This is a genomic window from Bradyrhizobium sp. in8p8, assembly GCF_000426845.1.
GTDB lineage: Bacteria > Pseudomonadota > Alphaproteobacteria > Rhizobiales > Xanthobacteraceae > Bradyrhizobium > Bradyrhizobium japonicum_C.
The window spans coordinates 1-55799 of sequence record NZ_AUGD01000010.1; the positions used below are offsets into that span (position 1 = coordinate 1).

The window sequence follows — 55799 nt, forward strand, 5'->3', positions numbered from 1 at the left end:
GCACCCGGCCTTCCCTGCGCCCTCTTGGACGAGAGGGCGGAGAGATCAAGCAAAGCTCGGCTGGATCAGCCGCGAGATCGGGAAGGTGTGCAAATTGGAAATGCATGCTGAGGCGCCATCGCCGACCGCAACGATTGTCATGCATGATCAAGGGCGGCAACGATTGATCGACGGCAGTCGTTGGCGCTAAAACGAGCGCACGCTGGGACGCCTCGGAGGACCGATGACATGGCTGCGCTGAAACTTGCGATCGGCAACAAGAATTACTCGTCATGGTCGATGCGGCCCTGGCTCGCGCTACGGGCCAACGACATTCCTTTCGTGGAGACGCTGATCCCGCTTTACACCGATGATCCCGCCGACAAGGAACAGATCCTGTCATTCAGCCGCGCCGGCAAGGTGCCGGTGTTGGTCGACGGCGACATCACGGTCTGGGATTCGCTCGCGATCATCGAATACATCGCCGAGCGCTATCCGGAAGTGAAGCTGTGGCCCGACGATGTCGCTGCGCGCGCGCATGCGCGCTCGGTGTGCGCCGAGATGCATTCCGGCTTCGCCGCTCTGCGCAACGAATGCGGCATGAACCTGCACCGGCCGATCCGTCCCGTGGCGCTGTCGGCCGACGCCAAGTCCAACATCGCGCGCATCGAGGAGATATGGCGCGAGTGTCGCACCCGCTATGGCGCGACGGGTCCGTTCCTGTTCGGCCGCTTCGGTGCGGCCGACGCCATGTATGCCCCGGTCGTGCATCGCTTCCGCACCTACGCCATCGAGGTGGCGCCCGACACCAAAGCCTACATGGAAACGATGATGGCGTTGCCGGCCTTCCAGGAATGGACGCGTGAGGGGCTCGCCGAAACGCTTCGGATCGCGAAGTTCGAGGACTGACCGGCGCTGGCCGGGGCAGAAGGCTGGTGGCTGGCGGCCATGCCGCCGGAGAGCTGCGACAGCCTGCGACATGCCGCCGAACGAGCGCCGCCGGTGGTATCATCGGCCCGCCGCCTGTCCAGCTATCACCCTGAAATGCCAGCAAAATTTGAGCGTTTGCCATTCCGGCTCGGCGCTGGCCAAAACGGCCGGGCGCGTGCTATACAGCCGCCCGGGTTTCCGGCCGGCCATCGCAGTGGGACACTGGGCGAGGCAGGCGCTGTTTGAGTAATGGAGAGGGTGTTGAAGCACAAATTCCCTGTGGGATCGCGCGTCCTGTTCACGGCCAGCAATGTTGCGCGCCCCGCTGCGAGTGGCTCGTATGAGGTGATCCGCCTGCTGCCGACAGAAGGCGACGACTGCCAGTACCGGATCAAGAGCTCAACCGAAGCCTTCGAGCGCGTCGCCAAGGAAAGCCAGCTCGCGCTCTCCTGAGGCTGCCCGCACCTGCGCATTGGTGCCATCAGGAATTTGTGTCCTGCCGCCGTCAAAAGGCCCGCTTCACCTTCACATGGTGAGTCGGGGCAGTTGCCGACTCGCGGTGCTCGCTTGACCATTCGCTCTTTGCTCGCGTGAGGGGACGCCGCGCATGAACTGGGCATGGGCCACTTCGCTCGAACAAATCTGGATCTCGCCGGCCTTCCCGATGTGGATGACGCTGGCGGCCGCCGGATTTTTCGGATTGATCCTGCTGATCACGCTGATGCGTGCCGACAGGTCGGTCGCCAACGGCGCGCTGACTGTCATTACGCTGCTATCGATCGCGATCGCCGGGGCGGCCACCGTGCGCGTCCAGGGACCGGAAGGGCAGCCCGCTCCAGCCGAAGCGCGCGCGCAAGTGGCGGTGACAGCAAGCCTGCCGGCGCTGTCCTGCCTCGACGATCTCGCCGGCGATGCCGTCGCTGCGGGATGTGAGAAGGCGCTGTTCGGCGCGCCGGATGCCGCCGCTGCGGCCGTCTCCTACACGGCCGCCAGGATTGATCGGCTGACCGCTCTTGGCGACGTCGCCACGGCCGAGCCGGGCCTGACATTGGACATGAAGGTGCTGCGCAAGTCGCTCGAGCGTGATCGCTACGGCCTTGTCGCGCATGTGCTGATCACGCGCGATGGCTGCACGCCGTTCGATTGCGCCGCGTTCCGCTCGCTGACCGACCAGCAGCATGTCGCCGCCAACATGAGCTCTCATCTCTACGACACGCTGATCGCGCGCTATGCGCCGGCCTGGAATGCGCCGGCAGCGGCATCGGGGGTGCCGGTCACCGCCGCCCTTACCGGGCTGCCGCCGTCGCTGCCGACGGGCAAGCCGACCAATGCGGAGTTCCCGAGCGCTTCATCGACGCCGCCGGTGAGCATCATGAATCCAGAGCCGACGGCAACGACGCGGCAGGCGGCGCCCGCCGCAAGTGCCGCGCCGGCCCCGCGTGCGCCCGCCCCGACTTCGGCACATGCTGCAGCGCCTGCGGCACCAGCACCAGCTGCGGCTGCGAAGAAGCCACCGGCACCGAAGGCGGCACGGGCTCCCGCCCCACCGGTTCCGCTCGCGCCTCCGCCGCCAACGACGGCTGCGCCCGCGGCTGCGGATAACGAGTAGATCGGCATTTCCAATGCCCTGCTGCCCGGCTAATGCTTGGGCATGCCGCTACATCTGATCAAGCTCGCCGTCGGCTGCGACTCCGTCAAGGAACTGAAGGAGTGGGTGGCCGAACGGATGCAGACCGCCAAGAAGAAGGGTCTGCCGCAACATCACATCCACATCACCCGCATGGTGCCCAAGCGCGACGCCGAGATCCTGGCGGGCGGATCGCTCTACTGGGTGATCAAGGGCGAGATCGCCGCGCGGGAAAAGATCATCGGAATCGAGCCGTTCCGCGACAAGGACGGCATTGGCCGCTGCCGGATCGTGATGCAGCCGAAGGTGATCTCGGTCTCGCCGCGGCCGATGCGACCGTTCCAGGGCTGGCGCTATCTCACCGACGATTCGGTGCCTGCCGATCTCGGCAAGTCCGCAGCCGGCTCGATCGCGGCGATGCCGGAGCCGATGCGGCGCGAACTGCGCGAGCTCGGTCTGCTCTAAGCATGGTCCCGGAAAAGCGCGCAGCGATTCTCCGAAAAGATCATGCTCAAGCAATAAGCTGCTTCAGACCGCGATATTGTCGATCAGCCGGGTGCTGCCGAGCTTGGCCGCGACCAGGATCCGCAAGGGGCCGTCCTTGCGCGAGGTGACCGGCGCCAGTGTCTGCGCATGGCGGAGCTCGTAATAGTCGAGCGCAAAGCCCGCCGCCTTGATCATCTCGGCGCCGCCGGCCATCGCCGGCGCAATTGAATCGCCGGCACGGATGCGACCGGCGCTCTCCTTCATGGCACGGTAGAGGACCGTGGCGGTCTGACGCTCCTCGGGCGAGAGGTAGACGTTGCGCGAGGACATCGCGAGCCCGTCGCGCTCCCGCACGGTGCGGGAGCCGATCACCTTGACGCCGAGGTCGAGGTCGCGCGCCATCTGTGTCACGACCCGCAACTGCTGGAAATCCTTCTCGCCGAAGATCGCGACGTCCGGCCGGCACTGCGTGAAGAGCTTGCCGACGACGGTGGCGACGCCGCCGAAAAAGTGGGGGCGGAAGCGGTCCTCGAGGCCGGCCAGCGCCGGTCCTTCCGGCACGATGCGGGTGGCAAAGCCCTCCGGGTACATGGCCTCGACGCCCGGGTGCCAGACGATATCGACGTCCTCGGCCGCGAGCTTGGCGATGTCGGCCTTCCAGGTGCGCGGATAGGCGCCGAAATCCTCGGTCGGGGCGAATTGGGTCGGGTTGACGAAGATCGACACCACGACGCGGCTGGCGCGCCGCTTGGCGAGGCGAACCAGCGACACATGTCCGTCATGGAGGGCTCCCATGGTCGGGACCAGCGCGATAGTGGCCTTTCTGCTGCGAAGATTGTCTATGGCGCGTCGGAGTGCGGGGACCGTGCGGACGATCAAGGGGGGTGATGACATCAGGACTCGACAGTGTTGAGAATCGGCGCGGGCGCATCCTGGCGCCCGCCATAACCTTAACAAGGGGCGATGGTGGACGCCATGCATCCGGATGCGGCACAGCATCCCGCGCGACATCGCACTCAGTCTTGGCAAGTGGATGGATCATAGACGAAAGACGGCGACGCGATTCATGATGAAGCCGGGCGCGCTGCCATTTGCATGACCTGTCACGCATTTCACTTGACCGCAGACGCGGTCAACTCGAAGATATTCATTGAGGGTGTTGAGGAGCGCTATGCTTTTGCAGGCTAGCCAAGGCCAATCCGGCTCGGCGCATGTGGTTGTGCTCGGCAACGAGAAGGGCGGCTCCGGAAAGTCGACCACTGCCCTGCATATCGCCGTTGCGCTCCTGAAAGCCGGCCAGCGTGTCGCCACCATCGACCTCGACTGCCGTCAGCAGAGCTTCACCCGCTACATCGACAACCGCGCGGCCTGGGCGCGTCGCACCAAGCTCGACCTGGAACTGCCGGTGCATCGCTGCATCAAGCTCGGCGAGACCATGCAGATCGCGGAGAACGAAAACTCGGAGTTCCAGCAGTTCATGGAAGCCGTCTCGGCGGTCGAGAGCAGCTTCGACTTCATCGTCATCGATACGCCGGGCACCGACAGTTATCTAATGCGGCTTGCGCATTCGATGGCCGATACGCTGGTGACGCCGATCAACGACAGCTTCCTCGATTTCGACGTGCTCGGCACCGTCGATCCCGCCAATTACGCGGTGACCGGCGAGAGCCACTATGCCGAGATGGTCCGCGACGTCAGGCGCAAGCGCCGCCAGCTCGACGGCGCAACCACCGACTGGATCGTCGTGCGCAACCGCCTGTCCATGCTCGGCTCCCGCAACAAACAGCTCGTCGCCGAGGGTCTGAAGGATTTGTCGCTGCGGCTCGGCTTTCGCTACGTCGACGGCTTCGCCGAACGCGTCGTCTACCGCGAATTCTTCCCGCGCGGCCTGACCGCCCTCGACGAGATCGACGAGGCCACACTCGGCATGCGGCCCAATCTCGGCCATCTTACCGCGCGGGAAGAGGTGACGAGCCTGCTGCGCCAGCTCAGGCTGCCGCTTGACGAGCGCGGGCGCCGCCGCGCGGCCAATCGTGCCGAGTGGTTCAGCCAGGTCGACCAGCCGCTAGAGGTCCACGATATCCTCGGCGCTTGAGGCCGGCGGTACGGCGCTACTTCCAGGCGAGCGAGGCGACCGCCTGCCGCGGGAACCCGGCATGCGACCGGCGCGTTTTCATCCCACGTTGACTACGAAATTGAACCCAATCGAGACTGGTTGCGTCGGATGGTAAGCTGCACCTGACGTGGTGGTATGACGATGAGGTGCTCATAAAACGTGTGCGACGCACAATCGAAGGGCTGCGAATTCACACTATTTAGCCTTCCTGTCACGCTGCTGTGACATATATTGGGGAATAGGCGAGAAGGGGCCGAAGAGCTCCGGAAGAACACGATTTTCAACAGGGATTCAGGCCGCCAGGGCCTGAGGCTGAGGACGAAAATGAAGCGTGGAATTGCCGTTCTGGTTTCGGTCAGTGCTCTCTGCGGCATCGCCTATTTCACGGCGAGCAAGTGGGCGATCAAGCACGAGACAGTCACCTTCTACGATGCCTCGCGCGACAATCGTCCGGTGCCCGTCTACGTCGCGGTGCGCCGCGACAAGGAAATGCAGGCCAATGCCGGCATGATCAAGCTGCCGGTTGCCGTGATCAATCATGGCAACACCGTCAAGAATACCGAGTACGGCTTCCTTGCGAACATTTTCGCTGCGCGGGGCTACATGGTCTTGAGCCCGCAGCATGACTTGCCGACTGATCCTCCGATGGTGACAAAACCCGGCGAGCTCTACGTCGGTCGGCTGCCCCAGATTCTGCGCGGTGTCGCCAATATCCATCTCGCGATGCATGAGATGAAGAAGGTTCAACCCAACGCCGACTACGACAGGGTGACGATGGTCGGCCACTCCATGGGGGGCGACATCACGATGTACTTTGCCAAGGAGTATCCGGACGAGGTCAAGCGGGTGGTCACGCTCGACAACCTGCGCGTGCCCTTCGTCACCGCCGGCAAGTTCAAGATCCTCTCGTTCCGCTCCCAGGATCCGCAATTCAAGACCGACGCTGGTGTGCTCCCGACGGACGAGGAATGCGAGAAGGCGGGTATCCAGGTCGTGAAGACCGAATTCCAGCACAACGACATGCGCGACACCGGTCCGGATGTGGCCAAGAGTTCGATCCAGAGCATGCTCGACAAGTTCCTGAGCGCGACCGATAGCGACGTGGCGCCGGTCGACACGCAATCCTCGCCGCCCAAGATCCTCGAGCCTGGTCCGGTCGCCCTGATGGCACCCGCCAAGAGCTGACGCAGAAGAACTGCCGTTACTGCTCGATTGTAACGATCGCTTAAGCCTCCGCTGGCGCCGCCTGCGGAGGCTTTGCACATTGACCGGACGGGATGCGCTGACCACATTATCCCATTACCCAGGGTGCAAGCAGCGATGTCGGGCGAACCCATCAAACCACGCAGTCGCGATGCCGTCAGGGCGCAAGCAGACGGCACGCTTCCGCGTGTGGGGACGTCCACCTCGGAGGACATCGCGGCCTTTGTTGCCAAGGCGCGGGCACTGTCGCCGCATGCACCAGGCGCGAAGGGGCGGCTGATTTTCGCGCTGGATGCGACCATGAGCCGGCAGCCGACCTGGGACATGGCCTGCGCGCTCCAAGCTGAGATGTTTCGCGAGGCCGCGGCTCTCGGCAGTCTCGATATCCGGCTGGTGTATTATCGCGGCTTCAGCGAGTGCCGCGCTACGGGTTGGATCTCCGACAGCACCAAGCTGGCGGCGCTGATGAGCAAGATCGATTGCCGCGGCGGCGATACCCAGATCGGCAAGGTGCTGGGCGAGGCCCGCCGCGAGGCGGTTGCATCCGGCGTCCGGGCCGTGGTCTTTGTCGGCGACGCCATGGAGGAAGAAATCGGCGAGCTCTGCGCAAAGGCTGGCGAGCTTGGCATGCTCAAGGTGCCCGTCTTCATGTTTCAGGAAGGCCATGATCCCATCGCCGAGCAGACCTTTCGCGAGGTCGCGCGTCTGACCGGCGGTGCCTGGTGCCGATTCGATCCGGTGCTGCCGCGCAACTGCGGGAGCTGCTGCGGGCAGCCGCGGCCTATGCGGCGGGCGGACGCGAAGCGCTGCTGCAGCTGGCGAAGAGCGCAAGCGGCGCGGCCAAGCTGATCGGCCAGATGAAGTAGCATCTGGCGCGGCCCGCGACGTCCGTGTCTGCGATGCAATTTGCGCGAAGCGCGACTATATTCCGGCCATGACCCTGATTGCCGGCGCTGTCGCTGTTATCACACTTTACCTGCTGCTCCAGATGTTCCGCTCCGCCAATCCGGCGGCGCTCGCGCGTGTCGTCAAGTTCGGTGGCGGCGTGCTTGCGCTGGCGGTCGCAGCCTTCACGGGTTTGCGCGGCGAACTGGCGGTTGCGATTCCGCTCGGAATTTTTGGCGCCGGGCTACTCGGCTGGACCCCGTTGGCGAATGCCGGCTTCGGCAATGTCGGAGGATTGTTCGGCGGCGGCGCGACGCGCCCGTCCGGTCAGGCCTCGCGGGTGCGCTCGCAATTTCTGGACATGCGGCTCGACCACGATTCCGGCCAGCTTACAGGTCAGATCGTCGCAGGGCCTCACGCCGGGCGCGATCTCGGCGAGTTCGATCTTGCTGGCCTGCTGGAACTGGTCCCGACCTTCGACGGCGAAAGCGTTGCCTTACTTGAAAGCTATCTGGACCGCCGGTTTCCCGCTTGGCGTCAGAACGCGCAGAGCGATGCGGCAGGGGGGCAGCGCCGCACGGCGGCGAGCGGCAAAATGACGGCGGAGGAGGCCTATCAGATCCTTGGCTTGCAGCCGGGAGCGAGTCGCGACGACATCAGCCGGGCGCACAAGTCCCTGATGAAGAAACTCCATCCCGACCAGGGGGGCTCGACGTATCTCGCTGCCCGGGTAAACGAGGCCAAGGATACTCTGCTTCGCACGCATAACGGCTAACTCCGGCACAACGCTACAAACGCCCGTACCGCGTGAGCTCCGTTTGCTCTGTCTTCCGTCGCCCCGATGCCCGCCGTTGCCGGCGTGGTCGATCCCTTGAGCAAAGTCTTAACCGTAAATCCTTGACGAGAGGTTTTCGCGCAGCAGCCGAGGCTTGCGCCGTACCCCCAAAACAAAAATGCCCGCGCAACGCGCGGGCATTTTTTTGAGGAATGGAGGAGATCAGTTGCGCACGGTGATGCAAGAGATCTCGGCGCGCTTTAATGTGCGGCAGACCGCTTCGGCCTGGTCACGCTCGAGGCCGGCGAAGCGGGCACGGTAGAGCTTGCGATTGTCCTTGGCGACAACCGGCTCGGTGAACGGGTCTGCCCTGCTCAGCAGGCCGCGGGCGGAGCTGCGCGCGGCGTCGATGCGCTGCTGAGCTTCGGTCTCGCTCTCGAGCGCTCCGACCTGGACGATCCAGCCGCTGTGAGTGACGGCCGGCTTGGAGTTGGTGCTCATTTGGACCGGGTGTGACGCCGGGTCGGCAGACGCGAGCTTTGGAGCGGCGGGAGCGGGAGCAGCCGCGGTCGCGGCCGGGAGCACCCCAAGGATGCCGTTGCCGGTGCCGAAGCCCGCCGGCTGCCGCGGCAGCTCGGCCCGGACCATCTCGGCCTTCGGCGCTTCCGGCCGGCTCACCGGCTCCGGCCTGTTGATGAGATCGGCCCTGGCGACGACCGCGCCGGAGGTTTCCGCGACCTCGGAGCGGGGCGGGATCGTGCTGGTGACCGGCGGCGCGGCCTGGACGGCGACCTGGGCCGGGGCGGCGGAGGCGACCTTCACGGCGCCGGCCTTGACTTGAACGGTCTTGACGCGAACCGGCTTCATTGGCTCGGAGGAGCCGGGAATGATGGAGAGCGGCTGGCTCGAGATCACGCCGTTGGTGAGCGGCGCTGGCTCGACCTTGGACTCCGTCGGCCGAACTTCGGGCTTGGCAGCTTCAGATCTGGACGGGGCGGGCGGTATTGCGGCAGTCGCAGCGGCCAACGTCGATAGACGTGCGGCAAGGCGCGACGGGGCAGCCTCCGAAGCAGGGGCCGCGACGGCCTGGACCTGCGGGGCGGCGCGGGGTGTATCCGACGCATCGGCGATGGTACTGACGTCGGCGTTGTTGCGCTCGGTAACGGCGGCGACGGTGTGGACGGTTGCGCCCTTCTCGAGGTTCTCCGCGAGAAGGTTGCGCATGATGGCGTCGCGTGAGCCGCCGCTGCGGCCGCCGAGCACGACACCGATCAGGTGTCGGTTGCCGCGACGCATCGAACTGACGAGATTGAAGCCGGAAGCGCGGGTGTAGCCGGTCTTGATGCCGTCCACGCCCTCGACGCTGCCGAGCAGGCGGTTGTGGTTGCGGATCGACTGTCCTCGCCAGTTGAACGTCGAGGTCGCGAAATAACGATAATAGCGGGGGAAGCGCTCCTGAATGGCGCGACCGAGCGTGGCCTGGTCGCGCGCGGTCGTGACCTGCTCGTCATTGGGAAGGCCGTTGGCGTTGCGATAGACCGTCCGGGACATGCCGAGCGAGCGCGCCTTGCGCGTCATCATCTGGGCGAAGTCGTTTTCGTTCCCGGCAATCGCTTCCGCGATCACCACGGCGGCGTCATTGGCTGAGCGGGTGACGAGGCCCTTGATCGCGTCTTCGACGCGAATGGTCTGGCCGGCACGCAGATTCAGCTTGGTCGGATCCTGATCTGCGGCGTGCTGCGAGACGGGCATCTCGGTGTCGAGCTTCAGCTTCCCGGATTCGAGACGCTCGAACAGCAGGTACAGCGTCATGATCTTGGTCAGGGAGGCGGGATGGCGGATTGCGTCAGGGCTTGTTGCCTGGAGCACCGCACCGGAATTGCCGTCGACGATGATGGACGCGAATTTCGGGCTGGAGCTCTCCGACACGTCGCGCTGCACCTTGTGGTGCGTATAATGGCGCCGGTGACGCCGCGCCTCGGCAGCGTCAGTGGTGAGGATGATCGCGGTGGTGACCGTAAGAAGCCCGAAAACGCCAACCCGCGCCCAACGCGAGGAAGACAAGTTTTTACGAAGCATGGAACCCCGTCCCCGTTTCTGACTTGATCACCGGCTCGTGAGGCGAAATTGTGCCCACCGGACCCGGGATCTTTACCTGCTCAGGCCGTCCTTCCGCTGTTGTCCGTCGCGGAGGACGTTGGACCCGAGCCGCTGTTCTGGCTAAGGCGATGTTCTGAAACGGCTTTAGCCGCTCGCGGAAGTGAACACGTCCAGGGAATCAAGGTAGGGGGCCGCGGTTTCCAAAAGCTTAAGGAACTATTGCGGGAAACCTCCGCAATCGCTGCGATTTGCGTCGACATTTGTGCGTTGCACAAAGATTCTTGACTTTTTTGTGCGTTGCACTATTTTTGGGCGTGGTCAGGGAGCCGGGGCTTCCCGACGCGAGCCAGGGAAAAGGATTCCGACATGTTCAAGGTTGAAGATTTTCAGAACTACGGGAAAGAGCAGTTCGAGCAGTGCGTTGCCTCCGCGACCTCGGTGCAGCACGGCCTCCAGGCGATCGCCAGCGCTTATGGCGACTACACTAAGAAGTCGTTCGAAGACACCAAGTCCTTCGTCGAGAAGCTTTCCGGCGTGAAGTCGCTGGACAAGGCCATGGAAGCACAGACCGATTTCGCCCGGTCCGCCTATGAGACCTTCGTTGCGGAATCGCAGAAGATCGCCGGCCTCTACAGCGACCTCGCCAAGCAGGCGTTCAAGCCGGTCGAAACCATCGTGTCGAAGTTCACCCCGGCCGCGAACTGATCCGCTCAACACGCTCCTAGAGCCAAAAGCCCGGCCACACTGGCCGGGTTTTTCGTTTGCGGTGCGGGCTTGGCTTATCTCGCCACGCGCAGCTTGGAAATCTGCGTCAGGATATTCTTGAACGCGTCCGAGGTCTGAGAGGCGCTCGTGATCATCTGGAAGTTCCCATTGGTCGCGCAATCCTGCAGCACCTGAGATTTCGCGTCCGCATTGTTGATGTTGACCTGGATCGTGAAGATCGTGACCGGGTTTGCCGTGTCGGCTTTGATGTTCTGGCAGAGGATCGCCTGGCGGGCGTCGATGCTGGACTGGCTCGTGCTCCAACGGTTCTGGGTATTCAAGCCGTCGGACAGCAGCACAATGTAGTCCTTGTAGACGTAGTTGCTGGCCTTGCTCGGCGCCGAGATCGGCGGATTGGTCGTGCTGAGAGATTGCCATCCCCACGCAAGACCAATGGCCTGGTTGGTATTGCCGCTCGGTACCATCGCCGTGATCTGGTCCTTGAGCGTCTGCCACTGGTTGCTCATCGGAAACACGGTGGCCGGCAGGCAGCCTGACCATTGCTCAGCATAGAACTGCGACGAGGGGGTCCCGCCGCCCGAGCCGGGGGCCGAGTTCTTGGTGTCGTAGTCCTGATCGCGATCGTTGACACAGCCGGTCCAGGTGCTGCGGTCTGGCGCTGCCGCCGCCGTCGCCGCCGTGCCGTCGCCGCGCCAGAGATGGCAGATCTTGCCCGAGCCGCTGCCTGTGCAGGTGCAACTCGTGCTCGATCCGCAGCTTGCGCCCGACCCGGTGGCGGTGGTGTAGCAACCATTGTAGTAGATGCCGGCTTTGCCTGCCCGCTTGTTGCCGCTGTCTACGCTGGGACAGATATATCCAGCGTACGTGCCGGTCGACGGTATCTTACCGTACGGCGCAGCCTTGGCGCCGGGCAGGGTCGCTGGTCGGTCCATGCAGGTGAAGCCGTGGGTGCTCTTCGTGAAGGGGCAATCCGACCCGCCGACCGCTGAATTGAAGGCGCTCGACTTATTGTTCACCAGGATCGGAGGCTCGGCCTCCCATTCGGTCCAGTTGATCCAGGACGCACCTACATTGGTCGTGCCGACGTTGACGTCCTTCGAGAATGGAATGATGGAAATGTAAACGTCGCCCGTCTGCTTGTTGTAGTTCGACAGGGTGTCGATCATGTCCTTCGCCGCGGCTTGCATTGCCGCCATTTTGCCGTTTTGGGCCATCGATCCCGTATTATCCAGGACCATCGCCACCCGCATGCGGGTGTTTCCCCATGCCGCAGTCGAGCTCACGTTGTATCCTAACTTCGGAAACCCCGCGATCTTCATGAAATCGGTAGGCATGGTGCCCGATCCTGTGACCACGATATTGGAGATTCCGCTGGAGTCCTTCGGCGTGTAGCTGGCATGGATATCTGCGGTCGAAACCGTGCCGGTGCGGCCCGTGTAGAGGCCGCTGAAATAGGACTTTGTCTTCTCTTCGATCTGGGATTCCGAGATGACGCCGTTGGTCAGGTCCTTGGAAACCATCAACGCCGCCGAGTCGAGCGCAACCTGCAGCGAGGTACGGGCTTGGACGACGCGGCTGTAATCCACCGCGGCGCCGACGAAACCCAGCACCGGGACCAGCGCTATGGCGAAGATGACGGCGATATTGCCTTGCTCGGCCGCTGCAAAGCGGGCGAGTTGTCGACCAAGGCGGCTGACGAGGGGCAGGCGAGACATGACGATCCCCGAAATCTGTGCTTTGCCTGATTTCGGGGCATGCCTTTGAACGTCAGGTAAATTGAACCGTAGAAATCCGGGGCCATCGCGGGAAAACTGTCGCAGGCCAGTTAATACCCGGGTTCCTGGTCAACACGTTCTAAACACGAGAGCTGGAATTTTTTGTCAAATCGGTCCGGATTGATTAACCTGAGGGGGATCGCCCGGACCGGGAATCGGGCTGCCGCCGCCGCATCGGCCCAGCCTTCGCGTGCTTGCGGCCAGCCTGAGGCGGGCCCATATTGCTGGCGAACAATCCGGCTTGGCCGGATTATCGGGAGCGGCGATCCAACAAAGCGGCGCGCCTGCGCAAGGCCCAAAGGGCGGGCTGCGCGGTCGCCGCCATTCGCTTCCGTGGGGAATTTGAACGCCTGTGCCATGCCGCAATTGACTTTCAGTATTGATCTGCCCGCGCCAGCCGCTGCCGACGCTCCTCGCATGAGCAATGACGAGAACCGTTCGGGCAACCCTTCAGGTCCGAACACCTCGGTGATCACCAAGGTCAAGCCGAAGACCAAGCGCCCGAACCTGTACCGTGTGCTGATCCTGAACGACGACTACACACCGATGGAGTTCGTCGTGCACGTGCTGGAGAAGTTCTTCAACAAGGATGTCGAAGCCGCGACCAAGATCATGCTCCACGTCCATCATCACGGCATCGGCGAGTGCGGCGTGTTCACCTACGAGATCGCCGAGACCAAGGTGACGCAGGTGATGGATTTCGCCCGCAAGCACCAGCATCCGCTGCAATGCGTGATGGAAAAGAAATAGGACGCCTGCGACGGCGCGTTGGTCGAACCCCGCTCTCGTGCGAGTCGCGTGTGATCGTCGCGTGAGGCCCCCCGCGCGAAAGCCCTCGGCCGGCAAACTACGGAATTTTACGCCGGTGCCGCTTCCGCCTAAATCGGAACGGGTTTTGCATCGAAAATACCGCAGGTGTGTCGCCGCCGAGTCGCGGAACCGGTCTTTCGCCGCGATCTTGTATAACTATATGTGACAAAGGTTGTTGTTGCCTGACCGGGCGATCACGACCATGATGGTGGGGGCCATAGAGGACGCGAATGCCGACTTTTTCCCAAAGCCTTGAACAATCCCTGCATCGTGCGCTGGCGATCGCAAATGAGCGTCATCACCAATACGCGACGCTCGAGCATCTCTTGCTCTCTCTGATCGACGACTCCGATGCAGCCGCCGTCATGCGCGCCTGTAGCGTCGATCTCGACAAGCTCCGTACGAGCCTCGTCAACTATCTCGAAACGGAATTCGAGAACCTGGTGACGGATGGTGCCGACGACGCCAAGCCGACCGCCGGGTTTCAGCGCGTGATCCAGCGCGCGGTGATCCACGTGCAGTCGTCCGGTCGCGAAGAGGTGACCGGCGCCAACGTGCTGATCGCGATCTTCGCCGAACGCGAAAGTCATGCGGCGTATTTCCTGCAGGAGCAGGACATGACGCGCTACGACGCGGTCAATTACATCAGCCACGGCATTGCCAAGCGGCCGGGCGTATCCGAGGCGCGACCCGTGCGCGGCGTCGACGAGGAGACGGAGACCAAGGGCAACGAGGACGCCAAGAAGAAGGGCGAGGCGCTCGAGACCTATTGCGTCAACCTGAACAAGAAGGCGCGCGACGGCAAGATCGACCCGGTTATCGGACGCAATTCCGAGATCAACCGCGCCATCCAGGTGCTGTGCCGCCGGCAGAAGAACAATCCGCTGTTCGTGGGCGAAGCCGGTGTCGGCAAGACCGCGATCGCAGAAGGCCTCGCCAAGCGCATCGTTGACAGCGAGGTGCCGGAGGTGCTCGCGGCTGCCACTGTGTTCTCGCTTGACATGGGCACGCTGCTCGCGGGCACGCGCTATCGCGGCGATTTCGAAGAGCGCTTGAAGCAGGTGCTGAAGGAACTCGAGGCGCATCCCAACGCCATCCTGTTCATCGACGAGATTCATACCGTGATTGGTGCGGGTGCGACGTCGGGCGGGGCGATGGATGCCTCGAACCTGCTCAAGCCGGCGCTGGCCTCGGGCACGATCCGCTGCATGGGCTCGACGACCTACAAGGAATACCGCCAGCATTTCGAGAAGGACCGCGCGCTGGTGCGGCGCTTCCAGAAGATCGACATCAACGAGCCGACGGTCGAGGACGCCATCGCGATCCTCAAGGGCCTCAAGCCGTACTTCGAAGACTATCATCGGCTGAAGTACACCAACGAGGCGATCGAGGCTGCGGTGCAGCTTTCCTCTCGCTACATCCACGACCGCAAGCTGCCGGACAAGGCGATCGACGTGATCGACGAGTCGGGCGCGGCGCAGATGCTGGTGGCCGAAAACAAGCGCAAGAAGACCATCGGCATCAAGGAGATCGAGACCACGATCGCCTCGATGGCGCGGATCCCGCCGAAGAGCGTGTCGAAGGACGATGCCGAGGTGCTCAAGCATCTCGAGCAGACCCTGAAGCGCACGGTGTTCGGCCAGGACAGGGCGATCGAGTCGCTCGCGGCCTCGATCAAGCTGGCGCGTGCCGGCCTGCGCGAGCCCGAGAAGCCGATCGGCTGCTACCTGTTCTCGGGTCCGACCGGCGTTGGCAAGACCGAGGTCGCCAAGCAGCTCGCGGCGACGCTCGGAGTCGAGCTCCTGCGCTTCGACATGTCCGAGTATATGGAGCGGCACACCGTGTCGCGCCTGATCGGCGCGCCTCCCGGCTACGTCGGCTTCGACCAAGGCGGCCTGCTCACCGACGGCGTCGACCAGCATCCGCATTGCGTGGTGCTCTTGGACGAGATCGAGAAGGCGCATCCGGACCTCTACAACGTGCTGCTCCAGATCATGGATCACGGACGGCTCACCGACCACAACGGCAAGCAGGTCAACTTCCGTAACGTGATCCTGATCATGACCACGAACGCAGGTGCGGCGGATCTCGCCAAGCAGGCGTTTGGCTTCACGCGCACGAAGCGGGAAGGCGACGACCACGAGGCGATCAACCGGCAGTTCGCGCCGGAATTCCGCAACCGTCTCGATGCCATCGTCTCGTTCGGCCATCTCAGCGTCGAAGTGATCGGAACCGTCGTCGAGAAGTTCGTGCTTCAGCTGGAGGCGCAACTCGGCGATCGTGACGTCACCATCGAACTGTCGGAGCCAGCCAAGGCCTGGCTGGTCCAGCACGGCTACGACGAGCAGATGGGCGCACGTCCGATGGCCCGCGTCATCCAGGAGCACATCAAGAAGCCGCTGGCCGACGAGGTGTTGTTCGGCAAGCTCAAGGGCGGCGGCCACGTCCGCGTCGTTCTCGTCAAGGATGAGGCCGACGAGACCAAGGAGAAGATCGGCTTCGAGTTCGTCGAAGGTCCGGTTACGCCGAAGCAGGAGAAGCTCCCCGGCGCCCGCAAGCGCCCGTCGGGCAAGTCGAAGCCGGGAGGTCCCGGCGGCTCGAAGGGGCCGACCTCCAAGGGGCCGCTGGTCAAGGCCTGATCTGCAAGGGTGACAAATCGAAAAGGCCGGCTGAGAGCCGGCCTTTTTTTGCTTGCGCCGATGGCTGCGCCAGGAGGCCTTACGTTCCGGCCTGCGGTTCGCGCGGCGGCCGCGGCTTCCGCGGTGCGCGCGGTGCTGCGTGGGGGACCGACGGCTGCATCGTCACGATGACCGGATTCGGCTTGTGATCGGTTGCTGCGCCCGTCGCGGCATCGACCCCCATGCCGATGAGGCCGCCTGCGAGGAGGTTGCCGGCGAAGCCGGCGGCTCCGGTGCCAGACACTTCCTTGGTGAGTTGCACCTTTTGCGACTGGTAGCCTTCCTTCTCGAAAGTGATCGTAATGTCGGCGCTGCGCTTGGCGACGATGGCGCATGGCGTGGTGCAGGTGGTGGGCACCTCGAGCCCGCTCACCACGGCTTCCACGCCTGACGGTGTCGATGCGATACTGATGTTCTCGGTCGTGCCGCGCGTGACCGACGCGCAGCCGCCCAGCATGACGCTGAGCGCCACAATTCCAAATGAACGCATGAAATGCCCCTTGTCCCGGCCACACTCAAGCGCAACCGGAGCGCGAGGGCAATAGGTCGTAGGTCCCGATAGTTAAATCTCGCAGCGGTTGTGCACGGAACTGGGATAACCTGGACGTGGCTCCCGCTAGTCTCCCCGCAGACGCTGGTCGTCCTGCACGCGAACGTGCTCGGCCCCCCGTGCGCCCGCAGGAGATAGCCGCAGCATGCTCAGCACCGCGCCGCAGAGCGCAAAGCCGACGCCGGCGAGGAGTGCCAGCCTGGTCCCCTCAACCGGATACCTTCCGAGCAGCAGCGCTACCAGGGCTGCTCCCGTGGTCTGGCCGAGCAGGCGCGCCGTCCCCAGCATGCCGCTGGCGCCGCCGGCGCGCTCGCGCGGCGCGGCCGCGATCATGGTGCGGTTGTTTGGCGTCTGAAACAGGCCGAAGCCGGCACCGGCCAACGCCATCCGCCAGATCACGTCGAATGGCGTGGGGCTTGCGGGCAGGAAGGCGAGCGCGGCGAGGCCGCAGGCGAACAGCGTGAGCCCGATGCCGCCCAGCAGCCCGGCCGGATAATGCTCGACCAGGCGGCCGGCCAGGGGCGCCGCGAACGCCACCGCGATTGGCCATGGCGTGATCAAGAGGCCCATATGCACCGCCGAATAGCCGAAGCGGCTCTGGAGATAGAAGGGGATTGCGACGAAGGCGAGCATCTGCCCGCAGAACGATGCAATCGAGGTGGCAATCGACAATGCGAACACGGGAATGCGCAGCAGATCGAGCGGCAGGAGCGGCGAGGTCATGTGAGTCTCGCGATAGATCAGCAGCGCACCCGCGACGAGAGCGATTGCGAACTGCACGAGCCAGGTGATCGCAGGCGCGCCATGGCCGACGCTGTCGATTGCGGCGATGCCGACGCCGAACGTGATCGCCGACAGGCCCGCACTTTGCCAGTCAAAGCGACGGCTGGCCGGTTTGGTGTGCGGCAGGCTGCGCAGGCCCAGCACCAGCGTCGCTGCACCGAGCGGCACGTTGATGGCAAACAGCCATGGCCAGCTTCCGACGGCGAGGATGCCGGCGGCGAGCGTCGGTCCGACCGCAGCCGAAAAGGCGACGACGAGAGCGTTGAGCCCGATGCCGCGGCCGAGCTGGCTGCGGGGATAGGTGAAACGCACCAGCGCCGCATTGACGCTCATGATGCCCGCAGCGCCAAAACCTTGGATGACGCGTGCGAAGGTCAGCATCGGCAGCGTATCTGCCAGTGCGCAGAAGGCGGATGCCAGCGTGAAGAGCACCAGCCCGACCAGATAGACGCGGCGATAACCAACGACCTCGCCGAGCGAAGCCAGCGGCAGCAGCGCGATCGTGATCGCGAGCTGGTAGCCGTTGACGATCCAGATGGAGAAGGCCGGGCTTGCATCCAGGTCGGCCGCGATGGTCGGCAGCGCAACATTGGCGATGGCGCTGTCGACCACCGCCATGATGATGCCGAGCGCAATGGTCAGCACCGCCCAGTTGCGCTGCGGCTGCGGAAGTCCGTCGGCATGCTCGATCGGTGCGGACGACATCGAAGGCGTGTTCGGTTGAGATGCGGTTGCTGGTCCGCAACTTGGCCCGAGCCGGGAAGGTTCCAGCCTGAGCCATAGCCATCTCCGCCCTATTTCGGCTTCCGCAGCTCCTGAATCGCCCTGAGATAGCTCACCACGCCCTCGGCGTCGTCGCGGCCGAACCGCGCCGTCGGCATGAAGCGGTGAATGCTGCTGTAGCCGTCCTGCAGGCGTTGCAAGAAATCGGGGTCGTAGAGTTTGTTCTCGCCGAGGTTCCGGAAAGGCGGTGCCAGTTCGTTCGGGCTGGTGCCCGACCTGCCGACCGCATGGCACTGCGCGCACATCTGCTGCAGCAACGCCTCAGCGCGCCGCTGTTCGGCGTCCAGAGCTTGACTACTGGTGCTCCAGAGAACGCCGACCGCTAGCAGCGCCGGTGCGAGGCAATTCATCGTTCTTGTCCATCGTTCTGGCGCTAGCATCCCGTTGCCCGAACGCTCACCTCTTCATAGAGCACAGTGAACAGAACCTTCGTGGCAAATCGGCGCATCGCGAGACTCTCGAGCGCGCAGCGTGCCAGAGCCGATTCAAGCGGGCTTGACGCAGCTCAACACATCTTACACCGCCGGCGGATTGCGCTCGGTGAAAGTCACGCGCTGGTGCCAATAGGGGTAAGGCAGCGTCACCTTGCTCGCGGCGTCGAGCTTTGCGATCTGGTCCTTGGTCAACGACCAGCCGACTGCGCCGAGATTTTCGCGCAGCTGGGTCTCGTTGCGCGCGCCGATGATCAGCGTCGAGACTGTGGGGCGCTGGAGCAGCCAGTTCAGCGCGATCTGCGAGACGCTCTTGCCCGTTTCCTTCGCGATTTCATCGATGGCGTCGACGACCTGATAGACATGCTCGTCCGGCACGGGCGGGCCGAACTCGGCCGTCTTGGGCAGTCGGCTGACTTCCGGCTTCGGCTGGCCACGGCGAATCTTCCCGGTGAGGCGGCCCCATCCGAGCGGCGACCAGACCACTGCACCCAAGCCTTGGTCGAGCCCGAGCGGCATCAGCTCCCATTCGTAGTCGCGTCCGATCAGCGAGTAGTACGTCTGGTTGGCGACGTAGCGCGGAAAACCGTGCCTGTCCGCGACGGCCAGCGACTTCATCAGGTGCCAGCCCGAGAAATTCGAGACGCCGACATAGCGAACCTTGCCGGCACGGACGAGCACGTCGAGGGTGGCGAGCACCTCTTCAGGCGGGGTGAACGCGTCGAAGCCATGGAGCTGGAACAGATCAATGTAGTCGGTGCCGAGCCGGCTCAACGACCCATCGACGGCAGCCAGCAGATGTTGGCGTGACGAGCCAATGTCGTTCGGACCGTCGCCGAAGCGGAACGTCGCCTTGCTGGAAATCAGAACCTTGTCGCGGCGCCCCTTGATGGCTTGCCCGAGCACCCGCTCGGATTCGCCGAGCGAGTAGACGTTCGCGGTGTCGAACATCGACACGCCGGCCTCGAGGCAGATGTCCAGAAGGCGCCGCGCCTCGGTCGCGTCCGTAGCCCCCCACGCGGCGAGGCGGCCGACGCCGCCGAAGGTGCCGGTTCCAAGACTCAAAGCAGGCACCATCAGGCCCGAACGGCCCAGGCGTCGGTGTTCCATTGATCTGCTCCACGGCTGAACGACTGGCTGCTGCACGCTGTTCTGATGCCGGATGGTAGCGCAGGCCTTCAGCCCGGACTATTGCGCACTCACATGGCGGCCCTGCGTTGCGCCGTCTTGTTACGCCGTTGTGCTCGGCGAGCGAGCACCCGTGGTCGTCACCGCATCCAGACCTCAGCGAGAAAGGTCATCAAGGAGCCGGAGCACGTCCACCGACGCCTCTTCGACGAGCGAGATCTCCCTGAGGGCTCCGGCAAGGTCGCCGTCTGCGAAGAGCTTCGCGGCCCGTTTTCCGTGGTCGTGAACGAGGGCGTGCGGCTTCTCGAGCGGTCCGAATGCCCGGTGATTGCGCATCGCCAGAGAGCCATCGCCGTAGTACCATTTGCCCAATCGGCAGGAATGATGATCGGCAAGTTCGTCGGCCTTGAGCGTTGCGCGGCCGATTGCCATGTCTGCGAGGCGCTTCTTCCAGATGACGTGGTCCGCCTTGGCGAGCCGGGGAATCTTGTTGTCGAAGGACAGGCCGGAAATGCCCTGAAGTTGTTTTCCAGCGATTCCCTGGGCGACGTCGAGCTGCGACGAAATCTTCTTGATCTGCTCGACGTTCGCCAGCGTCATCTGGGCGATCGCGGCGATGCCCTCGGCCACTTCCCGGGAGGCATCGGTTTGCTGATTGAGGATGCTGGCGATCTCGTCCATGCCGCCGGTCAGGGTGATTGTCCGATTTTCGACGTTGGACATCTCCTCGCCCAACTGCGTGACGACGCCCTTGCTCTCGGCAGCCGCCGACTTGCAATCGGACATGGCGGTCACGATCAAGTCGACTTCGTCTCTCAGGCGCTGGATCCGCTCGCGGATGTCTTCCGTCGCCCTGCCGGTCTGCTGCGACAGTCCCTTGACCTCGGATGCGACCACGGCAAAGCCGCGTCCGGCTTCTCCAGCGCGTGCGGCTTCGATCGTTGCATTCAGCGCCAAGAGATTGGTCTGCCTGGCGATCGCATCGATCGACCCTACGATGGCGCCAATTTCTTCGGACGCCGCACTGAGTGCCAGGACCTTGTCCGACGCGTCGTTCGCAGTCGCCTCGACCCGCTCCATCGCCTTGGATGCGAGCCGGACCGTGGACATTCCCTGTTCTGCGCCAGCTCTCATTTGCGCGGCGTTTGCAGCTGCATCTTCTGCGTTCGATCTGATCTGTCCCACCGAAGCGACCATCTCCTCGCTGGCGGCGGCGAGCGCCTGCGTACGCTGGTCGACATCCCGGCAAGCGGTGAGCATTCGGGCTGCGGAGATCGCGGTTTCATTGCTCTGGACGTTGATATCGACGATGGCGTCCAGCTTGTTCGACGCGTCTTCGGCCAATCTGGCCGCGAGATTTGCGACGGCCTTGGACAGGCGGTCTTCTCCCTTGCAGCCAGGCGCGAGAAAATTGCCCTCGGTCAAGGCCTCGATATACTCTGCCAGAGCCTCGTCACGGGCTTGCAGCATCGTCAACTGGTCCGGCGCTGTGAGAGATCCCTCCAGAGCAACGATCGAACGTTTGCGATTGGCGCTGGAGAACATGGACATGCGGCTTTCCGACGAAGCTTGGTAGAGAGGCCCGAAGTCAATTTAGGCACTGATACTAAACAGCTGGTAAGCTTTCCTATCGGAATTCTGCAAACGGCTGGCGTTTGGCTGCGTTGTTGCCCGAGAGATGCGTGGCGTAGTGCGCCACGGCATCTGCCATCGTACCGAGGTCGCCAGGGCACCTCCTGACGGATCTCAGTGCCGCAACTGGCTCTGCCGGAAGTCGCGTGGAGACATTCCGAAACGCTCGCGGAAGACGCGGCCGAAATGCGAGAGGTCGTTGAAGCCCCAGGCGAAGGCGATCTCGCTGATGTGGCGATGGGCGAGCACGGGTGAGGCGAGATCACGCCGGCATCGGGCCAGGCGTTCGGCAAGAACATAACGCTGGAAAGAGGTGTCCTCGTCGGCGAGAAGGTGGTTGACGTAGCGCGGCGAGATGCCAAGCGCGGCGGCGGTCTCCGCGAGCGAGAGGTTGGAATCGGCGAGGTGCGCGCGGATTTGCGCCTTCAGTCGAAAGAGCAGGGCCGAGCGGTGGGTCGAGGACGGTAACGATGTTCTGCCGAGCCGCTCACTCAATGCCATCGCAAGCAGATCAACGGCCTGCTCCGACAGCGCGTCGGCGGTATCCGGGGGCATCCCGTCCGCGGTTTGGCAAAGGCGAAAGATGAAATCATAGGCGAGCCGCTCGAGCGGCGCGTGGGCGCCGAACGAGATCGCGGTCAGCATCTCGGTGCCCGCCAGCCGGCGATGCAGCATCTCGCGCGGCACCTTGAAGATGCTCTGGGTGAAGACGTCCTTGAACTTCAGCTCATACGGACGCGTGGTGTCGTACAGCGCGAACTCGCCGGGGTGAATCACGGTCTCGCGGCCGTCCTGCACCACGGCGCCGTTGCCCCGATTGCCGAGCGCGATGAGCACGAAATCCTGATCCGAGCGGGCGATGCGCGAGGGCGTGCGGAAGACGTGCTGGCGGTCGGAGCAGACCTCGGAGCACACCGCCTTGCCGAGCGAAGCCTGGGTAACCGAGCCGTGGAAGGCACTGCCGAGGTCCGACTTGCAATCGAGCCCGACGAAGACGTCGCAGACGATGTTCTGCCAGAGGGCTAGCCGCCGATGGCCGGGGCTGCCGTCTGTCGTGAACTGGATCGGCATTTGGAGAGCCTCCCTTTCACATCCTGCAATTGGCTTGGGACGCCAACCGAAGCAAATCCCGTACCGGCCGGCGTCGCGTCCAGTCGAGTTTTTGTTCCGCCGCGGTCGAGCGCCTGCCTCTCCGGCTTGCCAAATAGACTGCATCGGACGTGGCTTGCGATCAACCGGCAATGGAGGCGGCAATGGGCATCGAACATCCGAAATACAAGGTGGCGGTGGTGCAGGCGGCGCCGGCCTGGCTCGACCTCGACGCCTCGATCGACAAGTCCATCGGCCTGATCAAGGAGGCCGCGGACAAGGGCGCCAAGCTGATCGCCTTTCCGGAGGCCTTCATCCCCGGTTACCCCTGGCATATCTGGATGGACTCGCCGGCCTGGGCGATCGGCCGCGGCTTCGTCCAGCGCTATTTCGACAATTCGCTCTCCTACGACAGTCCCCAGGCCGAGCGGCTGCGTGATGCCGTGCGCCAGGCCAAGCTCACCGCCGTGATCGGCCTGTCCGAACGCGACGGCGGCAGCCTTTACCTGGCGCAATGGTCGATCGGGCCCGACGGCGAAACCATTGCCAAGCGCCGCAAGCTGCGGCCGACCCATGCCGAGCGCACCGTCTATGGCGAAGGCGACGGCAGCGATCTGGCCGTACATGCCCGGCCCGACATCGGTCGCTTGGGCGCGCTGTGCTGCTGGGAGCATCTTCAGCCCTTGTCGAAGTACGCGATGTACGCCCAGAACGAGCAGGTCCACGTCGCGGCCTGGCCGAGCTTCTCGCTCTACGATCCCTTCGCCCCGGCGCTCGGCGCCGAGGTCAACAACGCTGCCTCGCGCGTCTATGCGGTGGAGGGCTCCTGCTTCGTGCTCGCGCCTTGCGCGACGGTGTCGCAGGCCATGATCGACGAACTCTGCGATCGGCCCGATAAGCATGCGCTGCTGCATGCCGGCGGAGGCTTTGCCGCGATCTATGGCCCCGACGGCAGCCAGATCGGCGAGAAGCTGGCGCCGGATCAGGAGGGCCTGCTGATCGCCGAGATTGATCTGGGCGCCATCGGTGTTGCCAAGAACGCGGCAGATCCCGCCGGTCATTATTCACGGCCGGATGTGACGCGGTTGCTGCTCAACAAGAAGAGGTCCCAGCGCGTCGAGCAATTTGCGTTGCCCGTCGACACCGTTGAGCCCACTGATATCGCCGCGGCGGCGAACTGACCAAGGAGCGCGAGACGACCCGCCGTCGCCGCTATGCGGCGCAATGGCCGAGCAGCTCAGGATGTGCGGCGCAGATGTGGTGCGCGCCGGCATCGCGAAGCTCGGCCTCGCTGCCGTAGCCATAGAGTACGCCGATGGCGGTCATGCCGTTGCTCCTGGCTCCGACCACGTCATGGCTGCGGTCGCCGATCATGATCGCACCGGCGGGATTGATCTTGATCTCCTCGATCGCGTAGCGGAGCAGGTCGCGCTTGTCGACGCGGGTCCCGTCGAGCTCGGAGCCGAATACGCGCTCGAAATACGGTTTCAGGCCGAAATGATCGACGATGCGGGTGGCGTAGACGGCGGGCTTGCTGGTCGCGACGAACATGCGCTGGCCCGTCGCTGCGAGCGACGTCAATGTGTCCGCAATTCCGCTGTAGGCCTCGTTCTCGAACAGGCCGATATCGCTGAAGCGCTCGCGATAGAGCAGCAGCGCCCGGTCGGCGAGCTCATCGGTTCCCGTGAGTTTTCTGAGGCTCGCAAGCAGCGGAGGGCCGATGCACCAGGTCAGTTCGTCCTCGTTCGGCACCGGAACGCCGAGCCGCTCCAGTGCGTATTGAATCGAGCGGGTGATCCCCGGCTTGGGGTTGGTCAGCGTGCCGTCGAGATCAAAAAAGATTGTCACCATGGGACCGGGACCTGCGTTGATACTGCCGGTCGTTGCTAGTTGGCTGGGGTTCCAAGTCAAGGTCCCATTTGTCCTGATAACGTCGATGCCATGCGGATAGCTCTGATCATCGCTGTCGTGTGCCAAACGCTCATGTTCACGCCGGTGCTCGCGGAGGAGACACCGCCGGCCGCCGCGCCCGCGAATGCCGAGGAAACTGCGAAGCCGACGGAGAAATCGGAGGACGCCCGCGAGAGCGATACACGCCAGTCGATCTGCCTCATCGTGGAGGCGGCCGCACGCGACAACAACCTGCCGCTGGAGTTCTTCGCGCGCGTAATCTGGCAGGAGAGTCGCTTCCAGGCCGATGCGGTCGGCCCCATGACGCGCAGCGGCGAGCACGCGCAAGGAATCGCGCAATTCATGCCGGGGACGGCAAGTGAGCGCGGGCTGCTCAATCCGTTCAATCCAGTGCAGGCGTTGCCGAAATCGGCGGAGTTCCTGAATGAGCTGCGCAACCAGTTCGGCAATCTCGGCCTTGCCGCGGCCGCCTACAATGCCGGTCCGCGGCGGGTGCAGGAATGGCTCGCGGGCACCGGTGGAATGCCGGAGCAAACCCGCAATTACGTCTATGCCATCACCGGTACCAGCATCGATGCCTGGGCCAAGGCTGGCTCGACCGGCAAGGGCCCGCCGAGCTCGCCGCCGACGAGCTGTGGCGATCTGATGGCGCTGCTCAAACGGGCGCCGAATCCGTTCGTCGCCGAGCTCGAGCAGCATGTGGAGCTTGCCGCTGCAAAGAGTTGGGGCGTGCAGCTCGCGGCCGGCTTCGATCGCAACAAGGCGCTTGCGATGTACTCCCGAGCGGTTACGAAGCTGAGCGCCGTGATCGGCGAGCGCGACCCGAGCCTGCTCTCGTCCGTGATGCGCAGCCGCGGCACGCGCGCCTTCTATCAAGTGCGCATCGGTGCCGATACGCGCGCCGAGGCCGATGATCTGTGCAACCGCATCCGCAAGGCGGGTGGCGCGTGCTTCGTGTTGAAGAACCGAGGGTTGCCGGGCTAGGCGCCCCGTCGTCCCCGGCTCGCGCCAAGTGGCGTCCCGGAATGACAGCGCTGGATCTCGGAGCAATGCATGCCAGCCCCGCCGCCCCCTTGCTTGACGCGCGACGCCGTCTCGCCCGTTATGCAGGCCCGATTCCGCAACCCGGCCAAGATCTTCAGTGGCGCTTCCTCCGCTCGATTCACCACAATGGAATAGCCCTTGGCTTGCCTTCGGCTGGGGGCTGTGCTCGATCACACAGACGATCCTCACCATCGTGCTCTTCGTGACCTATCTCGGCATCGGCGCGTTGGCGCATGACACTCACTTCAGCCTGATCTGGGCGCTGTGTTCGACGCTGTTCGTCTGGGCAGGTCCGGCGCAGATCATTCTGATCACGACGCTCGGCTCTGGCGCGACCATTGTTCAAGCGGCGATCGCAGTGACCGTCAGCGCGATCCGTTTGTTTCCGATGGTGGTCTCGGTGCTGCCGCTGATGCGCACGCCGACGACCAAGCGGCGCGAGCTGATATTTGCCGCACATCTCACCGCCGTGACGCTGTGGGTTGAGTGCCATCGCTTCCTGCCGCAGGTGCCGCGTGAGCGGCGCATCGCTTTCGTTCATGGCCTCGGCTGCGGCCTCGTCTCGGTCTGCCTCGTCGCCAACACAGTCGGCTATGTCCTCGCCGCCAACCTGACGCAGACGCTTGGAGCGGCGATCCTGCTGTTGACGCCGCTGTCCTTCTTGTTCTCGACCGCGCGCAACAGCCGCGAGATCGCCGATGTCGTCGCGCTCGTACTGGGCATCGTGCTCTATCCGGTGGCCGCCAAGATGAACTCGGGCCTCGACATCCTGGTCAGTGGCGTCCTCGCCGGCACGATCGCCTATGGCGTGCATTGGTGGCGACAGGTGCGCACATGAGCTTTGCGCAGGCGGTCGGTGACTGGCACGCGCTTGTCGTGCTGTTCGTTGCCGGCGTCATCCCCAACCAGATCTGGCGCATGCTTGGCCTCTGGTTCGGCGGCGGCATCGACGAGGGTTCGGAGCTGCTGGTCTGGGTGAGGGCGGTCGCAACGGCGATCCTCGCGGGCGTTATCGCCCAGATCGTGGTCCAGCCGCCAGGCGCGCTTGCCAGCGTGCCTGATGTTCCTGCGCTACGGCGCGGTCGCTGCTGGCCTTGTCGTCTTCCTGCTGACCCGCCGCTCGATCTTTGCGGGCGTGGTCGCGGGCGAGGTCTTCATGCTGGCCGGCAAGTGGTGGTTGGGCTAAAACCGCCGGCGAACAGCTAAGGAACTGAACACATGGTCCGCGAACAGGATCTCCGCGAGGGCGAGGTCGCCATCGAGCTGCCGCCGGCGCAAGATGCCGGTCTCGTCTTCATTGGCCGCATCCGCACCCCCTGGACGTCACGGCTGGAGACGCCGCGGCAGGGGCGTCAGGACGGCCCGATATGCCGGCTCGAGATCTTCGAGCCGTTTGTCCCGGCAATCAAGGGCGTCGATTTCTACAGCAATCTCGAAGTGCTCTACTGGCTCGACAAGTCGCGCCGCGACATCATCCTGCAGAGTCCGAAGAATAACGAGAAGACCCGTGGGACATTTTCACTGCGCTCGCCGGTACGGCCCAATCCGATCGGCACGTCGATCGTGAAGCTGGTCGGGATCGAGGGCAACGCGATCCTGGTGCGCGGCCTCGACTGCCTCGACAACACGCCGCTGATCGATCTCAAGCCCGACCGCTGCGAGTTCACGCCGCTGGCCGCGCCGCAGAAGGGCGATTTCGAGACGGAGTAATAGCGCGCCGGTCTAGCCCGTCAGGGAGCCCTTGCGACGAAGCAATCAAGACTGTCGCCGTGAGCGCAGTCTGGAGTGCTTCGCTTCGCTCGCAATGACGGAGTGTGAGGCAATCAGCCGGCCTTCAACGCCGCGATCAGCTTGGCTGCGTGGTCTTGCAGCAGCTTGTCATCTTCCTTGCGGCTTGCCGGCGGCAGCATGGCGACGCCATCGTGGCGCGGCATCACGTGCATGTGCAGGTGAAACACCACCTGTCCGCCGGCCGGTTCGTTGAACTGCTGCACGGTGATGCCGTCGGCATTGAACGCCTTCATCGCGGCCGCTGCGATCTTGTGCGCGCCGCGGGCGACATGGGCGTAGTCGTCCGGCTTGATGTCGAGGATGTTGCGGGCAGGGGCTTTCGGAATCACCAGCGTATGGCCTGGTACGCGGGGCATGATGTCGAGGAAGGCGAAGACGTGCTCGTCCTCGTACACCTTGTGGCAAGGCAGCTCGCCGCGCAGGATCTTTGCGAAGATGTTGTTGGTGTCGTAGGCGGTCATTGGTAGCTCCTCGGCGGCTCCTCGAGATTTGCGCTTACTGTCACCAGCACCGGCAAGGCGTCAAGGCGCCTCGTCGGCGCCTTTGCGGAAGGGGCCGAGCTCGGCCAGCTCCCGGCCGGCCTCCGCAACATAGGCGCGCTCGCGCTTGAGATAATCGTCGATAGCGCGGCGCAGGCCAGGGTCGGCGATGAAGTGGGCGGAATGGGTGGTGCGCGGCAGGTAGCCGCGCGCGATCTTGTGCTCGCCCTGCGCGCCGGCCTCGACGTGTTTCAATCCGTGTTTGATCGCAAAATCGATGGCCTGGTAATAACAGACCTCGAAATGCAGGAAGGGATGGTGCTCGAGCGCGCCCCAATTGCGGCCGAACAGCGTGTCCGAGCCGATGAAGTTGATCGCGCCCGCGATCCAGCGATCGTTCCGGCGCGCCATCACCAGCAGCACGTCCTCGCTCATGGTCTCGCCGATCAGCGAGAAGAACTCGCGCGTCAGGTACGGCCGGCCCCATTTGCGCGAGCCGGTCTCCATGTAGAAGTCGAAGAAGGCGTCCCAGGCGTCCTCGGTAATGTCTTTGCCGGTCAGCCAGTGGATGGTGATCCCGGCGGCGAGCGCATCGCGACGCTCGCGCTTGATTGACTTGCGGTGGCGCGAGTTCAACGTCGCCAGGAAATCGTCGAAAGTCGCAAAGCCCTCATTATGCCAGTGGAACTGCTGGTCGGTGCGCTGGAGGAAGCCGTGCTCGGCGAGCAGCTTCCATTCGGCCTCCCGCGCGAAGGTGACGTGGACGGAGGACGCCTTCGTGACGCCGCACAGCGCCACCAGTCCGCTCGCCAGGGCTTCGGTGATCTGCGCACGGTCGACGCCGTCGCGGACCAGCAGCCGCGGCCCGGTCGCCGGCGTGAAGGGAACGGAGACCTGAAGTTTCGGGTAATAGCGCCCGCCGGCACGCTCATAGGCGTCCGCCCAGCCGCGGTCGAAGACGTATTCGCCCTGGCTGTGTGATTTCAGATAGCAGGGCACGACGCCGGCGACGCGGCCGCCGACCTTGGCCACGAGATGCCGCGGACCCCAGCCGGTGCGGATGGTCGCCGAACCCGATCTCTCGACGGCAGATAGAAATGCGTGCGACACGAACGGGTTATAGGCAGGTCTTGAGAGGCCGAGGGAATCGCCTGGAATGGCGGATGAGATTCCTGCGCCATGCCCCTTGCACTTGTCGCCGGGACTGGCGCAAGCGTCCCAATCCTCGGGCGAGACTTCGCCAATGGACGGTACGGCCTCGAGCGTAATGTCGGATGATGCCATTGCGCCCAAGATCGTGCATCGCAGCAGCGACTTCAAGGGGGCTGGAGCCACACGCGTGCAGCGCGTCCTCGGCGGTGCGCTGCAGTCCCAAATCGCCACCGCAACGCTACCGCGTTGCAGCCTGTCCGGAACAGGAGTGATAGCGCAGGCCGCCCCCTTACGGCACGAATCCCTCAAAGATCATCTGATCTGCATACCGCCCGACCCGCGCCCGCTGCTCCGGCGTGCGCACGGTCCAGCCGAGCAGGGCGCAGCCGAAGACGTTGCGGGCGATCCAGGGTGCCGGGGCCGGAAGGTGGTCGACCTTGAAAGCGACGAAGTGGGGCTGGGTCTGGAAGCCGTGGCGCAGGTAGAGCATGCTGTCGCGCTGCTCCGGGGTCAGGTTGGCCCAGTACTCGTCCTCATAGGTCCGTTGCGCGACGATGCCGCGCGGACGGGAGGGAAGCAACTGGCGCAGCGCCAGTACCTGGTCGGGATCGAACGACATGCCGACCGCGGGGCCGTCATAGGACGCCAGCACCTCGGCCATCCGCTTCACCAGCTTGCGGTCGCCGCCAAAATGGCTCTTTACCTCGATCACCAGCGGCACCCGGCCGGCAACCATGGCGCAGAGATCGCTGAGCGACATCATTCGCTCGGCGGTGTCCCTGAACTTGACCGCCTTCAGCTCCGCAGCGGTCTTCGAGATGACGTCCCCCGTGGCCTCGGTGAGACGGCCCAGCGCGTGATCATGATGCACCATGGCCTCGCCATCGGACGAGAGCTGGATATCGACCTCAATGGAGAAATTGCCCGCAATCGCAGCCTGTACCGCGCCCGGCATGTTCTCGACGATGCCGCGCGAGATGTCATGCAGGCCGCGATGGGCGACCGGCCGGGCTGTCAGCCAATCCGGGGCGCGCATTCGTCTCAGGCGACCTCGAACACGCCTTCGACCTCGACTGCCGCGTCGGCCGGCAGGGAGGCGACGCCGACGGTGGTACGGGCATGGCGGCCCTTGTCACCGAAGGCGGCCACCATGAGATCGGAGGCGCCGTTGAGCACCTTCGGTCCGTCCAGGAAGTCGGGCGCTGAATTGATGAAGCCGCCGAGACGGACCACGCGGACGACCTTGTCGAGGTCGCCGAGTGCGGCCTTGACCTGGGCCAGCAGGTTCACCGCGCAGCCGCGGGCGGCCGCCGCACCGTCTTCGATGGAGACGCCGGCACCCAGCTTGCCCTTGGCGATCAGCTTGCCGGTGGGATCGAAGCAGACCTGGCCGGAGACGAACAGCAGATTGCCGGTGCGCACGAACGGGACGTAGTTGGCGACGGGAGTGGGGGCCTCATGCAGCTTGATGCCCTGTTCCGCCAGTTTCTGCTCGACCGTGCCCGCCATGTCCGACCTCGTTGTCCAAATCATTCGCCCCGGCGCGTTCGCTTGAGACCCGGGCAGGCCCTGTTTCGCCCATCGTGCCGGCACATGCAAGCAACTGGATGGGCCTGCATTTGGTTGAGACAGAGCACCCGGTTCAGTCAACTTGACTTGAAACGGTCTCAGTTGCGACGCAATGGAACGGTCATTAAAATGTCCAATCTGCGCTTTCCTCAGGGAACAGACATGGTGCACCTTTTCCGGACTTCGCTCGGTGTGATGGCGCTCGCGGCGGCCACTCTTGGCCCCGGCTGCGGGGCGCTGGCCGCCAACGGTCCGTTTCTCGCGCATCAGGCGCTCTACGACCTCAGCCTCGTCAAATCGCGCTCCAATTCGGTCAACAGCGCCCGCGGCCGAATCCTCTACAATTTCACAGGGAATGCCTGCGAGGGCTATACCTCGGAATTCCGCCAGGTGTCCGAGCTCGACAGCGGCGAGGGCAAGGTCACACTGAGCGACCTCCGCTCCAATTCCTGGGAGGATGCCGCCGGCAAGAGCTATCGCTTCAAGATCGAGACGCGGATGAATGAGGCCGATGCCGGCCGTGTCGACGGCTCGGCCGAGCGCGATGGCGACCAAATCAACGTCAAGCTGAAGCTGCCGGCACCGAAAAGCTTTACGCTCGACGGCAAGATCGTATTCCCGACCGAGCAGATCCAGCGCATCATCGCGGCCGCCAAGGAGGGCAAGTCGCTGCTCGAGCTCTCCGTCTATGACGGCTCGGACGACGGCCAGAAGGTCTACAACACGCTGACCGTGATCGGTCAGCCAATCCCCGCCGACCGTGCCACGTCTTCGGACCCGTCGACCGCGGACGAGCACATGAAATCCCTGAAGCGCTGGCCAGTCACCGTCAGCTATTTCGACCGCGACGCCCAGCAGAAGGAAGGCGAGCAGACGCCTGTTTATGCGATGGCGTTCGAGCTCTACGAGAACGGCGTCTCGCGCCAGCTCGTGCTCGACTACAACGATTTCGTGATTTCCGGCGCGATGGGCAAGTTCGACGTGAAGGACAGCAAGCCCTGCAATTGAGGGGCGCGCTCTGTCCTCCGTCATTGCGACCGAAGCGAAGCTATCCAGACTCGCAATGACGGCACTGGCTCTCGGCTCGCTCTCCAGCTACGCTCGATTGCAACCTACAAAAATCCGGGAGGCACCCATGCCCAAGCTTGATCATCTCCGCCCCAGCGGTTTGCATAACAATCCGGCCTATTCTCACGTCGTCACAGCTTCCGGCGCCCGCACCATCTACATCTCCGGACAGGTCTCGGTCGACGAGGAGGGGCGGATCGTCGGCGAGGGCGATATTGCCGCCCAGACGACGCAGGTGATGCAGAATCTCGGCCACGCGCTGAAAGCGGCCAACGCCAACTACGCCAACATCGTCAAGATCACGACTTTCGTCGTGAACTACAAGCCGGAGCTGCGCCCGATCATCGGCAAGGCCCGCTCCGCGTTCTTCGAAGGCATGGAGCCGCCGGCCTCGACGCTCGTCGGCGTCTCCGCACTCGCCGCGCCGGAATGGCTGATCGAGATCGAGGCGGTAGCCGTCGCGGATTGAGCCGGGCTACGCCGACCTGGCTTTGGCTAGCTCTAGTAGTTGGCTAGCTCTAGTAGAACGGCCATCGCCTCGTCGGCCCTGTCCACCGGCACAAACAGGTGATCGTGATAGAAGGCCGAAACGGCATTCACGCTGATGCCGGCTTCGGCCAGACGTGACGTGACTGCCGCCAGAAGGCCAACCGCATCGAGTGCGGAGTGGACCGTCAGGGTGATCAGGCGCGAGACGAATTGATAGCGTAAGCCTGCGCGCTCAGCCGCTTCTTGAGAGATCACCAGCGTCGTGCCTTCCTGCTCGCGAAACGTCAGGAGCGGATCTAGTGCTGAGGGGATCCCCTCGCTTTTCGAAAGCCTGCAGAAAACGAAGATGCCGGGCCGCAGCTCCGGCTCAATGTGTTTAAGCAGCGCGGCGAGATCGCGTTCACCTATCATCACTCCGGCGCCTTCTCCGGCCCTTCATACGCAATGCCGCGGATGACAGCGGCACTGCCGAACTTCTTGCGCAGGCTGTCCACGGCGCGTTCGGCGTGCGCAGCGCGGCGGTCTAGCATATCGGTATCGTCGGAGGCCGAGCCCTCGCGCAGCGCGCTGACGCCGGCGCCCATCAGGCGGAAGGCGGTGCCGTCGATCTCTTTCGCCAGCATCTCGCGGCAGATCGCAAACATCTTTGCAGCGAGCTGCGTCGGCGCGGCAATCGATTGCGAGCGCGTGCGCTGGCGGAAATCGGCGGTCTTCAGCTTCAGCGTGACCGTCGAGCCGGCGAGCTCGGCGCTCTTGAGGCGGGACGACGTCTTCTCGCACAGCCGCCAGAGGATCTTCTCCAGCGTCGGGAAATCACGAATGTCGGTCTCGAATGTGGTCTCGCTGGAGATCGTCTTGGCCCCGCGGTCAGGCTCGACGCGGCGGTCGTCGATGCCGCGCGCGAGCCTCCATAACCTGCGTCCATCGCTCGGGAACTGCCGCATCATCTCGATCTCGTCGGCCTTCTGGAGGTCGGCGATGACGCGGAAGCCACGCTGCACGAGGCGCTCCTGCGTTGCCGGCCCGACGCCAAAGATGAAGCCGACCGGCTTTTCCGCCAGCATCAAACGGGCTTCCTCTTGGTCGAGCGCGGCAAAGCCGCGAGGCTTGTCGAGGTCGGACGCGATCTTGGCCAGGAACTTGTTGCAGGACAGGCCGACCGAGACGGTGATGCCGATGTCGCGCTCGATTTCGCGGACAAAGCGCGCCAGCACCTTTGCCGGGATCATGCCGTGGACGCGCTCGGTTCCGGAGAGGTCGAGGAAGGCCTCGTCGATGGAGAGCGGCTCTACGAGCGGCGTCAGCGCCTGCATGGCCTGACGCACTTCACGGCCGACGCGGACGTATTTGGCCATGTCAGGCGGGATCACGGTGGCATGCGGGCAGGCTTCCAGCGCCTTGAACATCGGCATGGCGGAGCGGACGCCATAGGTTCGGGCGATGTAGCAGGCTGCCGACACCACGCCACGCTTGCCGCCGCCGATGATGACGGGCTTGTCGGCAATGTCGGGATTGTCGCGCTTCTCGACCGTCGCGTAGAAGGCGTCGCAGTCGATATGGGCGATGGTCAGGCTCGCGAGCGCGGCGTGGCGGACGAGGCGAGGGGATCCGCAGGCGGAACAGCGGCGCACGCCCACATCCAAATCGGCCAGACAATCCCGGCAGAAGCAGCGGGGCCCGGCCGGGTCGGATTTGGTCACGGCACGTCGCGCTCCCAGGAGGAATCGCCGAGGGCATCGCCCAGGACCTGTCGGGCCCCGGCGACGTTGGTGGGATGCAGTTCGGCCGAGCTGGCAAAGGCCTTCACGGTGGCATCGTCCCGCATCACGAAATCGAGCACGCTGAGGAGAAAGTTCGGATCCGAGGCGGCATTGCGGAGGGTCTCTGGACCGACCCCCGTCTCGGCCAGGAACAGGCCGAGCCGCTCGGGATCGCTCGCGACGAAGGACAGGGCCTGAATCGCAACGATTTCAGCAACTTCGCGGGGGTTGTGAACAGGCTTTTTCACGGGGACGGTTTGCCTTTCCGTTAACTTTCGGTCTCTAATTTGGAATCATCATGCCCGAGTCTCGTCCTCAAGTCTTCCGAGCCCAGACAAGCAACTGGAAACCACATCGCGGAAAGTCGGCCCTCGGGTTTAACGAAACTCAAGCGAATCTGAGGCTAGTTTGAATCCAGTTTTCGAAACGCCGGGAAGCGGCGTCTGAGGCGTCATATGTACCGGTCTGCGGACCTTTCAGGAGGGCGGGATGGCTAAGACCGTCCTGATCGTGGAAGACAACGAGCTCAACATGAAGCTCTTCCGCGACCTGTTGGAGGCGCACGGCTACCAGACCTCGGGCACCAGCAACGGCTACGAGGCGCTCGACCTCGTTCGCAAGATGCGGCCCGACCTCGTGCTGATGGATATCCAATTGCCGCAGGTTTCAGGGCTCGAGGTGACGCGCTGGATCAAGGACGATCCGGAGCTGCGCAGCATTCCCGTCGTCGCGGTCACGGCGTTCGCGATGAAGGGCGACGAAGAGCGCATCCGCGAGGGCGGCTGCGAAGCCTATTTGTCCAAGCCGATCTCGGTCGGCAAATTCATTGAGACGGTCCGGCGTTTTATCGGATAGGAAGTGAGTTCACAGTGTCCGCGCGTATCCTGGTCGTCGATGACGTTCCTGCCAACGTCAAGCTGCTCGAAGCCCGCCTGTCCGCTGAATATTTTGACGTGATGACCGCCTCGAACGGCACCGAGGCGCTGGCGATCTGTCATCGCGCCGAGTGCGACATCATCCTGCTCGACGTGATGATGCCGGACATGGACGGTTTCGAAGTCTGCCGCCGCCTCAAGACCGATCCGGCTACGCATCACATTCCCGTCGTCATGGTAACGGCGCTCGACAGCCCCGCCGACCGCAACCGTGGTCTCGAAGCCGGCGCCGACGATTTCCTCACCAAGCCGGTGTCCGACGTCGTGCTGATTGCGCGGGTGCGCTCGCTGACGCGGCTGAAGATGATGACGGACGAATTGCGCATGCGCGCGATCACCTCGCTCGAGATCGGCATGCAGGCGCCCGAGCGCAGCGCCGTGGCCGACACCGGCAAGGGCGGCCGCATCCTGCTGGTCGACGACCGCGAGTCCTCCTACGAGCGGCTGGCGACGATCCTCGCCGCCGAGCACACCATCGACGTCGAGCCGAATCCGACGGAAGCGCTGTTCCACGCCGCCGAGGGCAATTACGACCTGCTGATCGTCTCGCTCGACCTCAACAATTTCGACGGCCTCCGCCTCTGCAGCCAGGCGCGCTCGCTGGAGCGCACCCGGCACGTGCCGATCCTCGCGATAGCCGACCCCGAGAACTCGACGCGGCTGCTGCGCGGTCTGGAGATCGGCGTCAACGACTACCTGCTGCGCCCGATCGACAAGACCGAACTCCTGGCCCGGGCCCGCACCCAGATCCGCCGCCGCCGCTACACCGATCACTTGCGCGACAACGTGCAGAACTCGATCGAGATGGCGATCACCGACGCGCTCACCGGTCTGCACAATCGCCGCTACATGGAGAGCCATCTGGCGACTCTCGCCGAGCAGGCCTCCATCCGCGGCAAGCCGCTGGCCCTGATGATCCTCGACATCGATTACTTCAAATCGATCAACGACAATTACGGCCATGACGCCGGCGACGACGTGCTGCGCGAGTTCGCGGTGCGGGTGCGCAAGTCGATCCGCGGCATCGACCTGGCCTGCCGCTACGGTGGCGAGGAATTCGTCATCGTGATGCCGGAGACCGATTTGCACGTCGCCGGCATGGTCGCCGAGCGTTTGCGCCGCTCGATCGCCGGCGAGCCGTTCGCGATCCACAAGGGCGCCAAGCGCATCGAGGTCACGATCTCGATCGGCCTCACCACGCTGGAGCGGAAGGGCGAGGCGGTCGCCGACGTCCTCAAGCGCGCCGACACCGCGCTGTATCGGGCCAAGCACGACGGCCGTAACCGCGTGGTCTCGCAGGCGGCCTGAGCGGCCGCGGCCCGAAACTCAAAAACAACCCCATGCACAGTAGCCGGCGCCAGCCGGATCAAGGACTTGCGCGGGGGGCAGGACAGATTGCGCCGGCAGCGGCGCCGTTTGACCTGTCGGGCAAAACAGGAGCATGCTGGTAGGGTCGGGACGTGCCTGTGGCGATGCTCATTGCGACGCTCGGGTACTTCCAGGAATCCCGCTGTCGCTCCCTGCGAAGACGGGGAATCCAGTACGCCGCGGCCTCTCGGTTCAATGACGACCGTCTCTGGAATATTGGATCACCCGCTTTCGCGGCCGATGACACCGAATTGGCGGCGACAGCTTTTATCGGGGCGCGCGCTTACCTGATGCCGCCGGCCTCTCCGCACCATCCGACACATCCACGCCCGCATTCCGCAACAACACCTTCGCCGCTTCCTTGGCCGCGCGCGCCATGGCCGGATCATCGCGCACCAGATCTTGCGCGATGGAGCCGTCGACGAGCAGCACGAGCTGCGTTGCCAGTGCATCCGCATTGGCAACACCGAGCTCGCTCAGGCGGTCGCGAAACCAGAGGCGTCGGCTTTCCTTGAAGGCGATCGCGATCTTCTTCACGGCGAGGTCCTGAGGGCCGAGCTCGGCCACCGCATTCACGAACGGGCAACCGCGAAAATCCTTGGCTGCAAAACGCCGCTCCAGCGAATCAAACGTCGCGAGGATCTGCTCGGCGGGGGGCTTGTCGGAGGGGCGTGCGTGAACGAAGCGGCGCTCGAGATAGGCCGCGATCAGCGCATCCTTGGAGGGGAAGTGATTGTAGAGCGTACGCTTGGAGATGCCGATCTCGGCCGCGATGGTATCCACACCGATGGCGCGAATTCCTTGCAGATAGAACAGCTTGTCGGCGGTCTCGAGGATCCGCTCTTTCATCGTCTGTGGGGCGGGCGGGGGAGCCATGCAGCGGAAGGCGTCCTGTTCGCTTGACAGCAACATCCAACCATAGCCTAAGTAAACAGGTCTGTGTAACCAAAATCGGTGGCAACAGCAGACGACGGCAATTGCGCCGTGCCCAAAAGGGAGAAGAAAATGCCCCTGCTGCAGGTCCTGCGCCCGACCTTGCCCATCCTGATCGGTGCCTCGGTCATGCTGACGCTGAGCATGGGGTTGCGGCAGTCGCTCGGCATCTTCATGCAGCCGCTGACGCATGACATCCATATTTCGATCTCGGATTTCACGCTGGCACTGGCCGTGCAAAACCTTGCCTGGGGCTTCCTGCAGCCCCCCGCCGGCGCACTCACCGTGCGTTACGGCTTCCGCCCGATCATGATCGTGGGCGCACTGATGTACATCGCAGGCCTCGTGCTGATGGCAACGGCGAACGGGCTCGTCAGCATCATGATCGGCGCCGGCGTGCTGATCGGCACCTCGATGGCCTGCACCGCCGCGGCGATCGCGATGTCGGTGGCGGCGCGCGCAGTGCCGGAGACCGTGCGCTCGACCGTGCTGGGCATCGTCTCCGGCGCGGGCTCGCTCGGCGCGCTGTTGTCGGCGCCGATCGGACAGATGCTCAACGAGGGCTTTGGCTGGCGCGTCGGGCTTGCCGGTTTCGTCGTCATGTCGCTGCTGATGATCCCGGCCGCGTGGTATGCCGGGCGCGTCGACAAAATCCCGCTGCCGAAGCCCGCCGCCGCCGACCTCGGCGATGCCACGGCTGCGATCGCGGCGAAGACAGCGTTCGGCAACGCGTCCTTCGTCGTGATGACCTGCGCCTATCTCGTCTGCGGCATGCAGCTTGTGTTTCTCACCACGCATCTGCCGTCATATCTGGCGATCTGCGGCCTCGATCCGATGCTCAGCGCGCAGACGCTCGGCATGATCGGCGGCTTCAACGTGCTGGGCTCGCTGTTCTTCGGCTGGGCCGGCCAGCGCTGGAACAAGCTGGCGCTATTGGGCGCGATCTACATCCTGCGCTCGCTCGCGCTGGCCTGGTATTTCACGCTGCCGGCCAGTCCGTTCTCGACGCTTCTGTTCGGAGCGATCATGGGCTTCCTCTGGATGGGCGTCGGCCCGCTCGTCGCGGGCGCCGTCGCCGAAATGTTCGGCCTGCGCTGGCAGGCGATGATCCAGGGCCTTGCCTTCATGAGCCACCAGATCGGCAGCTTCCTCGGTGCCTATGGTGGCGGGCTGCTCTACGACGCGCTCGGCTCCTACACCATGGCCTGGCGCATCGGCGTCGCGCTCGGCCTTGCCGGCGGCATCGTGCAGGTGGCGTTCGCGCTGATCCGGCCGTCGCAACCGCCGGCCCCGGTGCTGCGGACGGCCTAGCAGGAAGAGGGTTGGGTCGCCTGCGGAGCTGCGCTCCGCAGCGAGGGCCTGATGCTGAAGCGCGGCGTTGCCAACCGATATTCACTTGACCGGGAAGCCAACGGTCGGGACGTTGCCGAGTGCGCCAGGGAGACGCGAAACATCGACAGCCGCGATGAGAATCTCACGCCGCAGCCGTTGTGGGCTTGTCCTGCCCGGGGGCTTCGTGCCCCTGTTCCGTTATCCCTGTCGCTTCGATGCACAGCCTAACGGCCTCACCGATGCTCGTCGCAATGAGGTCAGCTTTGGCGCCTGTCCGCAACAATTCCATGGCGGCCTGGTCAATGTCGTTGACCCAGCAGCCCAGGATGATGGTTGCCTTCGGCAGTTTCCGCCTCAGACGCCGGACGGAGTACCGCATGTGTGCCGCAGCGCGGGCATCGAGGTAGACCAAGCAGACAATCGCAACGCCCGTTGTATCCAGGCGAAAGACATTCGTCGTGGAAAGCGATGCTGCGCCTTCGACTCGCGCAGCGAGGCCGTGCTCAGTCGAGAGCTGAGCCAGCATGATCGCGGCCGCCTCATCGATCAGGGTGCGTCCGGCCACACACAGGACAGGGTGTTCACCCTGCCAATCCGGCGGTAGCGTTTCGCTACGCAGGTAAGGCAAGCGTTCATTGGCCGCATTCTCGGCAATGCCTTCGACCGCGGATGATGCTTCAGCATCAGTGGTGGAACTACTCCTCGGGGGCGGCCGGTCGTCCTGATCGGCAAGATCGGCGACAAACTCGCTGACGGCATCTCGAATCTTCATGAGACGTTCCTGGTCAAGCGCATTGCGCTCCACGTCGGCTTGCGCCAAGTGCAAACCCTTCAGGGCGACCTCATCATAGTACGAAGCCAGCGAACGCTCTTTCAGAAACTCCTCGGCCTTTTCGGCCGCTTCGGTCGGATCCCCCGCCAGCATCCGCTGATAGAACATTTCCGGCGGAGAAAGCGCCGGTCGGTCTCCAAACATGACGTCGAGGAATTCCAATCGCTCCACATGCCGCCCCAAAACCACGAGGCAGATCGTGAGGGGGGTCGCGAGGACGAGCCCGATTGGTCCCCAGAGCGCCGTCCAGAACGTTGCCGACGCGACCACGGCAACGGGGGAAAGCCCTGTGCTGCGGCCGTAAACCATCGGCTCGATGACATGGCCCACGAGCGGTTCAACGACAAGAAATAGAGCGAGAGTCCAAAGCAGCATCGACCAGCCGGGATCGATGGCGACCGCGAGCGCCAGCGGGAATGCGGCAGCGATAACGGCGCCGACATAAGGGACGAAGCGAAGCGCGGCCGCGAGGATGCCCCAAAGGATCGCGCTGGGAATTCCGATGAACCAGAGGCCGGTGCCGATCACCACGCCGAATGCGCCGTTCAGGATGAGTTGGGTCAGAAACAGCTTGCTGAGGCGGCTCGCTGCATCGTCCAACGCAGCGGTCGTACGCTGCAGATCCAGCGAGCCCGCCAGCCGAATGAAGCGATTCCGAAGATCCTCGCGCTGAATGAGAATGAATATGACGAAAATGATGATGATGCCGGTGGTAGCGAGCGGATGAATGAGCGGAGAAATCAGGGTTCGCAGACTCTCCAACGCGCCGGGATCAGGCTGGCGTACCTCGACTGGGACCGGTGGCGGGGAGGCATTTGAGCCGGGGACAATGCCGGTCCTCGGCGCGGATGGCGCGTCTTTCGGTTTATCAAGCTCCTCGCTGAGATCCTTCAGCATATCGGAAGCACGCTCCAGCGTGCCCCTCCCGGCCTTGGTATCCCGGAATGCCTGGATCTTGTCGCTGATCGTCGATTGATATCGGGGCAGGTCACCGGCGAGTTGCGTCAGTTGAGTGGCGAGAAGGCTGCCGATCGCGAAGATCAGCATAAACGCAACGACAACCACGCTCACGACTGCCAGTCCCCGCGGGACATGGATCCGCTGCAATATTCCGACCAGCGGCGCCAGCACGAAGCTGAGAAGAATAGCCAGCGCAACGGGCACGAAGATGTCTCGACCGAAATAGAGCATCGAGATAATGATGACGGTCAGAATCCCGGTCGCTACTGCACTCAGCAGCGCCATCAGCTCTTCGGTGGTGCGTGGCTTGAAGGGCTGTCTCGCTACGGGCCTCATTTTGCTGTTCCTGTCCCGCCGTGGACTGAGCGCTCACTGATTTCAGCTGCGAGGGGCCAGGACGAGGCTGCATAGGACAGCCGCCCAGGGCACTAGTCCGCGCGGTCTTCATGGCGGCGGCCGTTACTCCGGTCGCGCGCTATCGCACGCCAACCGCTCCTGCCCTGAAAAGGTTCCTGTGAGCTATGAAATGGCGCGATGCGCCACCTCGCTTGCGCCGGGGGGCGGCGTGGCCAGGCGATGATCCAGGGCCACTCGATCGGCAGCTTCCGCGGCGCTCATGGAGGCGGGGGTGCTGTACGACGCGCTCGAATCCTACGCGATGGCCTGGCGCATCGGCGTCGCGATTGGTCTCGCCGTCGGCATCGGGCCGGTCGCATTCGGCCCCTGGGCGCATGGCGGATGCGCTGCAAACGCGTCGCCCGGGCGGCTCACCATTGTCATTACGCCGCTGCCGCTACCTTCACCTTGACCGAGACGGGCAGCGGAAGGCGAAGCCCCCGGGCGAACGCAGGGCGGCGCGTTACCGGGTGTCTCTGCGGCAGCTTTCCGAAGCGCGAAAGGATTTGCATCAGTGCGGACCTGACGGCCGGCTCGATCTTCGCGCAAATGAACCAGCAGACCAGGATGAGCATGGCAAGTGCGATCCAAAGCGCAGAGGTCGCATCGAGACCGGCGTCGACCAATGCACGAATGACCGCCGCGCCGATGACGTTGTGGGTGAGATAGAGCGGATAGGTGATCAGCCCAAGCGTTCTCAGATAGGCAGGTGCCTCAGGGGAAGCGATGCCGGCGAACCGTCTGTTGCGGTTTGCGGCAAGCGCAATGAGCAGCACCGCGGCCGCCCAAACCATGATCGGCACGAGCGCCGATTGATCGGCGATCGCGGGTATGGACGTCAGAAGGAAAGATGCAAAGAAGTAGATCTCCGCCGCGCCTGAAAGACAGGCGACGGCGACGGCGACCTGCTCCAGCGCAGTCAATTGCCTGTTCGAGAGAATGAACAGCCAGATCCCCAGCGCAAAGAAGCAGCCATGCGTCAACAGAAACGCCGCGCATGGCACCCGAAACATCAGGATGACGAGATAAGGCAGGTCGGATGGCGTCGTGCATGACAGCACCGCCAGCGCGACCGCGTTGAACAGTGCGCTGTAGATGGTGAGGCCGAAGGCGAGGTGCCGCAGAGTGATCCTCTTCGTGAGCATCGCGCAAAACACGAGACCATAGAACGCGATCTCGGCCGCCAGCGTCCAATAGACCTCGTCAAGCCAATGGCCCGTGACGCCCTTGGGCACCATCAGCATGGCGTGGATGTAGGGCTGGGTGATTTCGGAGACGGGTCCGCTGCCGAAGAGAAGCAGGACGAGAAACGTCGCAGTGGCGCACACCCAGACCGCCGGATAAAGCCGGAGCGCACGGCCCAGAAGAAAGCCGCCCGGCGAGGATTGAGCCGCGGAATTGGCGATGACGAAACCAGAGATGACGAAAAAGATTTCGACGCCGACCCAGCCGAACCATGTGAAGGGCGCGGCAGACGGGTAGAGGACATCGGCGGCGACGTAGCGCTCGAAGCCCGGGACGCCGATCGAGACCCAGGCCCAGGACCAGAACATCTGGTGAAAGACGGCGACGCCAAGCGCAGCGCCGAAGCGCAGCGGATCCAGCAGGGGCAAATGGCTTTTCACGGCAATGGACCAGATTCATGCAACGATCCCGTTCGAGATATTGAATCCGGTCGAGGTGCTCTGCGAGGCGGGTCACACTCGCTTCGCCCGCCAAGCACCGATCATGGAGAGCAGGGTGTCCGTAGCCGGAAGCCCGCAGTAGCCCGCGGCTCCGCCAGCAGCCTTGCAAGCGGCAGCGCGTCCGAGACACGCTGCGGAGAAAATGAAAACGGGGCCCAGAGGGCCCCGTCAAAGTCTTCAACGTCCCGCGATCTTACTTGATCTTGGCTTCGCGGAATTCGACGTGCTTGCGCGCAACCGGATCGTACTTCTTCTTGACCAGCTTGTCGGTCATGGTGCGCGAGTTCTTCTTGGCGACGTAGTAGAAGCCGGTGTCGGCCGAGGACACGAGCTTGACCTTGATGGTGACCGCTTTGGCCATGTTCTGTACCTCAGAATATCAGGGGAATCTGGAGCCGGCCAAACGGCCCGCGTTGGCCGGCAACCTAGCCAGAAACCGCCTGATGTCAAGGTTTTACACCCGGAAAAGCACCCGAAACGGGCCCATTAGGCCTCGAAGAAGCGATTTTTCGGCCGCGGCAGGCCCAGATTCTCCCTCAAAGTGGCCCCTTCATACTCCTTCCGGAAAATGCCGCGGCGCTGCAGCTCCGGGACGACCTTGTCGACGAAATCGTCGAGGCCGGCGGGCAGGAACGGGAACATGATGTTGAAGCCGTCCGAGCCGCGCCCGACCAGCCATTCCTCCATCTGGTCGGCGATGGTCTTGGCAGTGCCGACGAAGGACAGGCCGCCATAGCCGCCGACACGCTGGGCGAGCTGGCGCACGGTGAGCTTTTCGCGCGTGGCGAGATCGACCATGCGCTGGCGGCCGCTCTTGCTGGCGTTGGTCTCGGGAATCGCGGGGAGAGGGCCATCGGGATCGAAGCCGGAGGCGTCGGTGCCCAGGATCACCGAGAGCGAAGCGATGGCGCTGTCGTAATGCACGCGGCTGTCGAGCAGCGCGCGCTTTTCCCTGGCCTCATCCACGCTGTCGCCGACCACGACGAAGGCGCCGGGGAGGATCTTGAGATGCTCGGGATCACGGCCGGCCTTCTCCATGCGGCGCTTGATGTCGGCATAGAGTTTTTGGCCGTCGGCGAGGCTGCCGCCGCCGGTGAAGACGGCTTCCGCGGTCTCGGCCGCGAGCTGCTTGCCGTCTTCGGAGGCGCCGGCCTGCACGATCACGGGCCAGCCCTGCACGGGTCGGGCGATGTTGAGAGGGCCGCGAACCTTCAGATATTTGCCCTTGTGGTCGAGCGTATGCATCTTCGCGGGATCGAAGAACAGCCCGCTCTCGACATCGCGCACGAAGGCATCATCGGCGAAGGAATCCCAGAGGCCAGTGACGACGTCGTAGAACTCGCGGGCGCGCCTGTAGCGCTCGGCGTGCTCCATGTGGTCGTCGAGACCGAAATTGAGCGCCGCGTCCGGGTTGGAGGTGGTGACGATATTCCACCCCGCACGCCCGCCGCTGAGATGATCGAGCGAGGCGAAGCGGCGCGCGACGTGATAGGGCTCGTCGAAGGTGGTGGAGCCTGTCGCGATCAGGCCGATGCGCTCGGTGACCGCCGAGAGTGCCGACAGCAGCGTGAACGGCTCGAACGAGGTCACGGTGTGGCTTCGCTTGAGCGCATCGATCGGCATGTTCAGCACGGCGAGGTGATCGGCCATGAAGAAGGCGTCGAACTTGCCGGCCTCGAGCTTTTGGATCAGCTGCTTGATGCGCGAGAAGTTGAAATTGGCGTCGGGCCAGGCTCCGGGATAGCGCCAGGCGCCGGTGTGGATGCTGATCGGGCGCATGAACGCGCCAAGCTTGAGTTGCCGTTGTGCCATCGCCCGGTGTCCGTTCTTGGTGCCGTTCGGAAAGACATAGGGACGCGGCGGAACTCCGCCATTGGCGGGGGTGGAAAGATTATTTTGTTTTTGGATGCGCGCTCAGCAAATTCACGTCATTCCGGGGCGCCGCGCAGCGGCGAGCCCGGAATCCATCGAACCGCGGAGACAGTGGAGGAATGGATTCCGGGCTCGCGCTACGCGCGCCCCGGAATGACGGAGGAGGGAGCCGTGCCTCCGCAATGTCAGCGTCAGCTCAACACATCCTTCTGCATCTTGCCGCCGTAGAAATGGAAGAACGGCACCGGCGCATCATGACGAAGCGGGCCGGTGGCAAGGCGGGTGTCGAGCTCGTTGAGCACGTTGCGCGTCATCGGATGCAGATCGGCGAGCGGCTTTGAGCCGAGCTCGACCCAGACCAGCTCCACCAGCTCGGCATCGGCATGGATCACCCCCTCGACGCGATGGGTGATTGCGGAGGCATCGGCGGTGAAGAAGCGCGTGTCGAAGCGCTTGACCCGGCCCGGCGGGGTGATCGCCCGCGCGATCAGGAACAGGCTGGAAGGATCGGGCAGGAGGCCGGCATCGGCGAACGGCCTCCAGGGGCCCTCGAGCTTTGTCACCTTGCCTTCGGCCTTGCGGCCGAGGCAGAGGCCGGTCTCCTCGCAGGCCTCGCGGATCGCGGCAATGGCGAGGGACTTCGCGCGCGAAGCCGGCGTCTTCGGGCTGCCCTTGGCGAGATTGGCCTCCAGCTCGGGCGTGATGGGGGCGGCACAGGGCACGCGATAATCGGCCTTGTCGACGCGTCCGCCCGGAAAGACGAACTTGCCGGGCATGAACACGACCTTGTCGTGCCGCTTGCCGACCAGCACTTTCGGGGTGGTGCCGCTGCGATCGACCAGGATCAGTGTCGCCGCATCCCTCGGGCGGAAGTAGGGATGGTGATCGGCTTCCTTCTCCTCGTGAACCCTGGTTTTCTCCTCGGCCTGCGAAATATCCGTCATGTCCTCACCCAAAACCCGTTTTCTTGCTTGTTGCTTACACAGGCGGAATACCATCCGGAGGGTTCTCGTCAAACCCGTGCATGCGCAGAGCCCATTGCAAGCCGACCACAGCTCCTTTTACCGGCTGCAACAGTGCGAGCGAGGCGATGAAGGTGAAGGGCAGATAGGCCGCGAAGCTGAGCCAGACCGGCGTCGAATAGTTGGTCTCGATCCAGAGGATGGCCGGCACCACGATGTGGCCGACGATGACGATGACGAGATAGGCGGGCAGATCGTCGGCGCGGTGCGGCGTGAAGTCGAGCTCGCATTTGGCGCAATGATCTGCCGTCTTCAGGAAAGCACGGAACAGCTTTCCCTCGCCGCAGCGCGGGCAGCGGCCGCGAAAGCCGCGCTTCATCGCCGTCCACAGGTCGCGCTGCTCGACGAGACCCGTCTCGCGCGTCCAGATCTTTGGCGCCGTGCTGATCATCACCATGCCTTGCCCTTCTGTCCTTTGCTCTTGTTCTTCCTTTTGGCCCGGTTTCCTTTGGCCTTCTTGCCTTTGGCAGGCTTTTGCTTCTCCGGCTTGCGTTTTTTCTCCGGGCTGCGTCCGGGATGAGCTTTTGATGGCTTGCGCTGCGGGCGGAAAGATCCGCGCGTGCGCGGGCCGCCCTCGCTCTCCGACGACAGCAGCTCGAACCGCAGTGCGCCGGCGATGGGAGCCGCTTCGACCAGACGGACGTCGACGACGTCGCCGAGCTGATACATGGTCCCGCTTCGCGTGCCGACCAGTGCATGGCGGCTCTCGTCATAGTTGAAATATTCCGTGCCGAGGGATCTGATCGGGATCAGACCATCGGCGCCGGTCTCGCTCAGCTTGACGAAAAGGCCGGCGCGGGTGACGCCCGAAACGCGACCCTGGAAGCTGGCGCCGATGCGGTCGGCGAGGTGATGCGCGATGAGCCGGTCGACGGTCTCGCGCTCCGCCTTCATCGCGCGCCGTTCGGTCAGCGAAATATGCGCGGCGACCTCGCCGAGAGATTCCGGCGTCTCGCTGTCGGGCAGGGCGCCTTCGCCGAGGCCGAGCGCGCGGACCAGTGCACGGTGCACGACAAGGTCGGCGTAGCGGCGGATGGGCGAGGTGAAGTGCGCATAGCGGCGCAGGTTCAGGCCGAAATGCCCGTAATTTTCGGAAGAGTACTCCGCCTGGGCCTGGGCGCGCAGCACGACCTCGCTCACCAGCGGGTAATAGTCATGGCCTTCGAGCTGGGCCAGCACGCGGTTGAACAGCGTCGGGCGCAGCGCGCCTGACTTCGTGAATGGGACGTCCAGCGTCTCCAGGAACTCTGCGAGCGCATGGACCTTTTCCAGCGTCGGCTCGTCGTGGACGCGGTAGATCAGCGGGAGCGACTTCTTCTCCAGCATCTCCGCCGCGGCGACGTTGGCGAGGATCATGAACTCCTCGATCAGCTTGTGCGCATCGAGGCGTTCCGGCACGACGACGCGGTCGACCGTGCCGTCGCTCTTCAAGAGAATTTTTCGCTCGGGGAGATCGAGGTTGAGCGGATCGCGCTCGTCGCGCGCCCGCCTGGCGCAGGCGTAAGCGGCATAGAGGGGCTTGAGAATCGGATCGAGCAGGGGGCCTGTGGTGTCGTCAGGCTTTCCGTCGATCGCGGCCTGCGCCTGCGCGTAGCTCAGCTTCGCCGCCGAGCGCATCAGGATGCGGTGGAAGCTGTGCGAACGCTTCCGCCCGTCGGGGCCGAGCACCATCCGCACCGCGAGCGCGCCGCGCGGCTCGCCCGGCACCAGCGAGCAGAGATTGTTGGAGATGCGCTCGGGCAGCATCGGCACGACGCGGTCGGGAAAATAGACCGAGTTGCCGCGATCGAGCGCGTCGCGATCGAGCGCGGTGCCCGGCCGCACGTAGAAGCTCACGTCGGCGATGGCGACGTTGACGATGAAGCCGCCCTTGTTGTTGGGATCGTCATCGGGCTGCGCGTGGACCGCGTCGTCGTGATCCTTGGCGTCGGGCGGATCGATGGTGATGAGCGGGACGTCGCGCCAGTCTTCTCGCCCCTTCAGGTTCGCGGGCTCGGCGGCTTCCGCCTCGCGCTCGGCCGCGGACGAGAATTGCAGCGGGATGTCGTGAGCATAGATCGCGATCAGGCTGATCGCCTTCTCGGACTTGACCGAGCCGAGCTTTTCCTTGACCCGGCCCGATGCGAGGCCGAAGCCGCGCGAGCGGACGATGTCGACGCTCACGAGATCGCCGTCCTGCGCGCCCTGGGTATCGGTCTTGGCGATGTTCAGTTCGCGGTCCGCGAACTTCTTGTCGACGGCGACGAGCCGGCCGCCGCCTTCAGGCAGGCTGCGGAAGACGCCGAGAATGCGGCTCTTGGCCTTGTCGATGACCTTGATGATGCGGCCGCGCCAGGCCGGACCTTCGGTCTCGTCGGATCGCTCGACGCGCAGCAGGGCGCGGTCGCCGATTCCGGCCGCGGTGCCCGGCTTCGGCTTGCGCGGCATCTCGATCAGGATCTTTGGTGGCTCGCCGCTCTCGACCTCGTCCCATTCGGCGGGCGAGGCGATCAATTCGCCGTCACTGTCGCGGCCTGTGATGTCGGCAAGCAGTGTCGGCGGCAGCGCCTCCGGCTCGGAGACCTTGTGGCGCTTCTTCTTGATGATGCCGTCGTCGGCGAGCTCGCGCAGCATGCGCCTGAGCTCGGCGCGATCAGCATTCTTCAGGCCGAACTCGCGCGCAATGTCGCGAGTTCCGACCTTTCCCGGATTGGCCTTGATGAAGGCGACGATGGCGTTCCGGTCGGGAAAGCCAAGGTCATTCTTGCGTTTCACTTAACCTCTAATTCTTGCCGGCACTCTTTTTGGCCGGAGCCTTGGTCGCGGCCGCTTTGGTCGGCGACGTCTTCGCGGTCGACGACACGGCAGCGCGCGCCTTGCTGGTGGATTCGGATTTGGTTTTGGCCGCAGCTTTCTTGGCGGCCGGCTTCTTGGGCTTCGGCGAGGCATCCTCGCCGTTTGCAGCCTTCTTGGTCTTGGCCGGCTTGGCCGCCTTCTTCGCCTTGGTCTTGCCGCCGCCCTTGGCCGCACGCTCGTCGATCAGCGCGATCGCCTGCGCCAGCGTGATGGCGTCCTTCTCGAACTCGGCGGGAATCGTCGCGTTGACGCCGCCGGCTGTGACGTAGGGTCCGTAGCGGCCGCTCTTGACCGTAACGGTGCCGAGCGTCGGATGATCGCCGATGGCCTTGCCTGGATCGGCACCGAAGCGGCGGCTCGGGCCCTTCGCCGCCTTCTCGGCGATCAGCGTCACCGCGCGGTTGAGCCCGATGTCGAACACCTCGTCGCCGGCTTCGAGACTCGCATAGGTCTTGTCGTGCTTGACGAACGGCCCGAAGCGGCCGAGGCCGGCGGTGATTGGCAGACCCGTCTCCGGATGCTTGCCGATCTCGCGCGGCAGCGACAGCAGCTTCAGCGCAAGCTCGAGGTCGACGTCGCTGGGCGAAGTGCCCTTCGGAATGCCCGCGCGCTTCGGCTTCTCCCCTTCCTCATAATCCTTCTGCTCGCCGAGCTGGATATAGGGGCCGAAGCGGCCGGCCTTGACCCAGACATCGCGACCCGTCTCAGGGTCCTGGCCAAGCGAACGGTCGGCCGTGGCCTCGCCGTCGGCGGCGAGCTGACGGGTGTAGCGGCACTCCGGGTAGTTCGAGCAGCCGACGAAGGCGCCGAACTTGCCGGCCTTGAGGTTGAGCCGGCCAGTGCCGCAATTCGGGCATTGCCTGACATCGCCGCCATCGGGGCGAGGCGGATAGATGTGCGGCCCCAGCATCTCGTCGAGCACGTCCAGCACCTGGGCGACGCGCAGATCCTTGATGTCGTCGACCGCGCCGATGAAGTCGCGCCAGAAATCCTTCAGCACCTGCTGCCAAGAGATCTCGTTGTTGGAGATGCGGTCGAGCTGCTCCTCCAGCGCGGCGGTGAAATCGTATTCGACGTAGCGGCTGAAGAAGCTCTCCAGGAACGCGATCACGACGCGGCCCTTGTCCTCGCCGTGCAGACGCTTCTTCTCCAGCTTGACGTAGCCGCGGTCCTTCAGCACCTGCAGGATCGAGGCGTAGGTCGAGGGCCGGCCGATGCCGAGCTCTTCCATGCGCTTGACGAGGGAGGCCTCGGAGAAGCGCGGCGGGGGCTCGGTGAAATGCTGGGTGACCGACAAGCTCTGCCGTTTCAGGGCGTCGTTTGGGCTCATCGCGGGCAGACGGCGGGAATCCTCGTCCTCCTCGTCGTCGCGGCCTTCTTGATAAAGCGCGAGGAAGCCGTCGAACTTGACGACCTGGCCGGTGGCGCGCAGCTCCAGCGTACGGGAGCCTGCCTTCGCGGTGATGTCGACCGTGGTGCGCTCGAGCTCGGCCGACTCCATCTGGCTTGCGATGGTGCGCTTCCAGATCAGCTCGTAGAGCTTCGCCTGGTCGGCATCGAGCCTGCGGTTCAGGCTGTCGGGGCGGCGGGACAGGTCGGTCGGCCGGATCGCCTCGTGCGCTTCCTGGGCGTTCTTCGCCTTGGCCTGGTATTGGCGGGGAGCATCGGGAACGTAGGCGTTGCCGTAATCCTCGCCGATCACCTTGCGCGCCTGGGTGATCGCGGACGGATCGATCTGCACGCCGTCGGTACGCATATAAGTAATGAGTCCGGTGGTCTCGCCGCCGATGTCGATGCCTTCATAGAGGCGCTGGGCGATGCGCATCGTGTGCGCCGGCGCAAAGCCGTATTTGCGGCTGGCTTCCTGCTGCAGCGTCGAGGTGGTGAAGGGCGCCTGCGGATTGCGGCGGGCGGGCTTGGCATCGACCGCGGTCACGATGTAGCTGGCGGCCTCCAGCGCCTTCTTGAAGTCCTCGGCTTCGGCGCCGGTGCCGATGTCGAGGCGCTGGATCTTCTTGCCGTCGGCGCCGACGAGCCGGGCCTCGAAGGCATCGCCGCGCGGCGTCAGCAGGGTTGCGATCAGCGACCAATATTCGCGCGGCACGAATTTCTCGATCTCGAGCTCGCGGTCGCAGACGAGGCGCAGTGCCACCGACTGCACCCGGCCAGCCGAGCGGGCACCCGGCAGCTTGCGCCACAGCACGGGGGAGAGGGTGAAGCCGACCAGGTAATCAAGGGCGCGACGCGCCATGTAGGCGTCGACCAGCGCGCCGTCGATCTGGCGCGGATGCTTCATCGCATCCGACACCGCCTGCTTGGTGATGGCGTTGAAGACGACCCGCTCGACCTTCTGGTCCTTCAGCGCGCGCTTTTCCTTCAACACCTCCAGCACGTGCCAGGAGATCGCCTCGCCCTCGCGATCGGGGTCGGTGGCGAGAATCAGGCGGTCGGCACCCTTCAAGGATTTGGCAATCTCGTTGAGCCGGCCGGCCGCCTTGGGGTCGACCTCCCAGATCATCTTGAAATTGGCATCGGGATCGACGGAGCCGTTCTTCGCGGGCAGGTCGCGGACATGGCCGAACGAGGCCAGAACCTCATAGGACGAGCCCAAATACTTGTTGATCGTCTTGGCTTTCGCCGGCGACTCCACGATGACGATATTCATGTAGTTCCAGTAACTTACGGGAAAATATGGGGCCGAAAACGAAAGGATTCGGGTCGGCCGTTTCGCCCCGAACATGGGTGGTGAGGCCGCCGCTGTCAAATCGAGGGGTGTAGGACTACGCTCTGGAGGGGAGAGTTCTATATCTGGAAAGTTGCAAAATACCACCTTGGAGTTGCGGGTGATGTGAGCGTAATGTCTCATTGGGCGCATGGATTCGGGTGGGGTCTGGTGACAAGGCCAGGAAAGAAACGGGCGCGTGCTGGATCAGGCTCGCCAGGGGGCTCGCGTCACGAGGAACCGGGGGAGGGCGGCGCTGACGAGGCGGTGGCCTTCATCGCCGAGCAGACCGGGGCATTGCGCGAGCTGGCCGAGCGCCACAAGCTCGCCGTGCTGCATTATCTGCTGGGTATGACCAAGCTGGAGGCTGACGAGCACATGCGACTGCGGACCAAGCGCAAGCTGTCGTGAGGAGCTTCCACATTGACTTGAACTGCCGCGCTCTCGCCGGCGACCAAGCCCATGTGAGAAACACGATGATCCTCTCGATCCCGGCGGACCAGTTCCGTAACGACGTTCGCGGTCTCGTCATCGCGGCCTGCCTGATCGGAGGACTGATCCTCTGGTTTGCGATCGCAGGCCGGTCCGACCGCGTCATCTATCGCGGTGTCGACAAGGCATGGTCCGAGCCCGGTCGCGTCCATCTCAACACGGAGCCCCCCGGCAATTACGTGATCGAGCGAAACGCAGAATTTGATGCGATGAAGATCGGCTGTGTCTACGCTCTCAACTATGACGCCGGGTTTGGTCGGCAGGGTCACAATCCCTGGAAGGCGGTTCGCAGTTTCACTCTTGTCCGGTGCTAGCCCGACCGACTCCGGCTTACTCCCTTCGATGGCTGGCGTGGTCTGATCGTCGTGTCGGCTGGCGCGAGAAGGCGTCCGTCCTCCGCGCGCATTTCCAGCTTCTTCACCGGGCGACCTTTCTCGCGATCGACCAGGATGGTCGCGATCTCCTCGGGGTGGTCGTCGTACTCCTCGCTCCATTGCCGCAGCGCGACCAGGATCGGAAAGGTGCCGCGGCCCTTCGGGGTCAGCACATATTCCTGGTAGGCGCTGCCGTCGGAAGCGGGCGCGGTCGCCAAAATGCCGTGCTCGACCAGTGACCGCAGGCGCGCGGCCAGAATGTTCTTGGCCATGCCGAGCTTGCTCTGAAATTCGCCGAAACGGCGTACGCCGAACAGCGCCTCGCGGATGATCAGCAGCGACCACCAGTCGCCGAGGGCCTCTAGCGACCGCGCGATCGGGCATGCATCGCCTTCGAAGCTCGTTCTTTTCACCATCGCTCGCTCTCCCGCGTTCGCACGGCGCCTGAGCCGATCACGCGCTTGTGTGGTTGCATAATAAAACCAAATGCCCTAGATGGCAATCTAGTTTCATTATGAAACTTAAGGAGGCGAGCGTGAGACTGAAGAACAAGGCAGCACTGATCACCGGCGGCAACAGCGGCATCGGGCTTGCGACCGCAAAGCTGTTCGTGGCCGAGGGCGCGAAGGTGGTGATCACCGGGCGCAACAAGCAGACGTTGGAGGCAGCCGCGAACGAACTCGGGTCGAACGCGCTCGCACTCGCGGCCGATGCCACCGACATCGACGCCACTGAAGCCGCAATCAAGCAGGGCGCGGAAAAGTTCGGCAAGTTCGACATCCTGTTTGCCAATGCCGGCATTGCCGGCGGCACGCCGCTGGGATCGGCGAAACCAGAGGTGTTCGAGAAGATCATCAGCACCAATCTGACCGGCGTGTTCTTCACCGTTCAAGCCGCACTGCCTCATCTCAACGACAATGCCTCGATCATCCTCAACGGCTCGGTGATCTCGGTGCTCGGCATTCCCGGTTACTCTGCTTACGGTGCGGCGAAAGCCGGCGTGCGCGCGATGGCGCGGGTCATGGCCTCGGAGCTGTCGCCGCGCGGAATCCGCGTCAACGTGGTGGCGCCCGGCGCGATCCGCACGCCGATCTGGGGGGCTGCCACCGCGACGCCGGAAGCCGAGAAGGAGTTCGAGAAGCGGATCGCGCTGACGACGCCGCTCGGCCGTATCGGTGAAACCGATCACGTCGCCAAGACGGTGCTGTTCCTCGCCTCCGACGATTCCGCGCATGTGCAGGGCCAGGAGATCTTTGTCGATGGCGGCGCGGTGGCCTCGCCGAGCGGCGCGCCGATCTATCGCGGCTGACGCTCCAAACAAGCTCGGTCGTCCGGCGCAGCATGTGTGTTGCGCGGGACGGTTCAGCGGTCGGGGGGCTATGCTGAACGCAGAGCCGTTGCTGCCTGGAGAGCGCCGGTGAGCGCCTTCTCGCGGTGGTCCGGGTCGATCTGGATTCCGTCGGCGGGGATGAACTCGACGCTGTTGATTCCCAGGAAGCCGAACACCCAGCGCAGATAGGTTTCGAGGTGCTCGCCGGCCGCGTTTGGCGTCTCGGCGCCGTAAAAGCCGCCACGCGACATTGCGACGATCACCCGCTTGCCGCCCGCGAGCCCCTCGGGCCCAGTGGGGCCATACTTAAATGTCTTCCCAGGCACCAGAATTCGGTCGATCCAGGCCTTGAGTTGGCTCGGGATCGTGAAGTTGTACATGGGCGCACCGATGACGACGATGTCGGCCGCCAGGAAATCCTCCAGCGCGACCGCGCTCGCCGCGAGGTCGGGCGCGAGTTCCGCCGGCGCCGGCGCGCCGTGGGCCGCCGCAAGGTGCGACCCGGAGAGATGGGCGAGCGGGGCGTGGGCCAGATCGCGATAGACAACCTCGAGCGAGGGCGTCGCCTGCCGGAGCCGGTCGACGATGGCGGCGGAAACCTGCCGGCTGACGGATTGGGGGCCGAGCACGCTGGAGTCGAGGTGGAGGAGTTTCATGTGAGGGTCACCCTGGTATAGGTTTGTAACCAGAGCTACATGAGTGACTACCGAAATCCCCGCAAGAACGCACTTTTTTGAGCCATGGGCACATCCTTGAAACCTGAGAACACCGGTTTTCCTGCATCGCCGAGGCCGGATCCCATGCCGCATCCCGACCATGCGGACTGCCGTGGGGTCGCTTCCGTGCTGTCCCGCGTCGGTGACAAATGGAGCGTGTTCGTGATCATGATGCTGAGCGACGGGCCGAAGCGATTCAACGAGCTGAAGCGCATGATCAACGGCATCTCGCAGCGGATGCTGACCCTGACGTTGCGCGGGCTGGAGCGCGACGGCCTCGTCACGCGCACGATCTTTCCGACCATTCCACCGCGCGTGGACTATGAGCTGACCGATCTCGGCCGCGGATTGCAGCAGCCGGTGAAGGCGCTGGGCGAGTGGGCGATCGAACACCAGGAGCAGATCGCGGCAGCGCGCACGCGCTTCGACGAGCGGAACGACCGGTAGAGTCGCGCCTTCCATTCGGTCATTCCGGGTTCGGCTCTTCGAGCCGCCCCGGAATGACGCCTTCAGGTCAAGGAAGAGACGTCGGGGTCCAGCACTAAAGCAGCGACACCAACCCGCCGCCATGACGCTCGAGCTTTCCGGCCAGCTCGAGCTCCAAGAGCACAGTGCGCACGATCGCAGGCGAGGCGCCGGACATCCGCACGAGGTCGTCGATCGAGATCGGGGCGGGGCTGAGCAGGCCTGTGATCTGGTCGCGGTCGTGGCCTTGCGGATCGCTCTCGAACGGCTCGCTGTCGGGCTCGCCTGCGGGGTGCATCAGGGGTCGCTCCATGATCGGCTGCACCGCGTTGATGATGTCGGCGGCTTCGGTGACGAGCGTTGCGCCCTGCTTGATCAGATCGTTGGCGCCGGCGGCACGCGGATCTAGCGGCGAGCCCGGCACCGCGAACACTTCGCGGCCCTGTTCGGCGGCCATGCGCGCGGTGATCAGCGAGCCCGAGCGGTGCGCGGCTTCCACCACGACGACGCCGAGCGAGGCTCCGGAGATCAAGCGGTTGCGGCGGGGAAAGTCGCGGGCGCGCGGCTCATGACCGAGCGGCATCTCGGAGATCGCCGCACCCGCGTGGTCGAGGATTGCGGCGAGGAGATCGCCATGCTCGGGCGGATAGATGCAGTCATGTCCGCCGGCGAGCACCGCAATCGTGCCGCTCTCGATGCTCGTGCGATGCGCGGCCTGGTCGACGCCGCGCGCGAGGCCCGAGATGACGACAAAGCCGGCTTCGCCGAGCTCGCGCGCGAGCTGGCCGGCGAACTTCAAGCCGGCGCCGGAGGCATTGCGCGAGCCGACGATGGCGATCGTCGGCCGCATCAGGGTCTTGGCGTCGCCGCGCAGGGCGAGCAGCGGCGGCGCGTCGTCGATCATCGCCAGCCGCGTCGGATAGCCATCCTCGCCGGGCGCGCGCCAGGCGATGCCGAACTTGCGGCTTGCGGCAAGCTCGGCCCGGGCCTCGTCGGCACTACAGATGCGGCCCGATCGCTGCGCACCGCCGCGGCGCGCCAGATCAGGCAGCCGCTCCAGTGCAGCCCGCGCGGTGCCGAAATGATCGACCAGCGAGCGGAAGGTGCGCGGGCCGACATTGTCGGAGCGGATCAGCCGCAGGCGGTCGATCCGCTCTTGCTCGGTCAGCTCCACGCTCGGATTGATGACGTCCACGGTGTCTCCTTGTGGGGGCAGCATGGAACAACCTGAGGGCGTTGCGCAACAGGGGGTGTGCTTGCGCGACCTTGCCCCGGTGCTAAAAGCGGTCCCAATAAGAAGGATCTTGCCATGATTTCACTTGCCGACCTCCAGCGCCGCATCGAGGCGGGGGAGCTTTCGCCCGATGCCGCCATCGCGCAATCGCACGCCGCGATCGAGGCCAAGGAGAAGGACATCCGTGCCTTCGTGCGGCACGACAAGTCGGCGAAAGCGCAAGGCTCCGGCCCGCTCCGCGGCATCGCGGTCGGCATCAAGGACATCATCGACACCGCCGACATGCCGACCGAGATGGGCTCGGAGATCTATCGCGGCTGGCAGCCGCGCGCCGATGCGCCGGTCGTGATGATGCTGAAGCGGGCTGGTGCCACCATTATCGGCAAGACCACGACCACGGCGTTTGCCTCGCGCGATCCGACGCCGACGCTCAATCCGCACAATCTCGGCCATTCGCCGGGCGGCTCGTCCGCAGGCTCGGCGGCGGCCGTCGGCGCCGGCATGATCCCGCTGGCGCTCGGCACCCAGACCGGCGGCTCGGTGATCC

55 protein-coding genes and 2 pseudogenes (1 of these 57 running past the window's edge) are annotated in these 55799 nt (G+C 64.3%); 28 read left to right on the forward strand and 29 right to left on the reverse strand.

The window, feature by feature from the left end:
* From K408_RS43120 to K408_RS0124010, 5 genes are all read left to right on the forward strand, one after another.
* The coding region (locus K408_RS43120; RefSeq protein ID WP_210164261.1) for a hypothetical protein at window positions 1-190 on the forward strand (190 nt) is incomplete at its 5' end.
* Window positions 191-228: 38 nt separating this feature from the next.
* Entirely contained in the window at window positions 229-888 is a 660-nt protein-coding gene (locus K408_RS0123995; protein WP_024341040.1) for a glutathione S-transferase family protein, read from the forward strand.
* 270 nt (window positions 889-1158) lie between these two features.
* On the forward strand, window positions 1159-1362 hold the full coding sequence (locus tag K408_RS0124000; protein ID WP_029674288.1) for a hypothetical protein: 204 nt from the start codon (window positions 1159-1161) through the stop codon (window positions 1360-1362).
* Between the two features lie 154 nt (window positions 1363-1516).
* Window positions 1517-2518 carry a hypothetical protein gene (locus K408_RS0124005; protein ID WP_024341042.1) on the forward strand — a complete coding sequence of 334 codons (1002 nt, stop codon included), beginning with the start codon at window positions 1517-1519 and terminating at the stop codon, window positions 2516-2518.
* Window positions 2519-2560: 42 nt separating this feature from the next.
* On the forward strand, window positions 2561-3001 hold the full coding sequence (locus K408_RS0124010) for a DUF1489 family protein (protein ID WP_024341043.1): 441 nt from the start codon (window positions 2561-2563) through the stop codon (window positions 2999-3001).
* A gap of 63 nt (window positions 3002-3064) precedes the next feature.
* Here K408_RS0124010 and panC read toward each other — a convergent pair whose 3' ends face one another.
* Window positions 3065-3916, reverse strand: coding sequence for a pantoate--beta-alanine ligase (gene panC, locus K408_RS0124015; RefSeq protein WP_024341044.1), 852 nt, complete (start codon window positions 3914-3916; stop codon window positions 3065-3067).
* A gap of 277 nt (window positions 3917-4193) precedes the next feature.
* Here panC and K408_RS0124020 point away from each other — a divergent pair, with 277 nt between their 5' ends.
* From K408_RS0124020 to K408_RS0124035, 4 genes and pseudogenes are all read left to right on the forward strand, one after another.
* Window positions 4194-5117: a division plane positioning ATPase MipZ gene (locus K408_RS0124020; protein ID WP_024341045.1), complete on the forward strand. Its 924-nt coding sequence runs from the start codon at window positions 4194-4196 to the stop codon at window positions 5115-5117.
* 345 nt (window positions 5118-5462) lie between these two features.
* On the forward strand, window positions 5463-6323 hold the full coding sequence (locus K408_RS0124025; RefSeq protein ID WP_024341046.1) for an alpha/beta fold hydrolase: 861 nt from the start codon (window positions 5463-5465) through the stop codon (window positions 6321-6323).
* Between the two features lie 135 nt (window positions 6324-6458).
* Window positions 6459-7207 (forward strand): annotated as a pseudogene (locus tag K408_RS38610) (VWA domain-containing protein).
* A gap of 68 nt (window positions 7208-7275) precedes the next feature.
* Window positions 7276-8001 carry a DnaJ domain-containing protein gene (locus K408_RS0124035; protein ID WP_024341047.1) on the forward strand — a complete coding sequence of 242 codons (726 nt, stop codon included), beginning with the start codon at window positions 7276-7278 and terminating at the stop codon, window positions 7999-8001.
* A gap of 222 nt (window positions 8002-8223) precedes the next feature.
* Here K408_RS0124035 and K408_RS0124040 read toward each other — a convergent pair whose 3' ends face one another.
* Complete coding sequence (locus K408_RS0124040; RefSeq protein ID WP_024341048.1) at window positions 8224-10080, reverse strand: D-alanyl-D-alanine carboxypeptidase; 1857 nt, start codon at window positions 10078-10080, stop codon at window positions 8224-8226.
* A gap of 387 nt (window positions 10081-10467) precedes the next feature.
* On the opposite strand from K408_RS0124040, the gene K408_RS0124045 reads away from it, so the two are divergent.
* Window positions 10468-10806, forward strand: coding sequence for a phasin family protein (locus K408_RS0124045; protein WP_024341049.1), 339 nt, complete (start codon window positions 10468-10470; stop codon window positions 10804-10806).
* A gap of 74 nt (window positions 10807-10880) precedes the next feature.
* Here the strand turns inward: K408_RS0124045 and K408_RS0124050 are convergent, their stop codons facing one another.
* Window positions 10881-12542 carry a TadE/TadG family type IV pilus assembly protein gene (locus tag K408_RS0124050; RefSeq protein ID WP_024341050.1) on the reverse strand — a complete coding sequence of 554 codons (1662 nt, stop codon included), beginning with the start codon at window positions 12540-12542 and terminating at the stop codon, window positions 10881-10883.
* Between the two features lie 477 nt (window positions 12543-13019).
* Here K408_RS0124050 and clpS point away from each other — a divergent pair, with 477 nt between their 5' ends.
* Together clpS and clpA are read left to right on the forward strand one after the other, a co-directional pair.
* The gene (gene clpS / locus K408_RS0124055; RefSeq protein WP_024341051.1) at window positions 13020-13352 is read left to right on the forward strand and encodes an ATP-dependent Clp protease adapter ClpS; all 333 of its coding nucleotides are present in this window, start codon (window positions 13020-13022) and stop codon (window positions 13350-13352) included.
* A gap of 290 nt (window positions 13353-13642) precedes the next feature.
* Window positions 13643-16051, forward strand: coding sequence for an ATP-dependent Clp protease ATP-binding subunit ClpA (clpA, locus tag K408_RS0124060; protein WP_024341052.1), 2409 nt, complete (start codon window positions 13643-13645; stop codon window positions 16049-16051).
* Between the two features lie 79 nt (window positions 16052-16130).
* Here the strand turns inward: clpA and K408_RS0124065 are convergent, their stop codons facing one another.
* From K408_RS0124065 to K408_RS0124090, 6 genes are all read right to left on the reverse strand, one after another.
* Complete coding sequence (locus K408_RS0124065; protein WP_024341053.1) at window positions 16131-16580, reverse strand: hypothetical protein; 450 nt, start codon at window positions 16578-16580, stop codon at window positions 16131-16133.
* Between the two features lie 126 nt (window positions 16581-16706).
* The gene (locus tag K408_RS38615; protein ID WP_051160700.1) at window positions 16707-18128 is read right to left on the reverse strand and encodes an MFS transporter; all 1422 of its coding nucleotides are present in this window, start codon (window positions 18126-18128) and stop codon (window positions 16707-16709) included.
* Window positions 18129-18217: 89 nt separating this feature from the next.
* Entirely contained in the window at window positions 18218-18556 is a 339-nt protein-coding gene (locus K408_RS0124075; protein WP_024341055.1) for a c-type cytochrome, read from the reverse strand.
* Window positions 18557-18721: 165 nt separating this feature from the next.
* Window positions 18722-19747 (reverse strand): aldo/keto reductase, encoded by a 1026-nt coding sequence (locus tag K408_RS0124080; RefSeq protein WP_024341056.1) that lies wholly within the window; start codon window positions 19745-19747, stop codon window positions 18722-18724.
* A 174-nt stretch (window positions 19748-19921) separates the two neighbouring features.
* The gene (locus K408_RS0124085) at window positions 19922-21316 is read right to left on the reverse strand and encodes a methyl-accepting chemotaxis protein (RefSeq protein ID WP_024341057.1); all 1395 of its coding nucleotides are present in this window, start codon (window positions 21314-21316) and stop codon (window positions 19922-19924) included.
* Between the two features lie 195 nt (window positions 21317-21511).
* The gene (locus tag K408_RS0124090; RefSeq protein ID WP_024341058.1) at window positions 21512-22468 is read right to left on the reverse strand and encodes an AraC-like ligand-binding domain-containing protein; all 957 of its coding nucleotides are present in this window, start codon (window positions 22466-22468) and stop codon (window positions 21512-21514) included.
* A gap of 182 nt (window positions 22469-22650) precedes the next feature.
* Here K408_RS0124090 and K408_RS0124095 point away from each other — a divergent pair, with 182 nt between their 5' ends.
* Complete coding sequence (locus tag K408_RS0124095) at window positions 22651-23667, forward strand: carbon-nitrogen hydrolase family protein (protein ID WP_024341059.1); 1017 nt, start codon at window positions 22651-22653, stop codon at window positions 23665-23667.
* Window positions 23668-23698: 31 nt separating this feature from the next.
* Here K408_RS0124095 and K408_RS0124100 read toward each other — a convergent pair whose 3' ends face one another.
* Window positions 23699-24337, reverse strand: a complete 639-nt coding sequence (locus tag K408_RS0124100) for an HAD family hydrolase (RefSeq protein WP_024341060.1) — start codon at window positions 24335-24337, stop codon at window positions 23699-23701.
* 90 nt (window positions 24338-24427) lie between these two features.
* Here K408_RS0124100 and K408_RS0124105 point away from each other — a divergent pair, with 90 nt between their 5' ends.
* From K408_RS0124105 to tsaA, 4 genes and pseudogenes are all read left to right on the forward strand, one after another.
* A complete protein-coding gene (locus K408_RS0124105) occupies window positions 24428-25381 on the forward strand; it encodes a transglycosylase SLT domain-containing protein (protein WP_024341061.1) in 954 nt (317 codons plus the stop codon).
* Window positions 25382-25538: 157 nt separating this feature from the next.
* A complete protein-coding gene (locus tag K408_RS0124110) occupies window positions 25539-26279 on the forward strand; it encodes an AzlC family ABC transporter permease (RefSeq protein ID WP_024341062.1) in 741 nt (246 codons plus the stop codon).
* Window positions 26276-26627: pseudogene (locus K408_RS38620) on the forward strand (AzlD domain-containing protein). The gene K408_RS0124110 and the pseudogene K408_RS38620 overlap by 4 nt, the downstream one beginning before the upstream one ends.
* A 32-nt stretch (window positions 26628-26659) precedes the next feature.
* A complete protein-coding gene (gene tsaA / locus K408_RS0124120; protein ID WP_024341063.1) occupies window positions 26660-27151 on the forward strand; it encodes a tRNA (N6-threonylcarbamoyladenosine(37)-N6)-methyltransferase TrmO in 492 nt (163 codons plus the stop codon).
* A 113-nt stretch (window positions 27152-27264) separates the two neighbouring features.
* Here tsaA and K408_RS0124125 read toward each other — a convergent pair whose 3' ends face one another.
* From K408_RS0124125 to K408_RS0124140, 4 genes are all read right to left on the reverse strand, one after another.
* On the reverse strand, window positions 27265-27693 hold the full coding sequence (locus tag K408_RS0124125) for an HIT family protein (protein WP_024341064.1): 429 nt from the start codon (window positions 27691-27693) through the stop codon (window positions 27265-27267).
* Window positions 27694-27753: 60 nt separating this feature from the next.
* Window positions 27754-28995 carry a GNAT family N-acetyltransferase gene (locus K408_RS0124130; protein WP_024341065.1) on the reverse strand — a complete coding sequence of 414 codons (1242 nt, stop codon included), beginning with the start codon at window positions 28993-28995 and terminating at the stop codon, window positions 27754-27756.
* 157 nt (window positions 28996-29152) lie between these two features.
* Entirely contained in the window at window positions 29153-29899 is a 747-nt protein-coding gene (locus K408_RS0124135; RefSeq protein WP_024341066.1) for a glycerophosphodiester phosphodiesterase, read from the reverse strand.
* 5 nt (window positions 29900-29904) lie between these two features.
* Window positions 29905-30372 (reverse strand): RidA family protein, encoded by a 468-nt coding sequence (locus tag K408_RS0124140; RefSeq protein ID WP_024341067.1) that lies wholly within the window; start codon window positions 30370-30372, stop codon window positions 29905-29907.
* Window positions 30373-30594: 222 nt separating this feature from the next.
* Between K408_RS0124140 and K408_RS0124145 the strand changes: the two genes are divergently transcribed.
* Window positions 30595-31440, forward strand: a complete 846-nt coding sequence (locus tag K408_RS0124145; protein WP_024341068.1) for a cell envelope integrity EipB family protein — start codon at window positions 30595-30597, stop codon at window positions 31438-31440.
* A gap of 127 nt (window positions 31441-31567) precedes the next feature.
* Entirely contained in the window at window positions 31568-31969 is a 402-nt protein-coding gene (locus K408_RS0124150) for a RidA family protein (protein ID WP_024341069.1), read from the forward strand.
* A gap of 32 nt (window positions 31970-32001) precedes the next feature.
* Here K408_RS0124150 and K408_RS0124155 read toward each other — a convergent pair whose 3' ends face one another.
* From K408_RS0124155 to K408_RS0124165, 3 genes are read right to left on the reverse strand one after another with little or no spacing between them, the layout of a single operon-like run.
* Window positions 32002-32400, reverse strand: coding sequence for an ACT domain-containing protein (locus tag K408_RS0124155; protein WP_024341070.1), 399 nt, complete (start codon window positions 32398-32400; stop codon window positions 32002-32004).
* Complete coding sequence (locus K408_RS0124160; protein WP_024341071.1) at window positions 32400-33689, reverse strand: DNA polymerase IV; 1290 nt, start codon at window positions 33687-33689, stop codon at window positions 32400-32402. Before K408_RS0124160 ends, K408_RS0124155 begins: the two co-directional genes overlap by 1 nt.
* Window positions 33686-33997 (reverse strand): DUF3572 domain-containing protein, encoded by a 312-nt coding sequence (locus K408_RS0124165; protein ID WP_024341072.1) that lies wholly within the window; start codon window positions 33995-33997, stop codon window positions 33686-33688. The genes K408_RS0124160 and K408_RS0124165 overlap by 4 nt, the downstream gene beginning before the upstream one ends.
* A gap of 241 nt (window positions 33998-34238) precedes the next feature.
* On the opposite strand from K408_RS0124165, the gene K408_RS0124170 reads away from it, so the two are divergent.
* Both K408_RS0124170 and K408_RS0124175 read left to right on the forward strand, forming a co-directional pair.
* Window positions 34239-34604: a response regulator gene (locus K408_RS0124170; RefSeq protein WP_008130064.1), complete on the forward strand. Its 366-nt coding sequence runs from the start codon at window positions 34239-34241 to the stop codon at window positions 34602-34604.
* Window positions 34605-34618: 14 nt separating this feature from the next.
* Entirely contained in the window at window positions 34619-35992 is a 1374-nt protein-coding gene (locus K408_RS0124175) for a PleD family two-component system response regulator (RefSeq protein ID WP_024341073.1), read from the forward strand.
* Window positions 35993-36319: 327 nt separating this feature from the next.
* Here K408_RS0124175 and K408_RS0124180 read toward each other — a convergent pair whose 3' ends face one another.
* Window positions 36320-36928, reverse strand: a complete 609-nt coding sequence (locus K408_RS0124180) for a TetR/AcrR family transcriptional regulator (RefSeq protein WP_024341074.1) — start codon at window positions 36926-36928, stop codon at window positions 36320-36322.
* Window positions 36929-37057: 129 nt separating this feature from the next.
* Between K408_RS0124180 and K408_RS0124185 the strand changes: the two genes are divergently transcribed.
* A complete protein-coding gene (locus K408_RS0124185) occupies window positions 37058-38296 on the forward strand; it encodes an MFS transporter (protein WP_024341075.1) in 1239 nt (412 codons plus the stop codon).
* Window positions 38297-38459: 163 nt separating this feature from the next.
* Here K408_RS0124185 and K408_RS0124190 read toward each other — a convergent pair whose 3' ends face one another.
* A complete protein-coding gene (locus tag K408_RS0124190) occupies window positions 38460-40394 on the reverse strand; it encodes an AI-2E family transporter (RefSeq protein ID WP_063828473.1) in 1935 nt (644 codons plus the stop codon).
* A gap of 343 nt (window positions 40395-40737) precedes the next feature.
* On the opposite strand from K408_RS0124190, the gene K408_RS0124195 reads away from it, so the two are divergent.
* Entirely contained in the window at window positions 40738-40917 is a 180-nt protein-coding gene (locus tag K408_RS0124195) for a hypothetical protein (protein WP_155248601.1), read from the forward strand.
* Here the strand turns inward: K408_RS0124195 and K408_RS0124200 are convergent.
* The 7 genes from K408_RS0124200 to topA form a co-directional block, all read right to left on the reverse strand.
* Window positions 40889-42130, reverse strand: coding sequence for an acyltransferase family protein (locus tag K408_RS0124200; RefSeq protein WP_024341078.1), 1242 nt, complete (start codon window positions 42128-42130; stop codon window positions 40889-40891). The genes K408_RS0124195 and K408_RS0124200 overlap by 29 nt on opposite strands.
* Window positions 42131-42383: 253 nt before the next feature.
* Complete coding sequence (gene rpmG, locus K408_RS0124210; protein WP_007603295.1) at window positions 42384-42551, reverse strand: 50S ribosomal protein L33; 168 nt, start codon at window positions 42549-42551, stop codon at window positions 42384-42386.
* 125 nt (window positions 42552-42676) lie between these two features.
* On the reverse strand, window positions 42677-44002 hold the full coding sequence (locus K408_RS0124215) for an LLM class flavin-dependent oxidoreductase (protein ID WP_024341079.1): 1326 nt from the start codon (window positions 44000-44002) through the stop codon (window positions 42677-42679).
* Window positions 44003-44253: 251 nt separating this feature from the next.
* Window positions 44254-45006 carry an NUDIX hydrolase gene (locus tag K408_RS0124220; protein ID WP_024341080.1) on the reverse strand — a complete coding sequence of 251 codons (753 nt, stop codon included), beginning with the start codon at window positions 45004-45006 and terminating at the stop codon, window positions 44254-44256.
* Between the two features lie 34 nt (window positions 45007-45040).
* Window positions 45041-45481, reverse strand: coding sequence for a DUF983 domain-containing protein (locus K408_RS0124225; RefSeq protein WP_024341081.1), 441 nt, complete (start codon window positions 45479-45481; stop codon window positions 45041-45043).
* Complete coding sequence (gene rnr / locus K408_RS0124230; RefSeq protein ID WP_024341082.1) at window positions 45475-47838, reverse strand: ribonuclease R; 2364 nt, start codon at window positions 47836-47838, stop codon at window positions 45475-45477. The genes K408_RS0124225 and rnr overlap by 7 nt, the downstream gene beginning before the upstream one ends.
* A 7-nt stretch (window positions 47839-47845) precedes the next feature.
* Window positions 47846-50584: a type I DNA topoisomerase gene (topA, locus tag K408_RS0124235; RefSeq protein ID WP_024341083.1), complete on the reverse strand. Its 2739-nt coding sequence runs from the start codon at window positions 50582-50584 to the stop codon at window positions 47846-47848.
* Between the two features lie 324 nt (window positions 50585-50908).
* On the opposite strand from topA, the gene K408_RS43505 reads away from it, so the two are divergent.
* Window positions 50909-51052 (forward strand): hypothetical protein, encoded by a 144-nt coding sequence (locus tag K408_RS43505; protein ID WP_230646613.1) that lies wholly within the window; start codon window positions 50909-50911, stop codon window positions 51050-51052.
* A gap of 65 nt (window positions 51053-51117) precedes the next feature.
* The gene (locus tag K408_RS0124245) at window positions 51118-51447 is read left to right on the forward strand and encodes a hypothetical protein (RefSeq protein ID WP_024341085.1); all 330 of its coding nucleotides are present in this window, start codon (window positions 51118-51120) and stop codon (window positions 51445-51447) included.
* Here the strand turns inward: K408_RS0124245 and K408_RS0124250 are convergent.
* Entirely contained in the window at window positions 51444-51923 is a 480-nt protein-coding gene (locus K408_RS0124250) for a winged helix-turn-helix transcriptional regulator (protein ID WP_024341086.1), read from the reverse strand. The genes K408_RS0124245 and K408_RS0124250 overlap by 4 nt on opposite strands.
* 119 nt (window positions 51924-52042) lie before the next feature.
* Between K408_RS0124250 and K408_RS0124255 the strand changes: the two genes are divergently transcribed.
* A complete protein-coding gene (locus tag K408_RS0124255) occupies window positions 52043-52816 on the forward strand; it encodes a glucose 1-dehydrogenase (RefSeq protein WP_024341087.1) in 774 nt (257 codons plus the stop codon).
* A 68-nt stretch (window positions 52817-52884) separates the two neighbouring features.
* Here the strand turns inward: K408_RS0124255 and K408_RS0124260 are convergent, their stop codons facing one another.
* Window positions 52885-53493 (reverse strand): FMN-dependent NADH-azoreductase, encoded by a 609-nt coding sequence (locus K408_RS0124260; protein ID WP_024341088.1) that lies wholly within the window; start codon window positions 53491-53493, stop codon window positions 52885-52887.
* A gap of 84 nt (window positions 53494-53577) precedes the next feature.
* On the opposite strand from K408_RS0124260, the gene K408_RS0124265 reads away from it, so the two are divergent.
* Window positions 53578-54000 carry a winged helix-turn-helix transcriptional regulator gene (locus K408_RS0124265; RefSeq protein WP_024341089.1) on the forward strand — a complete coding sequence of 141 codons (423 nt, stop codon included), beginning with the start codon at window positions 53578-53580 and terminating at the stop codon, window positions 53998-54000.
* Window positions 54001-54094: 94 nt separating this feature from the next.
* On the opposite strand, the gene dprA is transcribed toward K408_RS0124265, so the two are convergent.
* Entirely contained in the window at window positions 54095-55237 is a 1143-nt protein-coding gene (gene dprA, locus K408_RS0124270; protein WP_029674290.1) for a DNA-processing protein DprA, read from the reverse strand.
* A 90-nt stretch (window positions 55238-55327) separates the two neighbouring features.
* On the opposite strand from dprA, the gene K408_RS0124275 reads away from it, so the two are divergent.
* A protein-coding gene (locus K408_RS0124275) for an amidase (protein ID WP_024341091.1) crosses the window boundary here: on the forward strand, window positions 55328-55799 show its 5' portion. It continues 773 nt past the right edge of the window; only the first 472 of its 1245 coding nucleotides appear in the window; its start codon is at window positions 55328-55330; its stop codon lies beyond the right edge, outside the window.

What these genes read in the sequence shown, in the direction of transcription:
- K408_RS0123995 (WP_024341040.1), top strand. Translation starts at nt 229, where the DNA reads ATGGCTGCGCTGAAACTTGCGATCGGCAACAAGAATTACTCGTCATGG.
- K408_RS0124000 (WP_029674288.1), top strand. Translation starts at nt 1,159, where the DNA reads ATGGAGAGGGTGTTGAAGCACAAATTCCCTGTGGGATCGCGCGTCCTG.
- K408_RS0124005 (WP_024341042.1), top strand. Translation starts at nt 1,517, where the DNA reads ATGAACTGGGCATGGGCCACTTCGCTCGAACAAATCTGGATCTCGCCG.
- K408_RS0124010 (WP_024341043.1), top strand. Translation starts at nt 2,561, where the DNA reads ATGCCGCTACATCTGATCAAGCTCGCCGTCGGCTGCGACTCCGTCAAG.
- panC (WP_024341044.1), bottom strand. Translation starts at nt 3,916, where the DNA reads ATGTCATCACCCCCCTTGATCGTCCGCACGGTCCCCGCACTCCGACGC.
- K408_RS0124020 (WP_024341045.1), top strand. Translation starts at nt 4,194, where the DNA reads ATGCTTTTGCAGGCTAGCCAAGGCCAATCCGGCTCGGCGCATGTGGTT.
- K408_RS0124025 (WP_024341046.1), top strand. Translation starts at nt 5,463, where the DNA reads ATGAAGCGTGGAATTGCCGTTCTGGTTTCGGTCAGTGCTCTCTGCGGC.
- K408_RS0124035 (WP_024341047.1), top strand. Translation starts at nt 7,276, where the DNA reads ATGACCCTGATTGCCGGCGCTGTCGCTGTTATCACACTTTACCTGCTG.
- K408_RS0124040 (WP_024341048.1), bottom strand. Translation starts at nt 10,080, where the DNA reads ATGCTTCGTAAAAACTTGTCTTCCTCGCGTTGGGCGCGGGTTGGCGTT.
- K408_RS0124045 (WP_024341049.1), top strand. Translation starts at nt 10,468, where the DNA reads ATGTTCAAGGTTGAAGATTTTCAGAACTACGGGAAAGAGCAGTTCGAG.
- K408_RS0124050 (WP_024341050.1), bottom strand. Translation starts at nt 12,542, where the DNA reads ATGTCTCGCCTGCCCCTCGTCAGCCGCCTTGGTCGACAACTCGCCCGC.
- clpS (WP_024341051.1), top strand. Translation starts at nt 13,020, where the DNA reads ATGAGCAATGACGAGAACCGTTCGGGCAACCCTTCAGGTCCGAACACC.
- clpA (WP_024341052.1), top strand. Translation starts at nt 13,643, where the DNA reads ATGCCGACTTTTTCCCAAAGCCTTGAACAATCCCTGCATCGTGCGCTG.
- K408_RS0124065 (WP_024341053.1), bottom strand. Translation starts at nt 16,580, where the DNA reads ATGCGTTCATTTGGAATTGTGGCGCTCAGCGTCATGCTGGGCGGCTGC.
- K408_RS38615 (WP_051160700.1), bottom strand. Translation starts at nt 18,128, where the DNA reads ATGTCGTCCGCACCGATCGAGCATGCCGACGGACTTCCGCAGCCGCAG.
- K408_RS0124075 (WP_024341055.1), bottom strand. Translation starts at nt 18,556, where the DNA reads ATGAATTGCCTCGCACCGGCGCTGCTAGCGGTCGGCGTTCTCTGGAGC.
- K408_RS0124080 (WP_024341056.1), bottom strand. Translation starts at nt 19,747, where the DNA reads ATGGAACACCGACGCCTGGGCCGTTCGGGCCTGATGGTGCCTGCTTTG.
- K408_RS0124085 (WP_024341057.1), bottom strand. Translation starts at nt 21,316, where the DNA reads ATGTCCATGTTCTCCAGCGCCAATCGCAAACGTTCGATCGTTGCTCTG.
- K408_RS0124090 (WP_024341058.1), bottom strand. Translation starts at nt 22,468, where the DNA reads ATGCCGATCCAGTTCACGACAGACGGCAGCCCCGGCCATCGGCGGCTA.
- K408_RS0124095 (WP_024341059.1), top strand. Translation starts at nt 22,651, where the DNA reads ATGGGCATCGAACATCCGAAATACAAGGTGGCGGTGGTGCAGGCGGCG.
- K408_RS0124100 (WP_024341060.1), bottom strand. Translation starts at nt 24,337, where the DNA reads ATGGTGACAATCTTTTTTGATCTCGACGGCACGCTGACCAACCCCAAG.
- K408_RS0124105 (WP_024341061.1), top strand. Translation starts at nt 24,428, where the DNA reads ATGCGGATAGCTCTGATCATCGCTGTCGTGTGCCAAACGCTCATGTTC.
- tsaA (WP_024341063.1), top strand. Translation starts at nt 26,660, where the DNA reads ATGGTCCGCGAACAGGATCTCCGCGAGGGCGAGGTCGCCATCGAGCTG.
- K408_RS0124125 (WP_024341064.1), bottom strand. Translation starts at nt 27,693, where the DNA reads ATGACCGCCTACGACACCAACAACATCTTCGCAAAGATCCTGCGCGGC.
- K408_RS0124130 (WP_024341065.1), bottom strand. Translation starts at nt 28,995, where the DNA reads ATGGCATCATCCGACATTACGCTCGAGGCCGTACCGTCCATTGGCGAA.
- K408_RS0124135 (WP_024341066.1), bottom strand. Translation starts at nt 29,899, where the DNA reads ATGCGCGCCCCGGATTGGCTGACAGCCCGGCCGGTCGCCCATCGCGGC.
- K408_RS0124140 (WP_024341067.1), bottom strand. Translation starts at nt 30,372, where the DNA reads ATGGCGGGCACGGTCGAGCAGAAACTGGCGGAACAGGGCATCAAGCTG.
- K408_RS0124145 (WP_024341068.1), top strand. Translation starts at nt 30,595, where the DNA reads ATGGTGCACCTTTTCCGGACTTCGCTCGGTGTGATGGCGCTCGCGGCG.
- K408_RS0124150 (WP_024341069.1), top strand. Translation starts at nt 31,568, where the DNA reads ATGCCCAAGCTTGATCATCTCCGCCCCAGCGGTTTGCATAACAATCCG.
- K408_RS0124155 (WP_024341070.1), bottom strand. Translation starts at nt 32,400, where the DNA reads ATGATAGGTGAACGCGATCTCGCCGCGCTGCTTAAACACATTGAGCCG.
- K408_RS0124170 (WP_008130064.1), top strand. Translation starts at nt 34,239, where the DNA reads ATGGCTAAGACCGTCCTGATCGTGGAAGACAACGAGCTCAACATGAAG.
- K408_RS0124180 (WP_024341074.1), bottom strand. Translation starts at nt 36,928, where the DNA reads ATGGCTCCCCCGCCCGCCCCACAGACGATGAAAGAGCGGATCCTCGAG.
- K408_RS0124185 (WP_024341075.1), top strand. Translation starts at nt 37,058, where the DNA reads ATGCCCCTGCTGCAGGTCCTGCGCCCGACCTTGCCCATCCTGATCGGT.
- K408_RS0124190 (WP_063828473.1), bottom strand. Translation starts at nt 40,394, where the DNA reads ATGGCGCTGCTGAGTGCAGTAGCGACCGGGATTCTGACCGTCATCATT.
- rpmG (WP_007603295.1), bottom strand. Translation starts at nt 42,551, where the DNA reads ATGGCCAAAGCGGTCACCATCAAGGTCAAGCTCGTGTCCTCGGCCGAC.
- K408_RS0124215 (WP_024341079.1), bottom strand. Translation starts at nt 44,002, where the DNA reads ATGGCACAACGGCAACTCAAGCTTGGCGCGTTCATGCGCCCGATCAGC.
- K408_RS0124220 (WP_024341080.1), bottom strand. Translation starts at nt 45,006, where the DNA reads ATGACGGATATTTCGCAGGCCGAGGAGAAAACCAGGGTTCACGAGGAG.
- K408_RS0124225 (WP_024341081.1), bottom strand. Translation starts at nt 45,481, where the DNA reads ATGGTGATGATCAGCACGGCGCCAAAGATCTGGACGCGCGAGACGGGT.
- topA (WP_024341083.1), bottom strand. Translation starts at nt 50,584, where the DNA reads ATGAATATCGTCATCGTGGAGTCGCCGGCGAAAGCCAAGACGATCAAC.
- K408_RS0124245 (WP_024341085.1), top strand. Translation starts at nt 51,118, where the DNA reads ATGATCCTCTCGATCCCGGCGGACCAGTTCCGTAACGACGTTCGCGGT.
- K408_RS0124250 (WP_024341086.1), bottom strand. Translation starts at nt 51,923, where the DNA reads ATGGTGAAAAGAACGAGCTTCGAAGGCGATGCATGCCCGATCGCGCGG.
- K408_RS0124260 (WP_024341088.1), bottom strand. Translation starts at nt 53,493, where the DNA reads ATGAAACTCCTCCACCTCGACTCCAGCGTGCTCGGCCCCCAATCCGTC.
- K408_RS0124265 (WP_024341089.1), top strand. Translation starts at nt 53,578, where the DNA reads ATGGGCACATCCTTGAAACCTGAGAACACCGGTTTTCCTGCATCGCCG.
- dprA (WP_029674290.1), bottom strand. Translation starts at nt 55,237, where the DNA reads ATGCTGCCCCCACAAGGAGACACCGTGGACGTCATCAATCCGAGCGTG.